General features: G+C 39.8%; 37 protein-coding genes and 8 pseudogenes. 19 read left to right on the top strand and 26 right to left on the bottom strand.

Translation table 11 applies throughout. From position 1 onward, the window contains the following. Nucleotides 1-427: 427 nt before the first annotated feature. Together FTV18_RS10415 and FTV18_RS10410 are read right to left on the bottom strand one after the other, a co-directional pair. A protein-coding gene (locus tag FTV18_RS10415) for an IS3 family transposase (protein ID WP_154320140.1) occupies nt 428-1587 on the bottom strand; the annotation gives its coding sequence in 2 pieces (ribosomal slippage) (nt 428-1353 and nt 1353-1587; 1161 coding nt in all). Between the two features lie 23 nt (nt 1588-1610). Further along, entirely contained in the window at nt 1611-2039 is a 429-nt protein-coding gene (locus FTV18_RS10410) for a hypothetical protein (protein ID WP_373682995.1), read from the bottom strand. A gap of 49 nt (nt 2040-2088) precedes the next feature. Here FTV18_RS10410 and FTV18_RS10405 point away from each other — a divergent pair. Further along, nucleotides 2089-2397: pseudogene (locus FTV18_RS10405) on the top strand (transposase); the annotation flags it as partial. Nucleotides 2398-2446: 49 nt separating this feature from the next. Here FTV18_RS10405 and FTV18_RS10400 read toward each other — a convergent pair. From FTV18_RS10400 to FTV18_RS10360, 9 genes are all read right to left on the bottom strand, one after another. Beyond that, complete coding sequence (locus FTV18_RS10400; protein WP_154320138.1) at nt 2447-2971, bottom strand: hypothetical protein; 525 nt, start codon at nt 2969-2971, stop codon at nt 2447-2449. A 494-nt stretch (nt 2972-3465) separates the two neighbouring features. Beyond that, on the bottom strand, nt 3466-6705 hold the full coding sequence (locus FTV18_RS10395) for a type I restriction endonuclease subunit R (RefSeq protein WP_218944576.1): 3240 nt from the start codon (nt 6703-6705) through the stop codon (nt 3466-3468). A gap of 84 nt (nt 6706-6789) precedes the next feature. After that, nucleotides 6790-7254, bottom strand: a complete 465-nt coding sequence (locus FTV18_RS10390; RefSeq protein WP_257218586.1) for a hypothetical protein — start codon at nt 7252-7254, stop codon at nt 6790-6792. Between the two features lie 40 nt (nt 7255-7294). Next, on the bottom strand, nt 7295-7828 hold the full coding sequence (locus tag FTV18_RS10385; protein WP_167846516.1) for a DUF2939 domain-containing protein: 534 nt from the start codon (nt 7826-7828) through the stop codon (nt 7295-7297). A 55-nt stretch (nt 7829-7883) separates the two neighbouring features. Beyond that, on the bottom strand, nt 7884-8999 hold the full coding sequence (locus FTV18_RS10380; protein ID WP_104915058.1) for a restriction endonuclease subunit S: 1116 nt from the start codon (nt 8997-8999) through the stop codon (nt 7884-7886). Further along, nucleotides 8996-10543: a class I SAM-dependent DNA methyltransferase gene (locus tag FTV18_RS10375; protein WP_154320136.1), complete on the bottom strand. Its 1548-nt coding sequence runs from the start codon at nt 10541-10543 to the stop codon at nt 8996-8998. Before FTV18_RS10375 ends, FTV18_RS10380 begins: the two co-directional genes overlap by 4 nt. A 227-nt stretch (nt 10544-10770) precedes the next feature. Beyond that, the gene (locus FTV18_RS10370) at nt 10771-11049 is read right to left on the bottom strand and encodes a hypothetical protein (RefSeq protein ID WP_070153138.1); all 279 of its coding nucleotides are present in this window, start codon (nt 11047-11049) and stop codon (nt 10771-10773) included. A 105-nt stretch (nt 11050-11154) separates the two neighbouring features. Then, complete coding sequence (locus FTV18_RS10365) at nt 11155-12066, bottom strand: ParB/RepB/Spo0J family partition protein (protein WP_070153141.1); 912 nt, start codon at nt 12064-12066, stop codon at nt 11155-11157. 13 nt (nt 12067-12079) lie between these two features. Beyond that, nucleotides 12080-12853, bottom strand: a complete 774-nt coding sequence (locus FTV18_RS10360) for a ParA family protein (RefSeq protein WP_094069344.1) — start codon at nt 12851-12853, stop codon at nt 12080-12082. Nucleotides 12854-13709: 856 nt separating this feature from the next. Here FTV18_RS10360 and FTV18_RS10355 point away from each other — a divergent pair. Then, the gene (locus FTV18_RS10355) at nt 13710-14882 is read left to right on the top strand and encodes a replication initiation protein (protein WP_094069347.1); all 1173 of its coding nucleotides are present in this window, start codon (nt 13710-13712) and stop codon (nt 14880-14882) included. A 485-nt stretch (nt 14883-15367) separates the two neighbouring features. Here the strand turns inward: FTV18_RS10355 and FTV18_RS10350 are convergent. The 5 genes and pseudogenes from FTV18_RS10350 to FTV18_RS10330 form a co-directional block, all read right to left on the bottom strand. Next, nucleotides 15368-16479: pseudogene (locus tag FTV18_RS10350) on the bottom strand (IS66 family transposase); the annotation flags it as partial. Nucleotides 16480-16540: 61 nt separating this feature from the next. Further along, nucleotides 16541-16858: an IS200/IS605 family transposase gene (gene tnpA / locus FTV18_RS10345; protein ID WP_257229519.1), complete on the bottom strand. Its 318-nt coding sequence runs from the start codon at nt 16856-16858 to the stop codon at nt 16541-16543. 329 nt (nt 16859-17187) lie between these two features. Further along, nucleotides 17188-20376, bottom strand: a complete 3189-nt coding sequence (locus FTV18_RS10340) for a tyrosine-type recombinase/integrase (protein WP_154320135.1) — start codon at nt 20374-20376, stop codon at nt 17188-17190. After that, a complete protein-coding gene (locus tag FTV18_RS10335) occupies nt 20360-22630 on the bottom strand; it encodes a hypothetical protein (protein ID WP_070153152.1) in 2271 nt (756 codons plus the stop codon). Before FTV18_RS10335 ends, FTV18_RS10340 begins: the two co-directional genes overlap by 17 nt. Beyond that, nucleotides 22617-23321: a hypothetical protein gene (locus FTV18_RS10330; protein WP_094069346.1), complete on the bottom strand. Its 705-nt coding sequence runs from the start codon at nt 23319-23321 to the stop codon at nt 22617-22619. Before FTV18_RS10330 ends, FTV18_RS10335 begins: the two co-directional genes overlap by 14 nt. A gap of 684 nt (nt 23322-24005) precedes the next feature. Here FTV18_RS10330 and FTV18_RS10325 point away from each other — a divergent pair. The 8 genes from FTV18_RS10325 to FTV18_RS10290 all read left to right on the top strand — a co-directional run bounded on the left by FTV18_RS10325 (nt 24006) and on the right by FTV18_RS10290 (nt 33292). Then, on the top strand, nt 24006-25229 hold the full coding sequence (locus FTV18_RS10325) for an efflux RND transporter periplasmic adaptor subunit (RefSeq protein ID WP_004974297.1): 1224 nt from the start codon (nt 24006-24008) through the stop codon (nt 25227-25229). Nucleotides 25230-25239: 10 nt separating this feature from the next. Continuing rightward, nucleotides 25240-28323 carry an efflux RND transporter permease subunit gene (locus FTV18_RS10320; protein WP_004974298.1) on the top strand — a complete coding sequence of 1028 codons (3084 nt, stop codon included), beginning with the start codon at nt 25240-25242 and terminating at the stop codon, nt 28321-28323. Next, entirely contained in the window at nt 28316-28639 is a 324-nt protein-coding gene (locus tag FTV18_RS10315; RefSeq protein ID WP_004974301.1) for a DUF3240 family protein, read from the top strand. The genes FTV18_RS10320 and FTV18_RS10315 overlap by 8 nt, the downstream gene beginning before the upstream one ends. Then, the gene (locus FTV18_RS10310) at nt 28639-29109 is read left to right on the top strand and encodes a hypothetical protein (RefSeq protein WP_228291711.1); all 471 of its coding nucleotides are present in this window, start codon (nt 28639-28641) and stop codon (nt 29107-29109) included. Before FTV18_RS10315 ends, FTV18_RS10310 begins: the two co-directional genes overlap by 1 nt. A 401-nt stretch (nt 29110-29510) precedes the next feature. After that, the gene (locus FTV18_RS10305) at nt 29511-29801 is read left to right on the top strand and encodes a helix-turn-helix transcriptional regulator (RefSeq protein ID WP_070153163.1); all 291 of its coding nucleotides are present in this window, start codon (nt 29511-29513) and stop codon (nt 29799-29801) included. Further along, nucleotides 29791-31140: a type II toxin-antitoxin system HipA family toxin gene (locus FTV18_RS10300; protein ID WP_154320132.1), complete on the top strand. Its 1350-nt coding sequence runs from the start codon at nt 29791-29793 to the stop codon at nt 31138-31140. Before FTV18_RS10305 ends, FTV18_RS10300 begins: the two co-directional genes overlap by 11 nt. A gap of 18 nt (nt 31141-31158) precedes the next feature. Next, nucleotides 31159-32163: a YecA family protein gene (locus tag FTV18_RS10295; RefSeq protein ID WP_070153169.1), complete on the top strand. Its 1005-nt coding sequence runs from the start codon at nt 31159-31161 to the stop codon at nt 32161-32163. A 10-nt stretch (nt 32164-32173) separates the two neighbouring features. Then, nucleotides 32174-33292 (top strand): hypothetical protein, encoded by a 1119-nt coding sequence (locus FTV18_RS10290; protein WP_179989052.1) that lies wholly within the window; start codon nt 32174-32176, stop codon nt 33290-33292. A gap of 143 nt (nt 33293-33435) precedes the next feature. Here the strand turns inward: FTV18_RS10290 and FTV18_RS10285 are convergent, their stop codons facing one another. Continuing rightward, nucleotides 33436-34749 (bottom strand): ATP-binding protein, encoded by a 1314-nt coding sequence (locus tag FTV18_RS10285; protein ID WP_070153175.1) that lies wholly within the window; start codon nt 34747-34749, stop codon nt 33436-33438. A gap of 237 nt (nt 34750-34986) precedes the next feature. On the opposite strand from FTV18_RS10285, the pseudogene FTV18_RS15810 reads away from it, so the two are divergent. Then, nucleotides 34987-35292: pseudogene (locus FTV18_RS15810) on the top strand (transcriptional regulator). Next, nucleotides 35289-36203: pseudogene (locus tag FTV18_RS10275) on the top strand (type II toxin-antitoxin system HipA family toxin); the annotation flags it as partial. The pseudogenes FTV18_RS15810 and FTV18_RS10275, both read left to right, overlap by 4 nt. A gap of 44 nt (nt 36204-36247) precedes the next feature. On the opposite strand, the gene FTV18_RS15715 reads toward FTV18_RS10275, so the two are convergent. From FTV18_RS15715 to FTV18_RS10260, 4 genes and pseudogenes are all read right to left on the bottom strand, one after another. Then, on the bottom strand, nt 36248-36871 hold the full coding sequence (locus tag FTV18_RS15715; RefSeq protein ID WP_368856243.1) for a DEAD/DEAH box helicase: 624 nt from the start codon (nt 36869-36871) through the stop codon (nt 36248-36250). A gap of 153 nt (nt 36872-37024) precedes the next feature. Next, nucleotides 37025-38655 (bottom strand): annotated as a pseudogene (locus tag FTV18_RS15710) (DEAD/DEAH box helicase family protein); the annotation flags it as partial. A 25-nt stretch (nt 38656-38680) separates the two neighbouring features. Further along, entirely contained in the window at nt 38681-39052 is a 372-nt protein-coding gene (locus FTV18_RS10265) for a type II toxin-antitoxin system HigA family antitoxin (RefSeq protein WP_000354814.1), read from the bottom strand. A 31-nt stretch (nt 39053-39083) separates the two neighbouring features. Beyond that, on the bottom strand, nt 39084-39386 hold the full coding sequence (locus tag FTV18_RS10260; protein WP_154320130.1) for a type II toxin-antitoxin system HigB family toxin: 303 nt from the start codon (nt 39384-39386) through the stop codon (nt 39084-39086). A gap of 390 nt (nt 39387-39776) precedes the next feature. Here FTV18_RS10260 and FTV18_RS10255 point away from each other — a divergent pair, with 390 nt between their 5' ends. Then, complete coding sequence (locus FTV18_RS10255) at nt 39777-39980, top strand: hypothetical protein (protein ID WP_094069354.1); 204 nt, start codon at nt 39777-39779, stop codon at nt 39978-39980. A gap of 22 nt (nt 39981-40002) precedes the next feature. Here the strand turns inward: FTV18_RS10255 and FTV18_RS10250 are convergent, their stop codons facing one another. Next, complete coding sequence (locus FTV18_RS10250; RefSeq protein ID WP_179989051.1) at nt 40003-40884, bottom strand: hypothetical protein; 882 nt, start codon at nt 40882-40884, stop codon at nt 40003-40005. Nucleotides 40885-40951: 67 nt separating this feature from the next. Next, nucleotides 40952-42505 carry an esterase-like activity of phytase family protein gene (locus tag FTV18_RS10245; protein ID WP_167846514.1) on the bottom strand — a complete coding sequence of 518 codons (1554 nt, stop codon included), beginning with the start codon at nt 42503-42505 and terminating at the stop codon, nt 40952-40954. A gap of 474 nt (nt 42506-42979) precedes the next feature. Here FTV18_RS10245 and FTV18_RS10240 point away from each other — a divergent pair. Beyond that, nucleotides 42980-43807 (top strand): annotated as a pseudogene (locus tag FTV18_RS10240) (TonB-dependent receptor domain-containing protein); the annotation flags it as partial. Between the two features lie 268 nt (nt 43808-44075). On the opposite strand, the pseudogene FTV18_RS15805 reads toward FTV18_RS10240, so the two are convergent. Together FTV18_RS15805 and FTV18_RS10235 are read right to left on the bottom strand one after the other, a co-directional pair. Further along, nucleotides 44076-44162, bottom strand: a pseudogene (locus FTV18_RS15805) (HNH endonuclease); the annotation flags it as partial. A gap of 38 nt (nt 44163-44200) precedes the next feature. Then, nucleotides 44201-45433: an ATP-binding protein gene (locus tag FTV18_RS10235; protein ID WP_094069408.1), complete on the bottom strand. Its 1233-nt coding sequence runs from the start codon at nt 45431-45433 to the stop codon at nt 44201-44203. 335 nt (nt 45434-45768) lie between these two features. Between FTV18_RS10235 and FTV18_RS10230 the strand changes: the two are divergent. Further along, nucleotides 45769-46071, top strand: a pseudogene (locus tag FTV18_RS10230) (transposase); the annotation flags it as partial. Here the strand turns inward: FTV18_RS10230 and FTV18_RS10225 are convergent. Continuing rightward, nucleotides 46056-46394 (bottom strand): transposase, encoded by a 339-nt coding sequence (locus FTV18_RS10225; RefSeq protein ID WP_154320127.1) that lies wholly within the window; start codon nt 46392-46394, stop codon nt 46056-46058. The pseudogene FTV18_RS10230 and the gene FTV18_RS10225 sit on opposite strands and share 16 nt — an antisense overlap. Before the next feature lie 305 nt (nt 46395-46699). Here FTV18_RS10225 and FTV18_RS10220 point away from each other — a divergent pair, with 305 nt between their 5' ends. The 4 genes from FTV18_RS10220 (at nt 46700) to FTV18_RS10205 (ending at nt 57538) form a co-directional block, all read left to right on the top strand. Then, entirely contained in the window at nt 46700-48457 is a 1758-nt protein-coding gene (locus FTV18_RS10220) for a ShlB/FhaC/HecB family hemolysin secretion/activation protein (protein WP_154320126.1), read from the top strand. Between the two features lie 86 nt (nt 48458-48543). Then, nucleotides 48544-55587, top strand: coding sequence for a hemagglutinin repeat-containing protein (locus tag FTV18_RS10215; protein ID WP_179989050.1), 7044 nt, complete (start codon nt 48544-48546; stop codon nt 55585-55587). A gap of 18 nt (nt 55588-55605) precedes the next feature. Then, a complete protein-coding gene (locus FTV18_RS10210) occupies nt 55606-56226 on the top strand; it encodes a hypothetical protein (protein ID WP_154320123.1) in 621 nt (206 codons plus the stop codon). Nucleotides 56227-56462: 236 nt separating this feature from the next. Next, nucleotides 56463-57538, top strand: a protein-coding gene (locus tag FTV18_RS10205; protein WP_180033305.1) for an IS3 family transposase whose coding sequence is annotated in 2 segments (ribosomal slippage) — nt 56463-56715 and nt 56715-57538 — 1077 coding nt in all. Because the reading frame shifts where the segments join, the coding sequence is not laid out codon by codon here. Nucleotides 57539-57543: the final 5 nt, after the last annotated feature.

Raw genomic sequence — 57543 nt, 5'->3', positions numbered from 1 at the left:
GCCGAGTCGTAAAGCTCAGAAAGCTAGCAATGAACAAAGAAATTTAAATCCTGTTCTTGACTCTTGCAGTTAAAAACAGGACATTTTAAATGGTTTATCGCATAGACATTTTAATTGGTGAATAACACACAAAAATCAAAAATGGGAGCCTTAAGCTCGCATTTTTATTGTATTTTTTTGAAAATTTCGTATAACGCCCATTATGTTAAATAGAATAGAATTTGAACGATAAAAAATTAACAGTCATACATTATCATTAACAAATAATAGGGGACATTTTTTATGGGTGATAAATTGAAAGAAATACCAGCACTTACTGGGTGTTTTATTGCGGGTACTCTAGTGCGTGTACAGAGGGATCTAAATTTACCACGGAGAATTTGGAAAAAAATCGAAGATATACAGGTAGGTGATCTAGTTTTTGATCCTAGACAGTATCGTGGACAACAAATCCCTCTAAATTCTTGAAATATTTCTGTTCAAAGGCTTCTGGGCTTAAACAGCCGTTTGCAGAATGTCTTCTGATTCGATTGTAATAAATCTCAATATAGTCAAACAAGACAGCATTCGCTTCTTTTCGAGTGGCAAATACACTGCCATGGACCACATGAACTTTCAATGTATGAAAGAAGCTTTCGGTCACTGCATTATCCCAGCAGTTTCCCCTGCGTGACATACTTTGAACGCAGTTATTCGTCAATAATAGCGCCCTAAAATCACGACTACAGTACTGTGAGCCTTGGTCCGAATGTACCATGACACCCATTGGATACCCCTGACGAGCCATTGCATAATGAAACGCATCACATACCAATTGACGGTCTATTCGATAGCTGGTTTGCCAACCGACAATACGACGGCTGAATAGATCCAGCATCACACATAAATACAGCCAACCTTGCTTAGTACGGATATAGGTAATATCTGTTGTCCAGATCTTATTGGGTTCATTGACCGTAAATTGACGATCTAACAAGTTAGGTGCTGTAGGCAAACGATGGTTTGAATCAGTCGTATGCTTGTATTTACGTGCAATCCTGCTACGTAAACCAAGCTTTTTAAGCATTCTTCCAACGGTTCGTTCGCTCATGCTGTAACCTAAATCATGCATGTCATGTACCAATGAAGGTGCACCCAATCGTGCATGATGCTGCCAATATACGGCTTTTAAATCATTATATTTCTGCGCTAGATTGGTCTGGCGCTTTCGCCAGGCATAATAGCCTGAAGTGCTGACACCCAGGCATTTACAGACAGAAGATACAGTGACTTCATTCACATCCAGATCTTGAATTACCGTGTACTTTTCTTGGCATGATCTGTCAGAAAGTACACATGCGCTTTTTTTAAGATGTCATTGACTTCCCTAAGCTGTTTGACTTCTTTCTCTAATTCCAATATCCGCTGTTGTTCTGGTGAAAGTTGACGTTTGCTTGAACCCACTGGATTGGCTTCACGAATCCATTTGTCTAAAGTTGAATAACCCACACCTAATTTCTGGGCGATTGCAGCTGTAGGCTCGTGTGAGTTTGAAAGTGCATAATCAATTGCTTGCTGTTTAAATTTGGGATTAAAACGTTTGGCCATTTCTTGGATCTCCAAAGTTAACGTTACGTTATCTTTAGAGGGAAGTACTGTCCATTATTTTGGCTAGGATCAACATGATGAAATAGCTCTCTTAAAATCAAAGGTTCAGCTTGATCAAATGCAATATCCCTAGTCTGAACGATCTGCTTCAAGAATTTATTCACATTGTTGTCGATATGAGTGACTGTGATCTCCTGCCAGATACTAGGCACAATCAGGGCTAAAGGACGTATTTTATAAAAATGAGAGGCAATATTAATCCCATACGGATCAAGATCACCATAAAATGCCAACAAGCAGTTATCCGATACTTGTTCTAATAATTTAACTACTGTTTTAATGTTGGCCCCATGCCCACGATAGACAAACAGGCTCGACTGCCACTCAAGAGGCAACTGCATATACCAATCAAATACCCTATTCATCATGGCACCATTTTCAATAATAATGATGCGCTGTATCGATTGTATGTCATCCCTGGATGAATTTGGTCAAAAGTGAGACGATAAATATCCTCAAATCAGTAAATCATGGCTTGCCAACTGGTCGAATCTCAACACGTTCTTTGCCTATCCAATGGACATTCGCAAGGCGATTTATACCACCAATGCAATTGAATCCTTGAACAGTGTCATTCGCCATGCCACCAAGAAAAGAAAAATCTTCCCAACCGATGAATCTGTGAAAAAAGTGGTATATTTAGCGATTATGGCAGCAAGCAAAAAATGGACGATGCCCATTCAGAATTGGAAAGCTGCCATGAATCGTTTTAGTATCATGTTTGATGAACGTGTAACCAAGTATTTTTAAAACCACATTTACACAGAATTATTTACACCCTCATTAAATAGTGTAATTATCAGTAGATACCAAATTTACAATCTTCAATGGCTTGCATTTTTTTAGTAGTTGACTCAGCCAACGTTTTACGTTGCTCTTGAATTGCAGGGTCACGAGTAAAAATAGGTAGTTCTTTAACTTTAGTCCGATATTCTGTTTCAATTTCATGACACACTTTAATATTTTCTATTGTTTTATTGACAAAATTTTCATCTACTTTTTTGTACTGATTTTTAGAAATACGTAATGTTTGACCATCATCAGATAAATGTAAGGGCATAGCAGCTAAACCATTATTAACCGCTAAAGTATCATCTTTTTTTTCCAATACGAGAGAACTTCCCTCTTTACCATTCACCACATTACTACGAGCAACCACATTTTCTTTAAGAATATAACTATCTTTACCCTCTTTAAAAATTTGCATAATGCGCTTTCCTTGCACATTTTCTAATTGCCAGTAGCCAACCATTTTGTCATGTTTATTACCACAAGCTGATAAAAAAACCGTCGACATTGATAATAAGATTACTAACTTTTTCATAAGTAAACCTCTGAAAATAATAAAGATTCTTCTAAGCACAACTTTTTATAACTATCACTAGTCGTTTTTAGGTTAAACTGAAATATATCAAAAAATAAATAAAATACATACATTTATTTTTAATTGAATTATTTCAAGTGGAAACTACACCCCAAATTTGCTAAATAGGTTTTCCAGCGTTTCAGTTATACAATGTTTTATGAGATCTGGACTAAATTCAACAGCATCATGAAAAGTTAGAACAACAAAATATCCGAAACTATTCCCAAAAGATGTCAAACAGGAAGCCCATTTGAAACTTTACTTAATGGAAAACGAATTTGGGCTGATAAGAATTTAGCCCAAATTTAACCTGACAGGCACAATAAAAAACGGGGAACTGTCAGATCAGTTTTGAGCTAGTATAAGTGAAGGGTTGTCCTTGTTAGCAGCAGTGTAAAAATGCCCCCTTGGTTATGGTTAATATAGCGGTCTTTTTGAACACTATCTGTACCCTATTCTTTTGAACTGGAAAGCTCTTCAGCCAACTGCTCAGCCTGTTCCAATACAGTTTCTGTAGCCAATAAAGCCATATCAGGTGGATAGCCATACTTCTTCAGCAATCTCTTCACGATGACTCTTAACTTTGCTCTAGCAGCTTCCTTGATCGTCCAATCCAAAGTCACATTCTTACGAATAGAATCAGTGAGTACGACTGCAAGTTCTCTCAATATGTCTTTCTGCATCAATTCTCGAGCACTGTCATTGTCTGCTACTGCTGAGTAGAACGCATATTCGTATTCAGTCAGGTTGAGTTCTTCAGCCAGTTTGTCTGACTCCTGAATTGTCTTAGCTAACTTGATCAGTTCATCAATGACTTCTGCTGCAGTAAGTACCTTGTTCTGATAACCCTTAATTGCTGAACTCAACATATCCATGAGCTTCTTACCTTGGGTGACACTGCGTTGCTCTCGTACCTTAATCTCATCACCAAGTAACTTCTTAAGTGTTTCAAGCGCAATGTTCTTATGCTTATAGTCTTTCATCTCCTGCATAAACTCATCAGAGAGAATCGAGATATCTGGTTTCTGAATCCCTGCAGCATCGAAGATATCTACCACTTGCTCTGTGACTAGAGCTTGGTCAATGGTTTGCTTTACCTTGGCTTCAAGCTCAGCATTACTTAAGCCAGAAATCTTGCCTGTACCATCACTAAACTTAGCAAGACGTGCTTTGACTGCTTGGAAGAATGCCACCACTGGTGCAGCTTCCATAGCATGTGGATGAGGTACAGCTAATGCGAATGCCTGTGACATCGCTGTGACTGCTGTCAGGAAGCGAGTCTTCCCTTCTCCTTGATCTACACCAAGGATATGCTCTTCCGCTTCTAAAATGATGTTGAGCTTACGAGAAGTATCTGCAGTGAAGTACTCTTGGTAGTTGAAGCCATGCAAAATGCCATCAAGCACTTCTAGCTTTTCTTGCAGGATCGTTGCAGCTTCATCCTGCACCAATGCAGGATCACCTTTACCACCTGCTTCTGAGTAAAACGATAAGGCTTCTTTCAAGTCAGATGCGATACCAAGATAGTCCACAACCAAGCCACCAGCCTTGTCTTTGTAGACACGGTTGACTCGTGCAATCGCTTGCATGAGGTTGTGACCTTTCATTGGTTTGTCGATGTAAAGGGTGTGCATACTTGGGGCATCGAAACCAGTCAGCCACATATCACGAACAATAACGAGTTTGAGCTTATCATCATTGTCTTTCATACGATCTGCTAAGCGTTGGCGCTGTTGCTTGGTAGTGTGATGTTTAGCAATCACCTCACCATCTGAAGCTGAGGCAGTCATCACAACTTTGATTACACCATCATTCAGATCATCACTGTGCCACTCTGGTTTGATCTTTACAATCTCGTTGTAAAGGTCTACAGCGATCCTGCGAGACATGCTGACGATCATGCCTTTGCCTTGGTTTGCATTGGCTTTAAGACGCTGCTCAAAGTGTTCTACGATGTCCTTTGCAATGGCTTTGATACGTTCTTTACTGCCGATCAAACCTTCGACTCTTGCCCACTTCGCACGTTCTTTTTGAGTTTGGTTTAAGTCATCTTCAGTAAACTGGTCATCAAAGTCTTCAATCAGCTCTTTGCCTTCCTCACTGATGGCAATCTTAGCTAGGCGGCTTTCATAGAAGATACGAACAGTTGCACCATCCTCCACTGCTTGCGAGATGTCATAGATATCTACATAGTTCCCGAAGACTGCAGGTGTGTTTACATCCGTCTTCTCAATTGGTGTTCCTGTGAAACCAAGGTAAGTAGCATTAGGAAGTGCATCACGCATGTACTTGGCAAAACCATAGACAGTACGTTTACCGACAACCTTGCCATCTTCATCTTTGACATCGACTTCCTTGGCATTAAAGCCATACTGAGAACGATGTGCTTCATCTGCAATCACGACAATGTTGGTTCGGTCTGACAGTTGCTCGTAGACGCTAGTGCCATCATCCGGTTGGAACTTTTGGATGGTGGTGAAGATCACGCCACCTGAACCCACCTTGAGTAACTCTTTGAGTTCTTCTCGGCTGTCTGCTTGTCGTGGTGTTTGTCTAAGGAGTTGGCTTGATGCAGCGAATGTACCAAAGAGCTGATCATCTAGATCATTACGATCTGTGATCACAACGACTGTTGGATTATCCAAAGCCAAGACAATCTTGCCTGTGTAGAAAACCATAGACAAAGACTTACCTGAGCCTTGGGTATGCCATACCACACCGGCTTTCTTGTCACCGACTGCTTGTTGCTGTACCAATTCGAGCTTACTTCTACCTTGATGTTGCATGGCAACTTCTGCTGATTTCGAGTCCGAGTTCACTGCAGACGCACGAATAGTCGAGAGGACTGCTGCATTCACTGCATAGTACTGATGATATGCAGCCATCTTCTTGATGGTCTTAATGGTGATTAAGCCATTGGTATCCTCGTGCTTCGTTGATTCATAGACAATGAAGTGTCGAATCATGTCGAGTAGTGTGACTGGATTCAGTAAACCATGAATCAGGACTTCTAGCTGTGCTTGTGTCTTCTTGGCTTTGGTTTGACCATTGTTTGTCTTCCACGCCATGTAGCGACTGTAGTCTGCTGAGACAGTACCTGCTTTCGCCTCTAAACCATCAGAGATGACGTTGAAAGCATTGTAGGTAAACAAGCTAGGGATTTGGCTTTGATAGGTCTGTATTTGCTTGTATGCGCCTTCTACAGTGGCATTCTCGTCTGTTGCATTCTTGAGTTCAATGACCACCAAGGGTAAGCCATTCACATACAAGATAATGTCTGGTCGTCTTGTCCAGCGATCTTCTTTGATGGTTACTTGATTGACGACAAGGAATTCGTTATTGGTTGGATTCTCAAAGTCAATCAACCAAGCATACTCACCTTGAGTGTTACCCTCTTTGCTCACCTCAATGTTAATGCCCTCAGTGAGCAGTCGGTGGAATGCTTGGTTATTACTGAGTAGATCAGGGGATTGAATATTGGTGACTTGCTTTAGTGCTTCAGTACATTTGTCTTGGCTTAAATGAGGATTTAAGCGTTGTAATGCATCAAGCACTTTGTCTTCCAAGATGACCTGCTTATAGCTTCGTAGAGGGTTAGTGCCCTTCGATTCAATCTCAGGTCCATACACATAGGTATAGCCCAATCCCTCTAGTTGCTCTATCGCCATCAGCTCAATGTCTGATTCGGTCATCTTAGTCACTTGATTATTTCCCCCTAAACTTATCCATATAACCTGGACTCATTAATTTTTTATATGATGTAAAGCTAAGAAACCTTATTCATCGTCCTGCACGTTATAGCCATACTTCTGCACAGCATTCTCAATAGCGCCCTCAAACTTATGGCAAACATATAGATAGAGTTCAGCATCTACCATCAGTACTCCAGGAACACCTAAACCATCATTGAGTGGAATCAGAGTCTTTTGTGAACCAATCTGAACTGTTGGTCGTTGGTATGAGCAATTCACAGTGACTTTATGTGGCGATCTATTCCAGTCAATTTTCTTGGCTTCCCACTCACGACTACCGCCCAGCAAGGTGACTTGAATCTTGGATTCAGTCGCTGTCTTATTCAGTTGTTTGTAAGAGACAAACTTGGCGACTGAACAAGGAGAGTGATAACAGGTTTCTATGACTTTACCTTTTTGTATGCCGCTATGATTGAATTTAGCCGGTGCTGCTTGAACGGTTGCAGCAAAGCTAACTACAGCAATCAAGCCAAATCCCATTTGAATCATGCGCTTTATCATTCTGTTTTTCCTCTTTGTTCTCTTTTACTTAATCCATCGGCACAGCGATCTTATTCACTTTCCAACTCAAACCATCACGAACCATTTTGACAGTGACGGCTTTGGAATCATTTGGATGTTGGATCACAACCTCAAAGTCACTGAATGAGGTATAGCGAGTTTTGTACTCTGCTTGATCTTCTTCTTTGGTTTCTGTTGTTGATGCTCCCTGTGATGAATGTGCTGCATCTTTAAGGTCTTTGCCTTGCATCATCATGGTCATCCCTTCAGGTGTGACAAAACCATCAATCATCTTGTCTACCATGGTAGATGCAAGCATGGCACCTAGTGCTGCGAAACCATCATCTTTATGGGTTGCCATCTCTTTCATCATCATGGCATTCATTTGATCTTTGAAGCTCTGACGCACACTTGGATAGTCGATGTACTTGGACACCTTTTCGCTATCACCTACTTGTGCAGCATTCTTGATGTTATTGATGGCAATGTATGGCGAAGCATACAAGTAGCCACAGATCACTACGACTAAGGCAATGATTGCCCCTATAATTTTTTTATTCAATTCAGCCCCCTGAATGTAAAAAAGGTGAAGCCATCAAATGACTTCACCTCAAATGTTATGCAACTTCTTCTGTTTGGTATTGGACTCTGACTTCGCCGCTCATCAGCTTAGGAAGCAAGGTATCTCGTAGTTGTTCAAGTGTTTGGATTTGCTTCTTGTTAGATGAAACCTTTTGCATCGAAGGAGTAATCAACAGCGAATACTCTTCAAGGTAGTCTAAACTTGGAGTCTTAAAAGAGATATTTAACATATCTTCTGGCTTAACCCTTTGATGACTGCCACTGGTTCCCGAAGCACTCATTGCTAATTCATCAATAACATCTCTTGAATTGAATAAGCTATACAAGAACATTAAATGAGATCCTACTTTAGGCTTCAAATTCTGAAACTCTGTTGAACATACATAATTATCTTTGACATCAGTTAATAACCATATACGAGGCACTCTTGGATTCAGCTTTGAGACTAAAATTGAGTTCTCACATACTCTGTACTTATTACTCAGAATTTCCGCACCCAATTCAATAGTAGGCTTTTCTCCTGAATCAAAAGCAGGCAAACTAAAATGATAGTATGTCTTAAGAGGATCTTTTGATGGGTTCACATTGTCTTTGATATGAGTAGCTATATCACTTACTAGTAAATCATCCCAATCCTCTTTCGCTTCCTCAATAAACCATTGACGAAACAGTGTTTCAGCCATGGCTTCCAAAGTCTTGTTCTGACAGTGCAGTAAGTCGATCTTGTCATCTAATGATGAAAGGATTGAGGCTATGGCTTTTTGTTCAGGGAGAGACGGAAAGCATATCTCTTCTTGATGAACATCATTACGGTTAACTCCAGGCACCGCACTTTTGTCACTAAATTTTTCCCAATCCAATGTTTGCAAAAAGTAGTAGATGAACTTTTTGTCATTCCCCTTAAAGTCGTTTACATAAAGAGATGTGTTTAATGGCCAAAATGGTACATCACTGAAAAAAACTGAACCAATGGTTCCATATCGGCCCGTCACAACACCTGATTCATTTACTTTGGCTTCATTATGAAAATCAGCAAAACCTGAAGAAGCAATGATGGGAACACTACCAGAAACACGAGATTGCTTTGGTAAGTCATAACCACGTTTTAGGGTAAAGAAGCTATCTAATCGCCCAACCTGCCACTCACTCATACAACCACCTTTGCTAAGTTCTCAGCAATGGCTTGGTTTAGCTTGGCTTCCTCAGCAAGCTGTGCTTCAAACTCTGCCTTTAAGCTTGTAAAGCGTACCTTGAAGTCGAACTCATCTTCATCATCAGCTAAACCAACATAACGACCTGGCGTCAGTACATAATCAAGCTCAGCGACTTTCTCAAGTGGTACAGATGCACAGAAGCCTGCAACATCCTCATACTCACCACCCTTGTTACGCCAATTGTGGTAAGTGTCTGTGATGAGCTTAATATCTTCATCAGACAAGACTTTGGTTCTGCGGTTAATCAGATGACCTAGGTTACGAGCATCAATGAACAGAATCTCATTGCTACGATCTTGGTATTGGCTTGAGTTAACACGGTCACGACGCATAAACCATAAAGCAGCAGGAATCTGTGTGTTCAGGAACAGCTTGGCAGGTAGGTTCACAATACAGTCGATGACATTGGCTTCTGAAACCAAGGCTTTACGAATCTCACCTTCACCACTGGTCTTAGAGGTTAATGCACCTTTAGCAAGCACAACGCCTGCCTGACCTTTAGGACTCATGTGATACAAGAAGTGTTGCATCCATGCGAAGTTCGCATTGCCTGCAGGTGGTGTACCTAGAGACCAACGAGCATCACCCACTAACTGCTCACCGCTCCAATCAGAGACGTTGAATGGTGGATTAGCAATGATGTAATCCGCTTTCAGGTCTTTGTGTGCATCATTCAGGAATGAACCCTCAGAGTTCCATTTCACATGCTCTGAGTTAATGCCACGAATGGCTAAGTTCATCTTGGCCAAACGCCAAGTTGTCTGGTTACTTTCTTGACCATAGATGGAGATGTCGTCCACTAAACCCTGATGCGATTCTACGAATTTCTCAGACTGTACGAACATACCACCTGAACCACAGCAAGGATCGAATACACGTCCTTTGTATGGCTCTAGCATTTCAACCAATAAGCTCACGATGGATTTAGGCGTGTAGAACTGCCCACCTTGCTTACCTTCAGCTAAAGCGAACTCACCTAGGAAGTACTCGAATACGTGTCCTAAAACGTCGGCAGAGCGATCTTTTGCATCACCTAGGGCAATGTTACCAATGAGGTCTATCAGCTCACCTAGGCTCGTAGGATCGAGATTTTGACGTGCATAGACTTTAGGTAGTACACCTTTGAGCTGAGGGTTCTCATTCTCAATGGCTTCCATTGCATCGTCTACAATCTTACCAATGGTGACTTGCTTTGCTTGGTTTAACAGGTATGACCAACGTGCGATCTCAGGAACGAAGAAGACGTTGTATGCAGTGTATTCATCACGATCTTCAGGATCAGCTCCTGCAAACTCTCCCTCACCTTCAACCAATAGGTTGTAGTGAGCTTCAAATGAGTCAGAGATGTACTTGAGGAAGATCAAACCAAGGACTACATGCTTGTACTCAGCAGCATCAATGTTCTTACGAAGTTTGTCTGCAGCTTTCCAAAGAATGACCTCAATGGGTTCTTGTTTGGTTTGCTTTGGAGTACGTGCCATGGAATTGTCCTGCAATGAATAGGTTATCTAGTTTTAGTTAAACCAATAGTACCCAATAATACGCTCGTGTGTAAGTATTGATACGTCATTTCTTGTCGTACAATTTAAGTATTAAAAAAGTGTAGCAAGTTGCTACACTTTTCAGACTAATCACAAACCCCACTTTAGCGATCGTTAAAGTGGGGGTATTTTCTAAACTTCTATCGCTTATTCATAGTGATTTATTTTTAAGCGTATTGATGGCTAAAAAATACAATAAAAATTAACTTCGATAAGTGCAAGGCGATTTTCTTCAAGTTTTGTGCTGTAACTGACAGTAAACATTGCTGCGTTACTTGCATAACAGAGACCCTGTAATTATTTTGCAACGGCAAAATTCGTTCAACAGTCTCCTTATCGGGACAATATAGATGCGCGACACGTTCATGAATGATATTGAGATCAATCGCTTTGTCTATTTTACGTATAAGATAATTTTTAGGAATAAACTCTTCTAGCGTAACCATATCAATTTCAGTTTGGGTGGTATAATTTTTCGCATGTGATAATTATAAAAAATTCTCACGTAAGTGTGAGAGTTTTATGAGCAAACTGAAAAGTGTAGCAAGTTGCTACACTTTTTCACTTTTCTGAATAAGCTGTTTTAAAAAATCTTCTAGTTGTAAAAGACTAGCTTCATCAATTTCTGAAATTTTAAGAGAGATATTGAGCTGTTTTTGATTCAGTTTGATATTTCCAGCAACCTTACCATCATATTCGATTTTTCTTACCACTGATGTCGTGGTTACTTTTTCTGGATCTTGACTCAATAGTTTTTCAGCATAAGAAGTAACTTTGCTTTGCTCCAGTTTTTTTTCTTTTAATTTCTCCCAAGCACCGAGTAAAGCTGTTTCCGCCTCCGAAAGTTGCTCTATATGATCCGATAAAAATTTCTTGAACGCTGTTGCAGCAGTACGACCGACTAGACCTGGCTCCAAATCCAGGTCATTCAACATTGCTTTAGGCAGCTTTTCATACGATAGATATTTGTACATATCTTCGCGATTTAAACCCAATGAATTAGCTAAACGTTGCTTGTTCTTCTTCAACTTTTCATCAAGTGAGTTCAAACCAATAAAAATTTCATAATCTGTCAGATCTTGACGCTTTAAATTTTCAGCTAGGGTTAACAAAGATGCTTCTTCATCATTAGCATCAATGATAATGGCTTCAATCACCGACTTGCCGAGTAATTGATGCGCCCGTAAGCGTCGCTCGCCTGCAATCAGTTCATATTTCAGATTATCAAGTTTACGCACTGTAATGGGCTGCAAAAGGCCGATTTCATTAATAGAATCCGCCAGTTCTTTTAATTGAGAATCTTCAAATACTTTACGCGGTTGGTTGGGACTGCGACTGATATCCTCAATAGGAACATTACGTCTAAATTCTTTTAGCTCTTTAATATTGTCTTTCTGTGCTTGCTGATGTTTTTCTGTATTTTGTTTCAATTTTTGAGCTAAAAGCTCTTTAGTGCTTGCCATAATACTCTCAGGTTTAAACTTTCGCTACAATTTCATAAGCAAGGCTTTCAAAAGCCTTACGTACTTTTGAATTTTTTTCTACTTTCAAAAGTGGCTGTTGCAGAATTGCTGCTTGATTAACTTTAGTACTTTGAGGAATGGTAGTTTGTAAAATTTTTCCAACCTGTTTTAAAGCTTCATCCCGAATCAATTTACAAACATTCTGACGTTCATCATGTTTAATCAGTAAAGCGCCTAAAAGCTCTAAATCTGGATTAATACGTTTTATCTTTTCAAGATGGTTTAAAAGATCTGTTACCCCATACAGTCCATATTGTGATCCAGATTCGATAGGGATAATGACATGTGTTGATGATGCTAAGGCATTACTGGTTAATAGTTTAAGACTAGGTGGGCAATCAATTAATATGAAGTCGTAAAGATCTTTTAACAGTTCTAGCTTGATGCTTAATTCTTCTGAAGGACGAGGAGCTTCTTCTTTAAGCTGGTCTTCAGTTTTTCCTAAATTTAATGAGCCATAAATTAATGATACTTTTTCAAAGTTTGTTTCTTCTTGTAATGCATCAGCTAATAATGAAATATCACCAACGAGTAATTCTGCTGAAGTAACAACAATTTCGCTTGGATGTTGGATCCCAATGTGTAAACTTGCGTTTGCTTGAGGATCTAAATCAATGACTAAAACTTTATTGCCAAGATTTGCAAGTTCAGAGGCTAGATGTACAACGGTCGTTGTTTTGCCACATCCACCTTTGTGGTTAGCAACCGTAATAATTTTTGCAGACATACGTGTCAGATGCTTCCGTATTTGAATGTTTAACAATATAAATAACTTTCACTCATCATACTATAGTTTTTAAATTTATAAATCTTATTTATTTAGGTGTAAAACAACTTAAAAAACTAATTTTTAAATAAGCTAGCTTAATTAATAATTAGTATAATTATTTATTTAGCTAATTAATAATTAAGACTGTTTTTTTGCTATATAAAACAAATGCTTATAAGTTTAAAAGTGGAGGGCTTGTCACCGTAAAGTGGAAGGTTTGTCACTCAAAGGTGGAAGGTCTGTCACTCAAAGGTGGAAGGTCTGTCACTCAAAGGTGGAAGGTCTGTCACCGTAAAGTGGAAAGTTTGTCACAAGAGTGGAAGGTTTGTCACTACTATTTTTAAAAAGGTTATATTTTTTAAAAAACTCTTGCAAAAATAAATACTTAATTTGTTGATAAAGTTGGCTAAACAATCTTTAAGGGTGGAAGGTTTGTCACTATGTGTTAGCACCCTGTGGATAAATTTTTTTTATTGGATATTTCCTGATGATTATCTATTCATTTATACCTTTCAAATCTAATGAAAGGTGGAAGCCTTGTCACATCTAGGTTTCTATCTGACATAGCATACCTAAATTTGGAAGAAATAAGTGAAAATGGGTATTTTGAACTGTTAGTTTAGAGCTAAAGGTGGAAGGTCTGTCACTATATGGTGGAAATAATATATTTCATTCCACTTTAAGGACAATAAATCGTCAAAAATGCATATTTCTGATGACAAGCCTTCCACTCTTAGATTCTTGTGGTGAAAGTCTTGAAAGTTTTTCCACTTTTGTATATAAAAATAGAATTAAATATATAAATATCACGGTTATGACAGAATCAGAATCATTGCAAGAAGAATTGAATCATATTCCTTACTGTATAGGCAATATTCGTCATAATGGCGTTGTTAGCACTAGTAACCGCTTAATTCGCCCAATTGAGTTATCAGCCAATGAATATAAGGCGCTCCTATATGCAATGGCTGTTGCAAATTATAGTGAGAAAAATAGGGTAAATGGTGAAATCACAGAACAAACCTATATTTATCTGTATAAGGATGATTTGGCAGATTTACTAGGATTGAATAAACGCAATTCGATTAATGTTGCAATAGACCGGATTTATAAAGAACTTTCATCTAGGGTGGCTCATTTTATTATTGAGGAACCTACTGATGATGGTAAGAGAAAGACTAAAAAAGTACATTCTGTCGTTCCTATTATCCGTGAGTTAAGATGGGAAGATGATTCTAAAAATGCCATTCAGATTCGTTTTACCAGTGAGGTGTTACCGTATTTCACGCAGTTGGCTGGGGGGAATTTCACCACCTATCAATTGAAACATCTGTTTGCCTTGGATTCTGTTGCTAGTATGAGTCTTTATACGTATTTCATTAAAAATGAATTCAAGTACGCAAGCCAAAAGAGTTATGAAGTCCCAATGCTTTTAGAAAACTTGAAAGCTCTGATTGATATTAATGAAACTAAATATGATCGCTGGGTAGATTTTAGACGCTATGTATTAGATAAAATAGTTGCAGAAATTAACGAAAATACAGATCTACAACTAGAGTATGAAACCATAAAAAAAGGGCGCCCAATTGTGGGGGTGAATTTTAAACTGCATCAGCGTATTACTGATAAAACACTAAATGAAACTGCTGTAATTGAAAAAATTTATCTTGATGTTCCATTTGAAGAGAATGCATTAGTAAAAGAATTGGGGGCAAAATTCGATACGAATGTACGTTCCTGGTACATTTTTAATAATGATGAAAAGTATTCGCAGTTCAAGAAGTGGTTTAAAAAAATTGGTTGTCTCACTGACTCTCAAGCAAATATTGTTATTAATGACACTTTATTCCAAATGGATTTTGCTGAAGTTGGTATGAGCTTGAATGACTTTAAACGTAATATGAAGCATAAACTAAAAAATAATCCGGAATTTGTACAAAGTATTCGTGATAGGCTGAATGATATTTTTGGTAAAGAGCTTGTCTAAGGAAAAGTGTAGCAACTTGCTACACATTTTTTAATGTATCACTGAAGAATTCAAGTACTAAGAAAATTGGATACAAAATATCTGTGTGTATAGCTGAATGAAAAATAGTTAAAAGAATAGATATTATTTTTAGATTTTACACTTTTGTTGTTCCTCATATATTTTTGCAGAAAAAAGTTTTTCAGTGCTCAAAAAATGGTGTGGTTAAGATAGGGAGATCAACCAAGTTTTAAGTATATAGAGTAATTTAGATAAAAAATTACTAAATATTTTTATAGCCTTTGTATAAAGCAGCGGATCATGAAAACTATTAAAATAGCCTAAGCTTATTAGCTTTGTTGTAAAAATTTACTCTGAGATGCTTCTTAAGCTAGATATTTGATGCTGTTGCGTCTAGCCACAAATGATAAGCTAAAGACCGTTTTAGCTAAAGATGATGACGATCAACTTGGCGATACCATTGATTTGTAAGTATCCTCTAAACTCTATGCCAATCTTTTAATTTGGATCACTTTGTATGTCGGCAACTTTTGCAGTACACCATTTAAATAGGCATACAGATCTAGACCATTCAACTTTGCTGACTGGATCAATGTCATGATGTTAGCAACTCGCTGACCACTGCGCAGTGATCCAACATACAACCAGTTCTTACGACTTAAAGCCCAAGGGTGCATTTGGTTCTCCACCAAATCATTGTAAATAGATAGATTACCATCATCTGAATAGCGGCTTAAGGCTTGCCAGCGCTTTAGAGTGTAATTGATTGCCTTAGCGGTGGTAGAACTTGATGGCACCATCAGATGATGTTGGTTGAGCAATTCATATAGTTGTTGCATCACTGGTTGACTATGCCGTTGCCGGTATTCGCAGCGTTGTTGCGCTGTACCGTCGGTCTTGTGCCTTAACTCTGCTTCTATCGCATACAATTTCTGAATCAGCACCAGTGCCTGTTCAGCAATCTGACTTTTCCCAGTGATATGCAGTTCATGGAATTTACGACATGCATGTGCCATGCAACCTACTTCAATGATCTGACCTGATTTGAAATGTGCTTTATAACCACTGTAATCATCACAGACCAGATGTCCCTGCCAGCCATTCAGGAATTCTTCTGCATGCAGACCTGAACGGTTTCTTGAAAGTCATAGATCACCCCCTTGCTGCAGCACCACCTGTTTTAAGGCATTGACCAGAGGTTCAAGTGTCTACACCACAGCGACCAATCCAATCTGACAGGGTGGATCTAGATAGATCTACACCTGCGCGCAGAAAGATCTGTCGCTGACGATACAGCGGTAAGTGATCAGCATATTTGGATACCAGCACATGGCTAAGTAACTCAAGTGTCGCAATACATTTATCGATCACATAGGCAGGCATCGTTTGCTGAGTCAGGGTGTCACATTGATCACAAACCCATTTACCACGCACATGCTGTTCTTTATAGAACTGCGCTGGTCTGAAATTCAATTTTTCACTGATATTCGCCGATACGACGCAGTGTGCACCCACAGATGTATTGCGTTGATGCAGATTCATGCTCAATACGTACGGTTGCTAAATGATCTGGGAGTAGTCGACGTTTATGTTTATTTATCCAATGAGCCGTAAAACACCCTCATTTATGGAGGTGATATAAGGCTCGATTTTTAATTCTAATGAGGTGATTGTTGTTGCTCGATGTATTGTTTAATAATTTCTAATGGCGCACCACCGCAACTTGAAGCAAAGTAACTTGGCGACCATAAAGAATCACCCCAAAGTTTGTTTTTAATTTCAGGAAAGTCTTTTCTAAGGTGGCGACTAGATAGACCTTTTAAGCTATTCACTAAATTTGAAATAGCAACTTTTGGTGGGTAATTAATTAATAAATGAACATGATCATCCTCCCCATTAAATTCAATCAATACAGCATCAAAATCCAAAGCCCGATATTGGCAATAGTCACCAACATAATATACATTAAATTGTATAAATTGCTGTGTATATAAGTACAATGAAATAAACAACTTACGTTTTCAAATATTTTTTATTGGAATTAATTTTTATTAAGATCGTTTAATTGTGGTCACATAAGTTTTTAAAAATTTACCAAATTATCACCAACATAATTTTGTGATGATTAATTAGGTAAACCGAATGGTAAAAAATCAGGTTGATGGAATTATATATGGCCAGCCTAGGCTTTTATCAGCATTAATTAACTGTATAACCCCCAAAAAAAATTAAAACAGACACTCACCATTAAAACTTAGGTGTAGCACGAGAGTTAAGCAGTATCCGTTACGATGATTTATTGAAGTCATTTTATTTCTAACTGCAATTGAGCAGGCCTACCAATGCAAGCCAGATGTAAACAAAATTTAAAAGCCGGTAGTGCTTTGCCTTGTTTTAAGGAATATAGCTGTAAGCGTGCATTATTTTCTTTTGTTGTTGGGTAACCTTCTAGTTTCTGATTTGCCTTGGCAAGTTTGAGTAGATTCGGCGTAATTTCTTTGTTTAAAAAATTAACCATATCTATTCCAAGTAAATGCCACATGTTGGCAGGAAACAGATCTTTGGCCGCATAGTAGAATTTTTCCAGATTCTGAATATTTTTCCGCGTTGAATGTAAACCTGTATGTGAAGCAGTTACGTGATTAATAAAGAATTCTAAGACATACCTAATATTTTCAGGTGACTTTTGATAGCAGGCTTGTAGATAGTTAAAAAAATGTGTGACCAATAAAAGGTCCTCATTAGTATCAATCATTGACGGTTTGATGTATTGCAGTTCGGTTATATGAAAAAGTCTTGGATTGTTTTTTCTAGATTTAAGTTGTTTGAGTTGGATTGCATTGTCATACCAATACTTGATGAGCTCATGAGATAGGCAAAGTTCTTGTGCTACGCGCTCCGTATCATATTTGTATAACTCTAATAAGCAGAGTGCCTTATAAAATAGATCAAGATCGATTTTAGATTCTGGAGTCGCGACAAAATAGTCAAAAATACAATGTTCTTGCGTTTGATTTACCTCTAATTCTGCATGTAGTGTGTGAGCATTGCTCGCTATCCATTTTTCTTGATTGTTTAGAAGGAGTTTACAGAGCGTTGTAGCATGCATTTCAAAATTGAATTCAGACTGATCATTGAGCGATTTTAGAAAATGTAACTCTTGTGTTGAATTGCTTATCCCCAGCATTTTCTTAACCAAACCATTGCTTAGTAATGGGCGATATTTGGAAAATTGATAACCTGCAATAAAGTAAGCTACATGAATATAACTTTTAAAGGTCTCGATGGGTTCGAGATGCCCCAAAAGATGTGCGATGATAATCCAATGATTTTGATCAATTGAATTACGTAATAACTCAGCCCTGAGCTGATTATATTCAACTTCCGTATAGTCTGTGAGGCTATCAGACAAAAAATGATAATCACATTTAAAAATTAATGCTAAATGATTTGCTGCAGAATGTCTAAATGAATGAAATGTATAGTGATGTTGCTTGAATAACTGATCCATAAAATTTTTAAAGGGTGCAGTCAGCATGTGCTGGCTGAGTTTCTTATTCTCATTGAACTGACTGAATAAATAATCATTCGGTTTTTTTGTTAACCGCTGTTTGACAACATATTGATGAAATTGTTGATACTCAGATGCTTTGAGTAAGCAATACACGGGCACGCTACGTTGCGCGCTGTCAGTCTTTAATCTGTGTTCATTGCCTATTTTTTCTGACCCATATGGCTTGACCAATAATGATATTCTGTTTAATCCTTCAGTATCTTTGATACGTAAACCAATCATTTCATTAATTCGCATCCCAGTTCTGTAAGCAAGCGTATAAATAAGACTAAGATTTTCATAGTCATGTTGAGAGATGATATTTTGTAGATGTGCTTGTTGAAGTTTTTTGATTAACAGTTGAAATGTGACTGGGCTGATAATACGTGTGCGTGGTCTGGTTTGTTGATCCAGCGTCTCTAAAGTGAATGCTGGGGCATCGAATAGTTGTTCTTGAAATTGATGAAAACGTTTGAGTGTTTTTACAATTTGAGCAGCCGATTTTTTAACAGTATCTTCGAGCAGACTTTCAGCAATACAGTTATTTTGATAAATCTGTGCATATATTTTTTGCAGGCGTGTTTCTTCATCGTCCTCAGAAAATTGATATTGTAAAGAATAGATTAGCCAAGGCTCACCAATTCGAGTGTAGTATGTGTAAATTGAGCTTTTGGCTAACTGGCTATTGTTGGAAATGATTTTAGCAAAAATTGTAGCGCAAAAATCAAATCTCTGAGCTAGCAGATCTATATCTTCTTGAGGTGGTTTAAAGAGACTAATTAACCACAGGGTGATTCGTTTACTGTATTCATTAAAGAGTTTTGCATTCTCCATACAATAATCGATCATGAGTTGATAGATTGGGGCATCTGTTTGGCGAAGACGAATAATTTTTAATAAGTCTTTATGAATTTTTAGTACATCTTTTAGTGCATCTTGCTCATGATGCAAATAAACAGTTTGTGGAGGTAAATTCTTAGACTGATGAATGACTTCAGTAGTGAGCTCATGCTTATATTTAAATTTTGGTTGCACAAAACGCTCAAACTCTTGTTCGGGTAAACCACAACTGAGTAAATTCCCGATGAGGCATTCAGAGAGCGCCGGATCTATATCTACGTTGGGAAGCTGTAACCAGTTGTAGCGAGCATGCTGAAGTAAATGCGATAAGCTATTTTTTTTAAACTTTTTCTTTATTTTTCGAAAGATATACTCAAGATAGCCCTCTACGGGAAGATGAACATGTCGAATATCTCTCAGATTAAAATGTATTAGCCACAGACGTGTGACGGGGTCTGGAATAAAATTTCTAGATTTTCGAACAGTATATTCATCAATAAAAATATCGCCATAATGATTAGAATGGGATTCTAAAAAAAGAATATTAAGGTCTTTATAATGGCGTACTTTTACTGGATTTCTGAGGTGTTCAAGCAAGGCATTAAGTTCAGCTTTTTCATTTAAGCCACCAAATAGAATGGCAGACAATATAATATTGCCCACGATTTCCTCATTTGAGAATGAGTCACAGCTTTCAGCCAATTCCCAATAATTATAAAGCTGTTGTACGAGGTCATTTATTTCATGACCATCGGCATTCCAGCTCATGGTCACGATAGGCTTATCTCTTTTAATATCTAAAACAGCATGAGGCAGCTCTAAATCCAAGCGATGCTGAGCATTTAACTCTTTGATGTAATCTTCAAAAAAATCATATGCAAACTTGATCCACTTTTTACTCGTAGAGTTTTTCTTGATGTGGCTATAAACCTCGCCGTAATCACCTAGCAAATGTGGATTCTGATCAAACTGCTGTTCTGAAAAATATTTGCGGAGTGAAGCATGAACTTCATTTTGAATTTTTTGTTCATTTAATTGTCGAGTAAGTTCTCGTTTCTTTTCGGCAAACAGTTGATCTGCTTTTTTAAGCGATGAGGACATTTAAATTCACTCCAATAATTTCAAAATATTCCTGCATTTCATTTAAATGTGTTGCGAGCGCGCGATATTGGTTCAGAGACAAACTAGAAAATGGATGTGCGGCTTCCTGTTGGAAGGCTTCATGTCCAAAAAGTGCAAGTATTAAAGGCTCGGGGATTTGTTTGTTGGTGAGAAAGGCACGTGTTGTATGGCGGTGCCAGTTGGGATGTGCTAACCCAACTTCAGGATGAAAGTCACGCACATTGGAAGGTGTAAGCGGAGTGAGTGTGCCATTTTGTAAAAGATTTAACAGAGGCTGTTCATTATTAAATATGGCATCAATTTGGGCTGAGATTTCGCGGTTAATCGCCATGTAATGTTGTTGGATATGTTCGAGGAAACGAAGATATTTCTTTAATTCACCGATGAGAAATGCACAAAGTGGAATCAAGCGTCCAAAGCCACGTCTACCACCGACCTCTTTGTCAGACAGCATAATTGTCTGTTGCTGAAAACTTATATTATTCAAAAAACCTGGAAAGTCCCGAACAGGTCGTGCAGCGGTAAACAAAAGTAGGATATGCCACATCCAAATGCTATAAGCATTAAAACTTTCTACCCAGTCGTTATCTGAAGTCGTATAAATTTTGGTGTAAAGATAGAAAAGGATGTCCTTTATGACATTTTTACTTGGTGCTTTTTGGCTACCAAAGCAGATGGACTGATCACTATAGACAATATCACCGTAGTCATTTTCAGCGAGCTGTGTACATAGTTCAGATAAAACTTTGACATAATTTTTTTGTAATTTATTTACATTGTAATGGCAGTAAGAGCTTGAAGAAGAGTGACTTGCATCTACACCAGTGATGATGTCAGCAAGTTGCCTATTGCCTGTTTTTTGCAAAATAACATGATGCAGTAATGAGCTAGTTTTTGATAAGTTCAGCTGAGGAATTTTGACTTCATCTTTTATTATTCTAATTTTTTTCTTTAGCTCATCTTCAGTGATGATTGGTTCTGCTTTGATACGATCAATAAAGTGATTTGGGATAGGGATATCTAAATGAACGGTGTTATTGATCAGTGACTCCGGATATTCAAACGTTGCATCTTCAAAAATGCTGAATTTGGTTGAGAGATAGTATTGGTCACTTTGCAATTTAATGACTTGGCGATGATTTAATCTTTTTACACGCCTTTTTTGAAAATTTAACCAGTCTTTAAAGCCAACGCCTGTGATTAAGCAAAGTAATACAACGAGCACGCTTTTATCATTATGTTTTTTATCATCATGATACAGGTATGTAATTAGGTCAGAAATAGTATAAACACTTGGGAGTAAACAACTTGCAGTGAGCAAATGATCTTGTCGTTGCATATGTTTTGGAATTAACGAAAGTGCCATACGTTGGGCATTTTTAGAATGTCTGGCAAGTGGTGTAATCTGATCTGCTTGAACAATAACAGAGGGGTCTTCTTGCTCGTCAAGGGCTTGCTCATTAGCTAAACCTCTATTACTTTTTTTAGTCTCAATGATTTCGTTAATAGTTCCATCGGTATCCCATGTACGATATTGCAGTTTACTATCTACACTTGATTTGGCAATTTTTGGACGGCTTTTTAGTACATAATTGAATGCAATACGTAATTCATCACAGAAATTTTTCTGAAAATCATTTAGTTCTTGATCTGCTTCAGGTTGAAGAGCAGACTCTACAAATTGCTCTAATGATAGAAATAAAGCAGGGAATTTAAGAGTTAAGAATGCTTGATAATCTAATGCGTGAGCATCTTTTTTTTTTGCAAAAAAAGACTTGTTTGCAACGCGGAAACGCTGAAATAAGCGCTTAATCGTATTGAGATGCTCTGTATGTTGTTTTTCAAATAAATCTGGTTTGATCTGCGGCAATGCTAATAAATATAGTGCTGCTTTAAGGACGAGCACATTCCAGGTGAGTAGTTCCGTGTGCGCATGATAAATGCTGGCAATACTGTTGATGTAATACGTGATTGGGGAATCACCAATTTTAGATTTTCTAGACGCTTGGAGAGTAGCGGGAATGCGAGGTGGTGAACTTGTAGAAATATCAGATTCAATCTCACTGAGAACAAGCCCCTTAAGATAATCTGAGCAGTCATGGTAAACCAATAGATCTGCGATAAAGTTAATATGTGCATGAAGACACAAATCCTCTGCATTAAAAAGCTTTTTTAATAAGTCTGATAATAAAATTTTGGGTTGAGGAAGGGGCTTAGTTTCACTTTCGTGCATATGAACAATTCCAAAAATCTGTTGGATTTGGTGAAAAATCATTTTGATTTAAATAATGATCGACGACTTTTGATTGCTTGCTGACTTCGTCAAGTAGATGCTGGCGACGTGCATGGATTTTTCTGTTTCTATTGTGGAGTTGTGTATGGCTAAAATTGAGTAACTTACCAAGCCCCTCAAGACTGAGCGTTTTATGTGCTTTGAATGAATGTAAGCGATTAAAGTCGAGTAAAACTTCAGTCGAAATATATCGGTTGATCGCTTGCTGAAGATGCTGCGGATTTAAATTGTGTATATCAAAAGTATTTGCTTGCAAAAAACTTAAGAATTCAAAGCTTGCATAGTGTTTGAGTTGTTGTTGTAAGTTGGCATCAGGTGGGAACGTATATACATGTAATTCCTGAGGTGAAGGCGGAAGCTTCATGTGATGCAGGTACAAATCAAAATTATCAGCGATCCAGAAATTGGATATTCCTGCTATAGACCAAACATTGAGTTTGTTTGATGCTAAACGAAAATGAGAAGTTAATCGTAGAGCTCGAAAGGCCATGTGATAGCAGTGATGAATGCCAGCAAAATCTGGATGAGTGTTTAATGCGAGTTTAGAAAGATCTCGCTTGAAGATAATTTTGGGGTTATCAAAATTAAATGAACATTCAGAAGTTACTTGTTTACGCGTTCCACGGCACATATTTAGATTATTAAAATATAACTATGATACATTTCTACTATTTAACTGTTTACTTTTCAAGTAATCTAACGGTATTTATTGTGTAAGTGTAGAAAAGTAGACACAATTTATAGTTTTGGTGTGCATAATTTAATTTGGTTCTATTTTTATTAGTAATATTTTTAAGCTATTACCGAGGTTGGGATTGATTGATTGTATGGCTGTGATTCCTGCTACAAAGTAGTAAAAGTTAGATCATAAAAATACCCCAACCTTGGCAAGGTCACCGAGATTTATTCCATTAAATGACCTTAATTATAAGTATATGATTTGATTACTGGTATATAGTTTTTGGTGGAGTAAAATTTTGATCAATTTAGATCATTTAATGTGGTTTTGGTCACTTCATTTTAGACATTTTAGTTTATAAAAGTCACCTATGTTTTGATGCTGATTTTCGTGAGAAATAATAACAATATATAGTTTAATATAATGATTATTAATAATTTATAAATCGACTACAACATGTAGTAGCGAAGATGCTCAAAATGCACTTACTACGTAACATCAGTTAAATAAAAGTCTCCCACAAACCCAATACGGTTCACTTGGGCCTATGCAGTCTGAAATAGGTTTATAAACTTAATCTGATCTTAAGAACTTAATCTTAGCTTTGTAGAGAAAATCTCTTGAAGGATGAAACGAGTGGATCAGCGAGTAGATGTACTAAATTTTAAAAAACTATTATATCTAATGAGCGTCTTGATCTTGATTAGCCTTGGGCTATGGTGGGGAAGTAAGCTGCTCTCGAATAAAAATATAGAGGCTAAAGTAGAGAGACAGGTTTCAGAGGCTGAGAGGAGTCCTGAAGTCTCAGAGCAACAAATCTTAATTTCTTCAAAACAAATTGAGCAAGTTGGGATCAAATTACACACATTAGGTGCTTCTTCTACTAACATACAAAAACAAATTATTTTACAAGGGCAAGTACAGTGGTCACCAGAAAGCAAAGTTGTACTGACTAGTCCTGTTTCAGGAATGGTGCAGCAAGTTTTGGTACAACCCTTGGCAGAAGTTACCCGGAATCATCATGTACTTGCTGTACATAGTCCAGATTTAATTCAGATTCAAAATGAAATATTGCAGCTTCGTGCTCAACAACAATTAGCCCAGCAAAATTTAACACGTGAACGTAGCTTATATGCTGAAGGCATTATTGCCGAGAAGCGTGTGCAAGAGGCACAGAATCAAGTACAGCGTCTTAATATTAACTTAGGTGCAAAACAGCGAATGCTGCAATTTATGGGAGGAGGGCAGGTAAATAGTCTAAATTCCATTGTCTATGTTAAAAGCCCAACAAGTGGTTATATAGAAAACTTACAGGTTTCTACAGGTCAGTATGTTGAGGCTGGTACAGTATTAGGTCAACTTGTAAACGCTGATTCACCGTTACAATTGTTATTACAAGCTAATTTAGCTGACAGTAAATATGTGCATATTGGGGATGTTGTTCAGGTTGAAGGTTGTGATATTACAGGGCATATACAAAATATCGCTCCAGCACTTGTAGGGAATACACAAACTCAAAATATCATCGTACAAATGGATACCAAACATAATTGTTTGCGGGTGCAACAATTTGTCAAAGTTCATGTTCAAAGTAAGCAGCCAACAGTAATTGCAGCATGGCCAGTACCAAGTACTGCCATAACCTCACAAGATGGTAAACACATTATTTTTGTTAAAAATCAGAAGGGGTTTGAAGCTGTAACGGTTGAAGTTCTATCAGCTGATCAGCAGCAAAGTTATATTACAGCTGAAAAATTAAAACCCAAAATGCAACTTGCTATCAGTGGTGTAGAGCGTCTCAAGGCGGTGTGGTCTGGCTTTGGTGCAGAGCAAGCACCTATTAGCACTACAGAACGTTGAGGTGAGACATATGTTAAAACGTCTTATCGCCTTTTCACTTAGTCAGCGCATTTTAATATTATTGCTCACATTGGCGATCAGTGTGGCAGGCTACATTGCTTTTACGAAACTACCAATTGATGCTTTTCCTGATGTGTCAAGTACGCAAGTACAAATTGTGATGAAATCGCCCGGCATGACGCCCGAAGAGGTGGAAAGCCGTATTGTTGTACCCATTGAACAAGAAATGTTGGGAATATCTCATCAGACAGTAATGCGTTCGCAATCTAAATACGCGATTGCGATTATCACATTAGACTTTGCTGAAGGCACTGACCCTTATTGGGCTAGACAACAGGTGAATGAACGTTTAAGTAATGTGATGTCTGCATTACCAAGTAGTACGTCAGGTGGAATTGCACCCATGACGACCCCATTAGGTGAATCTTTTATGTTTACCTTACATGGGCCACTCAGTGATATGGAAAAACGAACTCTACTTGATCGGGTGGTTCGTCCACAACTTCGTAAAATTGAAGGGGTCGCCGATGTTAACGCTTTGGGGGGACTTGTTCGTACATTTGAAGTGACCCCTAATTTAGAGGCCCTGGCGGCACGAGGCTTATCTTTAACACAGCTACAACAGGCAATCGAGCTAAATAATGCCAGTGATGGTGCTGGGCGGCTTAATGAAAATGGAGAGTCATTACTGATCCGAAGCGATAGCCGCGTCAGAAACCTTGAAGAGTTAGGCGATATTATTGTTTCTAGCCATCAAGGAACATTGGTGCGGGTTAAAGATGTTGCACAGGTACATACTGGAGCACTCACACGCTATGGTGCAGTGACTGAAAATGGCCAAGGTGAGGCTGTCCAAGGTATTGTATTAACTTTAAAAGGTGCGAATGCACGTCAAGTCGTTCAACATGTTCGTGAGCATTTGTCCGACATTGAAAAAACTCTGCCACAGGGTACAACGATTGAACCATTTTATGATCGTGGTGAGTTGGTAAACCGAGCCATTCATACCGTAAGTAAAACGTTATTAGAAGCTATTGTCTTAGTCTTGATTTTACTTTTATTGTTCTTAGGAAACCTAAGGTCTGCTTTAGTGGTTGCGGCAGTTTTACCATTATCTGCACTAAGTACTTTTTTGATGATGCACCATTTTGGTTTAAGTGCCAATTTAATGTCTTTAGGTGGTTTGACGATTGCGATTGGTTTATTAGTGGATGCTGCAGTTGTAGTGGTTGAAAATATTGAAATGCAACTTGCTGAAGCAAAAGAGTCACCGCAACGTTCTTTTTTACCGCCATTAAATATGATTTACCGCGCAGTGTCTGAGGTTGCAGTACCAGTCACAGCAGGCATGATCATTATTATGTTAGTGTTTATTCCATTGGTCACGCTTGAAGGATTGGAAGGGAAGCTCTTTTCACCTGTGGCTTTAACAATTGTATTTGCTTTATCAAGTTCACTAATTTTTTCTTTGACAGTGATTCCTGTACTGTGTTCATTCTTTCTAAAACCGAAAGCACATCACACACCCTTTTTAGTAGCTAAATTAGAAACTGGTTACCGAAAACTTTTGAATCTGAGTTTAGCCCATCCTAAACAGATTTATGTCTTAGCAGGTGGTACCTTACTTCTGGCTGCATTGATTTTCCCATTCATTGGAAAGTCATTTATGCCAACCATGGATGAGGGAGATACTATTTTACAGTTAGAAAAAATCCCTTCGATTAGCTTACAAAACTCAATTGCATTAGATCTGGATATTCAAAAACGTATTTTGGAACAAGTGCCTGAAGTTGAAAGAATTGTGGCACGTACAGGTTCTGATGAATTGGGATTAGACCCTATGGGGTTAAATGAAACAGATAGTTTCATTGTGCTAAAACCACAAACGCAATGGCAAGTCAAAAATAAAGAGCAAATTTTAGAAAAAATTCGTCTTGTACTTCAAGATGTTCCTGGCGTGAACTTAACATTTAGTCAACCCATAGAGATGCGCACTTCAGAAATGTTGTCTGGAGTACGAGGAGATTTGGCTGTCAAAATTTTTGGAAGTGATTTAGACCAGCTTAATGATTTATCAAAGCAAATTGCAATAGTTCTACAAGGCATTGAAGGCAATGAAGATGTCATGACACTCGAAAATTCGGGAGTACAGTATCAAGAGCTGCGAATCCATCGTGATATGGCTATACGAAATCAATTGGACAGTCAAAATGTTCAAGCCCAACTCAAGATGCTCGTGGAAGGCAAAGAAATAGGTTCCATTATTGAACAGGGGCGCCCTGTTCCATTAATGATGAAAGGGGATCCACGTTTGGGAGAGTCGAGTTTTGAATTTTCCAATATTGCCTTGCCAATTGAGAATGCAGCTGCAGTGCCATTGTTATCTTTAGCAGAAGTGGTTAAGACTGAGGGTGTCGTAAAAATTGATCGTGAAAATGCATCACGAATGTCAGTGGTACGTGCCAACGTACGTGATCGTGATTTAGTTAGTTTTGTAGATGAAGCAAAACAATTGGTTGCAGAGAAAGTCAAGTTACCAACCGGCTACTCACTCAAATGGGGGGGGCAATTTGAAAACCAACAACGTGCGGCTGCTCGCTTAATGCTTGTTGTACCTGCTGCATTAACAATGATCTTCTTTTTACTATTTACGACTTTGGGTTCGGTGCGTCAAGCCGTATTGGTTTTCGTCAATATTCCCTTTGCGTTAGTCGGTGGAGTATTTGCATTAGCATTAACAGGTGAGTATTTATCTGTTCCTGCATCAGTTGGTTTTATTGCCTTGATGGGGATTGCTGTACTGAATGGTTTAGTGATGATTAGTTATTTTAATCAACTGATTTCTCGTGGTGTTGCAATTGAGGAAGTTGTTCGTGAAGGTGCTATGCGCCGTTTACGTCCAGTCATGATGACCGCGAGTATTGCAGCTTTAGGTTTGATCCCATTGTTATTTACTACTGGCCCTGGTGCCGAGATTCAACGTCCATTGGCGATAGTTGTGATTGGAGGGCTTATTTCTTGTACTTTGCTGACTCTGATTTTACTTCCTAACTTGTTTAAAAAATTTGGTTTAGCGCGAGATCATCATGTCTGAAATATGCCAACTCTCTATTAACGTGTCCTCTGATATTGCTGAAGAACTTATGGAGCATTTGTGGTTAATTCCTGAGTTGATTTCAGGGTGTACTTGTGTCAACGCACAAGGGTTTGGTAATCGCCAACATTATCGTAATGTTCAGGAAAAAATTCGCGGAGCAACTGAACGGAATCTTATATTGCTGATTGTACAACACGAATCTGTATCATTGGTTTTGGCGCATATTCAGCAAAAATTTAAATCAAGTGATTGTTTTTATTGGGTCATACCTACATTAATTTCTGGTTATATGAGCCAAGGAGCACTTGACTAATGACATTAAATATCAAATTTAAATCAACACTTCTAGGCCAAATTTGGTATCTGTTTGGGTTGGGCTATTGTTTTACAGTGGCTTCGACAGCAATTGCAAAACCTCAACTTGAAGCTGCTTTGCCACCACTTGAAGCAGTACAACAGAGTCTAGTAGAACATCCGAATGTGCGTGCTGCAATATCAGAGCAAGATTATGCAGACTTTGCCCGACAAGGATTAAAAGTAGGGCAAAATCCGTGGACTGTTACAGCCGGTATGCAAGTACGTAAGACGGATACACAACTAGAGCGAAAACAAGCCAATAGTTATGAACCTAGTTTGGGGATAGAAAAACAAATACGTTTGCCTAATAAATACCGGCTAGATCAAGATCTAGCACAACGTATTTCAAGTATTGCAGAAACCCCAACCTTGGCAATAGTCACCAACATAATTTACATTAAATTGTATAAATTGCTGTGTATATAAGTACAATAACATCAATAACTTACGTTTTAAAATATTTTTATTGGAATTAATGTTTATTAAGATCGTTTAATTTTGGTCACATAAGTTTTTAAAAATTTACCAAATAATCACCAACATAATTTTGTGATGATTAATTAGGTAAACCGAATGGTAAAAAATCAGGTTGATGGAGTTATATATGGCTGAACCGTACCGGGTTTGTCGGAGACTTTTTTATTTAAGTTAGGCCACCTGACCTAACGGGTTAATCTTATGCTGCTGTTAGGGTCTAAAAATAGCAGTTTTGAAGGGCTTTATCGAGTGATTTTTTCAACACTCTACGCAATTATGGATATCATAGTATCCACTTTATGTTTTATTTCGCTATAATGGATATAACTGTATCCATTTGGTCTTTGCGGATGAATTTTACCTTACTTGATGATACCGATGTAAGCCAAGCTTATGCGGCTTATTTACGTGAGTTACGCAAGCAGGCAAAGCTGTCGCGCGCTGCATTGGCTGAGCGAAGCTGCGTACCTGCGGCCACCATTAAGAAATTTGAGCTGACCGGGCAAATTTCATTTCGTCAATTGCTGTTGCTATGGCAGACACTTGATTCGCTAGATAGGCTTTATCAGCTCACGCAACTTAGCAAAGAACGCGCTGCTATACCCATGAGTATTGATGAGGTGCTAAAAGATGAGTTTTAAACCGATTCAGAAGCTTAATGTTACTCGTACGCTAAGCTCAGGTGAGCAGATATCTGTTGGAGTCTTGGCGCAGAATCGGCAAGGCGTTTTTTTTCAGTATACTGACGACTATTTGCAGCAGTTTGGCAATTTATCACCGTTTACCTTGCAAGCGAATACGCTAGTTCAAGCCGCACCTAAAGCGCCGCACCAAGGTGTACATGGCGTATTTGGGGATTGTTTGCCCGATGGCTGGGGCATGTTGTTACAAGATCGTATTTTCCGGCAAAAGGGCATCCTACCTAATCAATTAACGGCGATGGATAGACTGGCCTTTGTCGGTGATAAAGGCATGGGAGCGCTGTCTTTTGCTCCGGTGTCTGAGTTTTCAGCCACGACATACGCGGACATTGATTTAGCAACCTTGGGCTTAGAAGCACAAACGCTGTTCGATGCTTCAATGTCAGATTATATGGATGATAATCACGATGAGTTAGATGGGCATACGCAACAGGTGTTGGCCGCATTAGTCGCCGGTGGTAGTTCGGGTGGAGCAAGGCCTAAGGCGCAGATTTATATGCCTGCAGGGGAAACTCAGCATTGTCGAACCTTTGCTCAGCCTGGAGATGAGGCTTGGCTGATTAAGTTTACCTCGAAAAATCTCGCGCTCGGGCATGAAGAAGGGTTGTGTGAAGCGGTTTATTTGCAAATGGCCGAGCTTGCCAAGTGCCAACCACCAGTCTGGCAACTCATTGAAGCACCAACTACAAGCGGTGCGTCTGCCTGGTTGGCGCTTAAGCGTTTTGATTATGTCACGGAGCAGGCCCGTTTAAGCGGTAATCGCAGTTCAGGTCGCTTGCATATGCACAGCGCTTGCGGGCTGCTGGATGCAGACTTTCGAACGCCAAGTTTAGATTATATTGACTTGATCAAAGCCAGCCGTCAGTTGTGTAAATCTCCTGCTGCTGGGCAGCTGCAATTTCGCCGTGCCGTTTTTAACCTGCTGTCGTCTAACCAAGACGACCACAGTAAAAACTGGGCGTTTTTGCAAGCGGATGACGGTCAATGGAACCCTGCACCTTTTTACGATGTTACCTACAGCCCACATCCATTCAACGAACACGCCACTGCTTTCGGCGGTTATGGCAAAGCGCCATCGCTTAAGGTGATGCAAAAACTTGCTACTAGTGCTGGCTTTGCGAATTGGAATGATGCAAAGCAAGTTATTGAAGAAGTCGCAGAAGCCATCAGCCAATTTACGTATCTTGCCAAGCAACAAGGGATCAGTAAAACAACAATGTCCGTGATTGCTAAGACATTGGAGCAGCGTAAACAAGAAAATGCAGCGCTTTTTCTATAACAATAAGAAGGGACAGTAATGAAGCTCGGCCGAAACGATCCTTGCCATTGTGGCAGTGGTAAAAAATTTAAACGTTGTTGTATGAGCAGCGTTTCCAAGCAACATGCCCAAGTCTTCGATGATGTTGAAACCATGCTGGCAATGAACCCAAATTTGAGTCTTGATGAACTCAATGCCGCTTTGCAGCACAAAGTGCAAGAACGCAATCATCAACCTCATCCCGATTTTTGTGGCGTAACGCCAACGCAAATGGCCAATTGGCTTTATGCGCCTTTTGATGAATTAAAGTGGGTGACAATTTGCACTCCCGACTCTCTTTCTGCCAGCCCAATAATGCGTTATCTAGCCCTCATTCTTGATGAGGCCATGGCGCAAGAAGGCTCCTTCAAAGCCACGAGTAAAGGCAACTTACCGGCTAAGTTGGTTAAACAGGCCAGTGAGTTATTGCCTGAGTTTGCCGTTGCTCAATTAGAACGTAGTATAAGCATCAGCGAGTTTTCGGGCAGCAATGAAGACAAATTTAATGCCTTGCACTACACCCGAGTGCTTGCCGAAATTAGCGGTATTATTTATCGGCGCAGTGGCCGCTACCATGTAAAAAAATCAGCGCAAAAGCAGTATCAAGCGCTAGGCATACAGGCCTTTTTCAAACCTATGTTAGAGGCCGCTATCAGCAAATATAACTGGGGTTATTTGGACAGTTTCGAATACGATGTCGACTTGCGCACTTTTTGGTTGTTTATGCTGTGGCGTATTCAAAGCCACAACAGTGTGGAGCAGCTTGTGAAAGAGGTGATGACAGCTTTCCCTAATCTATTGCTGGTATTCCCTACGGATGATTACTTCTCGCCAGAAAGAAACTTAAGTATGCTCATCGAATCACGATTTATTGAGCGATTTTTGCAGTTTTGGGGATTTGTAACGATTGACCCAAGACGTTATATAAACGCTGAACAAGTCGCCAGAGTGATTCAGGTACAGCCTTTGTTAAAACAAACTTTTCAATTCACAATAAATAAATAGCAAGGTCACCGTGAGCGAATTTCAATACTATAAATTTGAGCGTCTGGATGGGTATTTAGATGCTAAAGCACGTCAAGCACTCAGAGCCATTTCAAGCCGTGCCGAGATCAGCGCTACGGCCTTTCAGGTGTATTACACCTACAGTGATCTAAAGGCCGAGCCTTTTGAGCTGATGTTAAAATACTTTGATATCGGTTTTTACTATGCCGATTGGGGCTCAATCGATGTATACATCAAGCTACCAGCAGGAACGCTTCCAGATGCGTTACTTGGCTTTTCAAGTGATGGACTTCATGTTCACGAAAACGATGAGTGGCAGTTGCTGATTTTTTCCCTTGAGGAGTGTGATGAGTATTTTGACGATGAGCATGCTGACGACTTTTTCCAGCATTTAGCCGCTTTACGCGGCGGGTTAATGCAAGGGGATTGGCGCCTTGTGTACTTAATGTGGCTCAAAGCGTTTGATTTTAATGATGGCGTTGAGCGAGTGCCGTTAATTCAATTCGATTTTGAGCACCTCAGGGAAGAGGAGCAGTCGTTTGCTGCGCTGTATGATATTCCCTTAGCATTGGTTAAGGCGCTCGCCATGGTGCTGAGCGAACAACCCAGTCACCAAGCCAAACAAACTCAGCTTACGCTTGATGCGTGGATCCATAATCTCTCGCAAGCAGAGAAAGACACGCTATTACGCACGTTGTTTGAGCAAGGCCAGCTAACCCGTCACCAAGCCTTAGCGCTGACGCGAAAAGAACCTGTCAACACAGACGAGATCTATCAATACTGGTTAACTTCCGCCGTCATTTCTCCTTTCATTGAGCAAGCGCAAAGTCAATTACAGCAAGAGCAAGCCGCAGCACTCGCAAAAAAATTAGCTATCGAAAAAGCGGAAAAAGAAAAAGCGTTGACGTATATCTACAATCAACGTGAGCACTACTGGCAGCAATCACAAGAGCAAGCGGATCGAACTTGCGCCAGTGGTTACGATGCGGCATCACGCTATCTGCATCAGCTGTTTGAGGCCTATCAGTTCAAAGCTGATGAAGCGGCGTTTGAACAACGTTTTAAGCGCTTTGTTGTGGCGAATAATAGCCGTAAAGCACTGTTAAATCGCTTGAGTGATTTGCTTTAAACGATGAGGCGATAGGCTGGCCAAATGACGTTAGCAAAAAACCGATTGAGGGTTGGTTGAAAGGTTGTAAGCCCACCAAAGGTCTACAAATTGTTACCTATGAAGTCACTTTGTGTAGACCTCGGGGTCTAAGTAACGCGCTTTTACCATCTCTGTGGTAAATACTGCGTGAAATACAAAGGCATCACGATATTGGTTTGCTCTAATGCGGATGAGCCTTGTGTACCCGTTAACTTAAAGGTTTTACTTGGAGTACATTTTTCAACGTAGGATGCCAACGATTTTGCTCTTGTACGTTTACCACTTTTGACCTCCACAGGGACGATATCGCCTTCATCGGTCGCCAAAATAAATTCGATTTCGGCACGGGCGTCATTCCATGAATAGCTTGGGTCAACGCCAATGGCAGTGAGCTCTTGTTGCACAAAGTTTTCAGCCACATAACCTTTGTATTCATAGTTTTGTTGCTTAATTTCTTTATAACTGCTGCCGAGCATATGATTAAGCAGACCCACATCAAACAAAAACAGTTTCACCATATTTTCTTTTTTATAGGCCGCTAACGGAGATTTCGGCAATCCTTCAATAGGGTAGTTTGGCAAAGCTAGGCGGCAGCAGTTAAGCCAATGGATCGCGGTTTCAAAATCGCTATAACGAGATTTACGCTCATGCACATGCTTAAATTTAAAGCGTTTAACCGACTCATCGCTGACAAGTGATAGCTGGGCTGGAATGCTATTAAATACCGATTCAATCAGTGTGGTGTCGACCTTGCCCGCGTACTTACCAAAATCGCGGCGATAACCTTCCACTAAATCGGCATGAATTTTTGTGACTTTTTCAACACGCTCTAGAATGCTTGAATCCTTATACTGATACCAAGCAGAAACGGCTTCCGGCATACCACCAGTAAAAAAGTAGTCAGTGAGTTTGTCCATCAATTTGGTGTGTACTGCCGGTGTGCTTGCTTGACTATCAAACGCTTTGATCAGCGCTTGCTCGTTGGATGCGTAAATAAATTCTTGGAAGGTCAGTGGTCGTAAATTGTATTGTTCTACCTTGCCCACAGGGAAGGTGTTGAGCAAACCAATATTCGAGCCGCTGGCAGCGACAAAATAGGACGGTGCTTTTTCAGCAAAGTACTTTAGTGAGGTAACGGCACGTTCACATTCGCCAATTTCATCTAATATCAGCAGATCGGTTTCTGGGTTGAACGCTTGGTTGGTTAACAACTCAATATTCATTACTAGCTCGTCAGGTGACAGAGAGCCATCGAACGCTTCTTTGTAGGCAGGGTTTTCAAGGAAGTCGATACGAAGGATGTTGGCAAAGGTATTCCCAAATAACTCTTGTAGCAGATAGGTTTTACCTGTTTGTCTTGCACCATCGATCAATAATGGCTTGCGCACCGGTTGATTTTTCCATGTTATTAGGGCGTTTAGTAAGTTGCGCTGCATTGTCATTTCCCGCCAATTAAGACTGTTAACTGCCTGTAGTATAACTCAGCCTACACTTTTACGCGCAGAAAAGTGCGGAATTTTACATTTTTATGCGCATAAAAGTGTAATTTGATGACCTTTGGCATTCAGGGATTCACATCATCGCCTTGGCCAACGCGCAAGCTAAACCTAAAAGTAGGATATAAATCCAATTATATTGAGTAAAGTGGGAATATAGTCCCTTTGGTTGGTGATATGGCTAAGCGTGACTTACACAATATATTGTTTCCAAAGCAGCGTAAAATCCTGACGCAGTTTGGTGAAGACTTGCTGTTGGCGATGAAAAGACGTGGTTTTACCAAAAAGCTACTGTGTGAACGTACTGGTTTTGATCATAAAACCGTGAATTAAGTCTTAGCCGGTGATCCGGGCGTTGCCATAGGCACTTACTTAAAGGTGATGGCCGTTCTTGGCATGGAAAGCAACTTTGCAGAAATGGCCGCCCATGATGAAGTGGGTATCAAGCTGCAAAACATAAAATTGCTGGAAGGTTCAAGATGAGCCGTGAAATCGTTGAAGTCTATGCCGACTGGCAGCCAATTGAAGCACCTTTGCTAATAGGGCTGCTTTCTTACAGCGATTCAAGCCGAGGTGGCGTGTTTAGTTTTGCCTACGATAAAGCATTTTTAACCTCAGCCTATCGCTTGCAAATTGATCCCATCCTGACCCTCCACTCCGGTGTACTCTAAAACGATGAAGTCGATAAAAGCTTCCGCGCATTTCTTGATTCATCGCCTGATAGATGGGGGCGTATTTTAATGCAGCGGCGTGCGGCGATTGAGGCGCGCAAAGGCATTCGAGCAACAAGTCGATTAAACGAATTGGATTACCTGCTGGGCGTAAATGACTCTTACCGGATGGGTGGTATTCGATTTAAGCGAACAGGCTCGAATGCTTTTTTGGACGACAATTCTGAATTTGCTGCGCCGCCAATGGCTTCTTTGCGAGAGCTAGAGCATGCAGCAATGCAGATTGAAAAAGACGATAACATCGACAGTGACGAGTATTACCGCTGGTTGAAAATGCTGATTTCTCCAGGCTCATCATTAGGTGGTGCAAGGCCCAAAGCTTGTGTCACAGATGAACAAGACCACTTGTGGATTGCTAAGTTTCCCAATTTAAACGATACCCATGATGTGGGCGCGTGGGAGATGGTCTGTTATGAATTGGCGTTAGCGGCAGGTGTTGACATGTTTCCAAGTGAGATGAGGCAATTTTCGTCACAGCACCATACCTTCTTAACAAAACGGTTTGACCGCGACGGTGACAAGCGGCTGCATTTTTCGTCGGCCATGACACAGCTTCAATACTATGATGGTGAACAATCTCAAGGTGCCAGCTACTTAGAGATTGCTGAATTTATTTCCAATTGTGGAGCACAAACCACAGCTGATTTAGCTCAGTTTTGGCGTATGGGGGTAAAGGCATGGGGAAGTGTTTAATGAAGTGCTGCTGTTTATTTTGGCTTGGTATTTGGTGAAGGGATGTTTTCTAATTTCAATGAAGGTTGCTTGTTACTGTTGTCATCAATGTACTCAAGGGCGTACCTCATAGCCTTGTAGCTTTTCTCGCGTTTTTTAAACATGCGTTGCAGCATAGGGAGAGTGCAGTCCACATAGTCGTGAATAGTGACTTGTGTTTTGCCTTCCGATTCACGATGAATACGACCGGCATATTGAGCCAATGTTCCTTTCCATGAGATGGGCATGGCCAAAAACAACGTATCCAGTCTTGGTAGGTCAAACCCTTCGCCTACATATTTTCCTGTTGCGACGACGACTTGAGCCGATTGCAGATGATTGTCAGCGTTCTTGCGTTCCGCAGCTTTCATGGCGCCTTTAAGTACGACAGTGCTTATACCCATTTCGGTAAGTCGTGAGTGTATGGATTCTGCGTGCTCTCTACGCTCTGTAAGGACTAACGGGTGTCCGCCATTTTGAACACACTCGTAGGCGTCTGAGACGATTTTTGAAGTGCGCTGCTCATTATTGACGAGCCAGCGGTAGGCATCGCTTATTTTGGGGCGCTCATCTGTTTTTATAAGCTCTGCTGCTGGTACATCGTAGAGCTGATGAATCATCACGGTTTGAGTAAATTGCTCATCAGGGCTTTGTTTCACTTTGTAGCGAATAGGCCCTGCCGCCATAAAAATGATCTTTTGATGACCATCTTGTCGCTCTGGTGTTGCTGTAAGGCCCAATACATATTTTGCTCTTACCTCGTTGAGTACCATTTCAAACCTTGGTGCAGATAGGTGGTGGCATTCGTCAACAATAATATGGCCGTAGTCTTGAATGAGAGGAGTGATGGAATTGTCTTTTTTATTAACCAAACTTTGGTAGGTGGCTATGTCGATAATGCCACTCGGCTTTCTTTTACCTCCGCCTATACTGCCAATGGTTACTTCGGGTAGGAACGTGCGTAAGCGCTCTTGCCATTGTCGAGCAGTTGTCGGCTATGAACCAGTATGAGGGTATTTACTTTGCGTTTTACGATCATAGCAATGGCAGTAACCGTTTTTCCAAATGCAGTTGGCGCATGCAAAATACCGAAGTCATGTTTAGATATTGCGGCCACTGCGTCACGCTGGTTCTTTCGCAAAGTGAACTCAGGGGTAAGCTTTAATAATGGTTTACCAATTTCACGCTTATCGTCAAATAGTGGCGAAATGTTTTGCTCTTGTAGCAAAGCAATCGCATCATCGAGGCAGCCTCGCGGTAGTGCTAGATAACCGTTTTCAATACGAGCACAGGAAATAAACCTCGGAATGCCATGGGTTGAAAAGCGCAACGCTTGTGTTTTAAAAAACACAGGATTAGAAAAACTAGCTAATCGCTTTAGTCCGGCCAGTAATGGCCCAGGTAACTCGCTCATCAAAAAGTAGATATGGTTGGCCAAGGTAATGGTCACGTTTTTCGGCAAAGACTCTAATTTTATTGGTGCGGCTTTGGCTGTGATTTCCCAAGGAGGGCGGTTGTCTGTTAGCCCTTGCTCGGACAGTAATAGGGTGTTGGGTGAAATAGTTGTTATGAGTTGGTCAATACTCGACTGAGTGAGCGTTTTAAGCTCAGCAAGGTACCGCCATTGATCATCGATGGCATTCAGGTCACTGTCAACAAAGCAACTACGACCTGAAAGGCGAGCCTCCTTTTGAAGTGGTAACGCAATGAGATTGCCAAACCCGCCTTCAGGAAGTACATCTTGGTTAGGAAAGAGCCTGTCATAGGAGTCAAACGATAGATTTGGAAATATTTCCATGGCTTTATCAAGCAAAGCGAAACCCAGTGCCCGAGCATGGTTCGCTGGGATATTGGTTTCAAAAAATATCCATAAGTGAGCCCCGTTGCCAGAACGCGAGATTTCTATCGCGTGCGGAATATCAAACGCTTGGCACACTTTAGACATTGCTTTGACTTCTTCTTGCCAACAGCCTTTGTCAAAATCGGCTGCCAACAAATAGCACGAATTATCTTTAAGTAGTGGATACAGACCTACCACTTGATGACCGGCAAGGTGCCTGTAAATAATGTGCTCGTTTAATTCGCTAAACTTTCGGTGTGAACAGTCTTGGCATTTAATGCGGGGTTTGTTGCATAGCCCGCTTACCCACTCATTATCACAGGCTACGGAATAGCCACTGCGCCCCTGTTGATTTTGCCAACGATTGGCAAAGATATCCTCTCTTCCACGAAATCGTTGTCTGAATAAGGCGACCTTTTGTTCTGGCGTGAATGTCTGTACTGAACGCTCGATTTGAGCGCTACGCAAAGCCTCTCTTAATGCGAGAAGCTGCTGCTTTTCATTTTCAAGCTCAGCTAGCCTGTTATCAATAGCAGAAATGTTTGGGTAGCGAGCGTCATTCATAACAAACTAATTTTGATTCGCAGCACTATAAAGCGCGAACTTGCGGTGGCTTGATCAGCGACTCTGCTGGAATACCTAACCCTTCATGAAGTTTCCAAATCATTTTTAGCGTGAGTGATCGCTTATGGTTTAGGATTTCATAAACACGATTGCTTTTACCTATCATGGGTTCAAGATCTTTAACGGTTAAGCCTTTGCGCTCCATCTCAAACTTTATTGCCTCAACAGGGTCTGGCAAATCCATTGGAAAATGCTTTGCTTCGTAGGCCTCGACTAACGTAACCAAAATGTCCAGCTTTTCGCCTTCGACGGTATCAGGCTCCGCCATCATTAGGTTTTCGATGTCGTTTAATGCCGCGCGGTAGTCGGCATCTGTTTTAATAGGTCTGATGTCCATTATATTTACCTCTTGTTACTACCTTTTGGCTTCAAATCGTTTGTACATCAATTTTATCGTATTGCGCATGGCTGCCGATAAACCGTATGTAAACCACTTTGTACGCATAATTGATCCAAGCAACTAACCGGTATTTATTACCGGCAATGTTAAACACGACACGCCCATCTTTGAGGATGCTGGCATTTCTAAAGTCCTGTTTCACATCCGCCGGTGCTCCCCAATCAGCGTTTAATGCATGCCTATACCAAGCTAACGTTGGCTCTTTAGCGTCAATGTATTCTGAGCTGTCTTCCCAAAATGTTTTTAAGGTTGATAGTGCGATAATTCTCATAAATAGATATTAGTCCCAATTTGGGACTTTTGCAAGTTTGGTATTCTTGATGCGGTTAGGAGTTGTTACCGCATCCCCAATTGCCCCATTCCTTGGGGCGGTTCACATCCCTCTTATTCACCCTCTTAAGCTCGGCATATCAAGTGTTGCCCCATTGTCCCAACTGCCACGGTAAGTGATCAAATGGGGGGCTTGCTATTTTCGCCTGATGGGCCTTTTCGACATGCGGCTGCGTTTGCCATCGAAGAAGGCCAATACTCTGAACCAATAGAGTGATTCTTCATACCCCAAGCTGTGCGTTGGACGTGCAGGCGGGATGAGCCCCAGTTTGCGTCCTAAACTGACAATCACGTAGAAGCGAACGGAAAATACCTATACGAGCCTGAAACTGTGGCTGAAGTTGAGCATATTCTAGGTGCTGTTGTTGTTCTATTAAGACAGCCGATTTATTCACTCGGTTTAGGCTGTGTGATTAATGTGTTTAGAACAGCCCAAGCTTTAAATATTGGGCTTGAAATTGGGGCAGAGAAGGATAACTTGTATCTCAAACCTGATCTGACAGTTACCCATTTTTTATTGTTTCTATCAGGTTAAATTTTCTAGATGTGTATGAAGGCTAATTGCAGAAATTTGATTGATATTGGTACACAAACTGAGTCTTTGTTGCTGTCGAAGTTGGTGCATTATATTGGGTTAAACCTTTTAAAGCACTGAAGCTTAAAGCAGCACGATCAACTACTTTTCTTGTGAAATTCGCATTGGGATCTGAATATTTAAACGAAATTTCTGCTAAAACAGGTTTTAGACTACCGTAAGGCAATAGGGTATACCATAAACTTAACTCTAAATCTGCATCGAATTCACCTAAATCAATCGTTGCACCACTATATTTTCGTTCATAGATAGTTAGACCACCAACTTGATTCAGGGCTAGACTATTATTAAAATTATAGTCATTTTTGAAGCCAGTAAATAGAATATTGATATCCTCAAAATCGTTAATGGTTCGCGAGGTTGGTACGGTTGTTGACTTGCTTGCAACTACAAGGAAACTCAAGTTATCTTTACGAGTAATGTCATCTTCTAGCTTAGTTTTTGCGCCTGATACATTGCTAGTCAAATCTTTGAAGTCAGCAATATAATGGTCATATCCACGATACTTTAAAGTTACTTCTTTTGTACCATTTTCATTACGCTCTCTGAAGCTGTATCCCATATTTTTTAAAGTACAGCTTCCTTGAGTATCGTAAAAGCGGATTTCTCTTTGTGTATCAAAGATCATAGCACCAGTTACGTCACGACTGATTTTATTTTCAATCGCATTTTTCACCGCTGAAAAATAGCTATTTATGCTGCTTGCTTCATTTCCATAATTAAAATTTATGGGATCTAATAGTACTTTGTATTCGCGAGATGTGGCTTTGGGAGATGCATAGCTCAGCGATGGTAGCACTGTAATTGCCAAGAAAGTTATCAAAGCCGATTGAGTTATTCTCATTTTTCTCTCTAGACAAAAGTTGAATTTAAAAAGCCCAAAAGTTTTAGCTTTTGGGCTTCATTCATTGTTATGGGTTGAAAAGATTTAACTTATCGGCAATATATAAGGTAGGTGTATCGACACGCATGCCCACATTATCCAAATACTTTTGCTCTAAACCATTGGTTGTCCAAAGACCCATGTCATCATCATTCACAATGCCAAGAGTTTGTCGGTTAATCAACCATAGACCTTCCATTTTGTCATGCGCATAACTTACACGTTTACCCATATCCAATACCAATGTTTTACTTACTGGCTGAATATTTAGTGCTTGTAATGCTTCCCATTTTTTATCGTTATTGATGAAATATTGCTCGAGGGTTTTACCTGCAATCGTTAAACCAAGTTTAGGATCTTGCACTAGATCGCCCTGAGTTGCGATATCCTCCAAATTGGTAGCATCCTTCAGATCAATACGATAAACATGTTTCATGATATTCGGATCGTCTTTAAGGAATTTGCCATCACGTTCCAGTACTAAAAACTCATGATCATTAATCGCAATAATAGCTGAGTTTGAGTTAGCATCAATTTCTTGACGATAGAGATACTGAGCAACTTTTCCTGTTTCAAGATTGATCGTCACAATACGTGTTAAGGTTGATTTATTAACAGCTTTAGTCGGTAAGTCCATTGTCGATTGCATAATCCCAACCAATGTTTTTTGGTCAGGTGTAATAGTTAAACCTTCCATACCACGGTTGGCACGACGATAACTAAATTCTTGCGGTAAAGTGAAGGTATTGCGCACATCATTTACAAAAGGATTAATACGACCAATTTCTTTTCCATTGGCATCATAGTGCACAATGTGAGGACCATATTCATCACTCACCCAGAATGTACCATCATTCAATGCTGCCAAACCTTCAGAATCGAGACCGTAATCATCAAGTTTGATAGGGTTCGTTATTGGGTCATAAGGCTTTGATGGATCTTTAGCGATGACCTTGCCATGAATATCGTAAGGTGTTTCGCCTGTACCACCTAGTGCAGCAGTATTCGGTAATCCACTAATATTATTTCCATCACGATCTTTTAATAAAATCGTTTTGATGAGTTTGATTGAGCCATCATCTTGTACCTCAAACAACCCAATTTTAGGTATATAGTCTGGCATTGGAAAAATCTTACCAGCACCATTCACGCCATCATTATAGTCAGCATTTGGGCCACGATCTGTGATTGCGTAAAATTGTTTATTGTTCGTAGGATGGGCAGCAACATCAGAGCCAAAGCCACCCTGTCGAAGTGTAAATGCACTCGCAATAGTTGTTCCATTCGCCTTAAAGCTTGTTAAGTTTTGGTAAGGCAATGCAACCCCTTGGGCAAATAAGTTTGGACCACACTGGATGGAGCTTTGCTGGATTTCATTCGCATCCAACTCACCATTTTGATTTTTATCCAAACCACTTTCAATACGTGTTCCAGCACTCCAGCAATCATCATTTCCAAGTACTAAAGGCGTCTGTTGAATCAAACTATTCAATCCATTTTGACCATTGTCCCCATCATCAGTACATGCGGTTAATAAAATTGTCGAAGCTAATAAAGCTAAGGTTAGTGGTTTTTTTTTCATTTTTTTGAAGCATCATGTTTAAAAAGCTTCATCATAAGAAGCAAAAATGACAATTACATGAATGAAATATGATCAATGTAAAATTTTAGCAAATTAAAAATATCAGTAGTTTGTGGGGGTTATATCTAGGTTTTCTTCATTATTTATCAAATGTGGTTTGAGGTAAAATTAAAATAAAACTTTAAACTGCCACAGTATTCTAGATATAAGCAGCCTTATTATGAAGCTGTCTCATAGGGCAGGGTTATACCAATGCTAAGTTTGAAGTGATTGAATCATCCTACTTACTAACGACACAATGTGACGTGTCGAAATTTATGTTTATTGAAAATTCCCCCAAATAATTTAAATTACTGTAATATTTTCCAATAGTTAAAACATTGCTAGTAGCATCATCAACTTAAATGTACTGTGTTGCAGGTAATAGAATTAAGACATCAGAAATAGCTTCAGCACCATGACTAAACCACAGGCAATGGTGATGACAGTGGTTCAACAGATTATCAAAAGTTACTTCCAACTGTCGCTTTAGGCTGGGATATATTACCTGAGCTTTATACTTATGCTAGCTATGGCAAAGGCTTCGAAACACCAACCTTTACCGAGATGGCCTATCTTACAGTAGGGACTTCAGGCATTAACTTTAATTTAAAACCTGCGACCAGTGATACCGTAGAACTTGGCTTAAAATCGCAGAATACCTTAGGGTTATTTACTTTTGCTGTATTTCATACTGAAACTAAAAATGACATTGTGCCTGACGATGCCAATGGCGGGCGAAGCACATTTCGTAATGCAGAAAAAACCTTACGTGAAGGCTTAGAGTTATCGTGGCAAAAACAGCTCTGGCAAGCACTCAATATTCGAACCAGTTATAGTTATTTAGATGCGACTTTTGATGCTGATATTCCAGCGACCACAACCAAACCGCTGATACAAAAAGGAACATATATTCCAGGTATTGCCAAGAATCAAGCTTTTGTAGGCTTGGCATGGCAACCTGAGCAGGGATTTCAGGCAGGCTTAGAAGCACGTTATATGGACAAGATTTATGTCGATGATATCAACTCTGATACTGCACCAAGTTATACGGTCGTTGCGGCAAATGTTGGCTATTTGTGGGTCAATAAAGACTGGAAAGTAAATACTTATGCACGACTAGATAATTTATTAGATCGAAACTATGTGGGTTCCGTGATTGTCAATGATAGTAATAATCGTTTCTTTGAGCCCGCAGATAGACGAAATTTTAATGTTGGACTATCGATAAAAAAATATTCTAACATAGGCTTTGTTGCATAAATACATAACCAACTGATTTTGTTCATTAATTTTTAGGTTGAAATTCATACAAACCTATTTAAATCAGAAGCTTACAAAATCTTTATGCAACAAAGCCGTGGAACAGCCACAAATAAACTCAGTAATAAATTTTTAAACATATTAATCCCCCGTTAAGTAACGGATTATAACAGCCGTAACTATCTAATCACATGCAAAAAGTAGCCGTTTCGCCTTTTCCTGTCCTCACATGATGCAAGCGGACCATACATCTTAATCAGATAGAAATCGAGTCGAGGTAAATCAATCCATCACAAATGGAGCAGAAATTATGCTTGATCACACTCTTGGTTAATGCTGAAAAGTCTTTGAGTTTTAATTAATAAATAAGTGTATCCATGTCTACCCTCAACTTTACTTATTTTCAGATAGCAACCAATCGAGAGCACTCATTTTTACAATACCATTATAATTCGCTTCAGTCCCTATCGTGTCTAAGGTAAGCAAATACTTGGGATACGAATCAGAAATTTTCTGTAATGGACGTAACTCTCGGCTGAGTGTCTCCTCATTGAGCGTTTCTAATGCCACCTGATAATAAGTTAAATTCTGTAAAGTATCGACAGCAACAAAATCAATTTCATATTCATCAACCCGCCCTACATAGACCGTATAACCTCGTCTGACAAGCTCAAGATAAATCACATTTTCTAAGATATGACCTTGATCAGCATTAGCATCAGGCAACATAATCCGGCGCAATCCGACATCAACTAAATAGTATTTTTCAGAGGATTGTAATAACTCACGCCCGCGTACTTTAAATTGTGCGGCACTATAAAATAACAAACTGTCCTGTAAGCCCTGAATATAGCGTTTTACTGTTTCAAATGAAATTTTAACCCCACTTGAAACAAAGGTATTTTTAATTTTATTGATGGAAATAGGTGAGCCTGTCACGCTTGCCAAATATCTTGCGACACGCTCGAGAGAGTTAATATCGGCAGTATTCAAACGGGGAATAACATCTTTAAACATTACACTGGCATAGACTGCTTGCAAGTAATCATAAGTTTCCTGCTGGCTAGTCATGGCAAGCGTATAAGGGAAACTACTGCGCGTATACATGGCATACAAATCACGATTTGATAATTGTTGGATGATCGGATTATTTTCAATATGCCACTGTTTAAATTCTTGGAATGACAGAGGTAGAACATGTTGCTCGATATAGCGTCCTGTAAGTAAAGTCGCAAGTTCTCCACTTAGAAAGAATGCATTTGAGCCTGTAATATATAAATCGATATAATCCCGAACATATAAAGAGTCGACTACTTTCTCAAAATTTGTAACATGTTGTATTTCATCTAAGAAAACATAGTTTTTTTTACTTTTATCAACTTTGGACAATACATAATCATGTAGTTTACGGTAATCGGTGAGTTCTTCAAATTCCATAAATTCGAAGTTGATGGCAATGATGTTTTCGGCTTGTACACCCTGTGCTTTTAGGATTTGTTGAAACATTGCCAATAAGGTGGATTTTCCAGAGCGACGCACACCTGAAAGTACTTTAATGACATCACGGTCTTGCCATGTATTCAGAAATTTTAAGTAGCCATCACGTCGAATATTAGCGCTTCTCATTATTTACACTTGGAATCTAAAGTTTTAATAAATTATATCAAATTTTAGAACGTATATGTAAATATATTTAATTTTAAAAAAAGTTTAAGGTTAAGTGAAACATTCAAAGCTGCTGTTGAAGTATACGGATAGTAAATGTAATAAAAATCCAGATTCTATCTTTTTTGACTCTGTACACGACAAAAAACCTAAATATGCCTAATATCGTATCTGGGTCTACTCCTTAGATGAGCAATGGTGATGCCTTGTTTTCGGATTTGTTGAGACTGTAAATAAAACTATGTAAACGCTTAAACTCCCCCAACGTTGTTGGGGTCAAACAAAAGGTGTTTACCATGAAAGATGAAGCAATGTTGGCACTCGCTAAAGAGTTAGCCAAGAACCTAAAAACCGAACTCGATCTCAATAATTTTAGTCGGGCTTTAAAGAAATTGACTGTTGAAACTGCCCTTAATGCGGAACTCACCGACCATTTAGGTTACGAAAAGAATAGTCCACGAACAGGTAAAAATGCTCGCAATGGTTACACAACGAAGCGTCTACTGACTGATGATGGTGAGTTTGAACTAGATACCCCTAGAGATCGTGAGGGTAAATTTGAGCCACAGCTTATCAAGAAAAATCAGACCCGTATCACAAAGCCAATTTCTGCTTTTGAGTGAGGTAAAGCAATTTGAACCGTTAACATATTAGTAGAAATAGGATCTAATGGTGCAGAGCAGGATAAGGCAATAAATGCAGGTTTATTCGGTGGTGGTGAGCGATCATTCTTTGGTTTACCATCAAATAAGCGAATCCATTTGGATACAAGATTTGCATTCAATCCATGTTGCAAAGCGACCGAAGCAATTGAAACGTCAGGTGCTTTACAAGCCTGAACGATCTGCTGTTTAAATTCAGCACTGTATGTTCTTCGTTTTTTCGCTAGAGATGCGATGGATGTCTGATTATTTGTCGTCATAAATTTAAGTCCCCACTTGTTTTTAAGTGGGGACTAAATTAAGGCTTATAGGATGAATTCATAAGGTGTGTTCAGCGGACGCTTACGAAAAAACAGCCAAGTGCTCATATGGTACAGTTATATCAAGAACAATGGTCAGATTGGCTATCAACGACACATGTGGCAAGTGAAGGTGTCCTGCAGAATGAAAGTTAAGTGTCTATTGAGGGGTACAATCTAATGGGAGAAATTGAAAAATAAAATACCATTGAATATTTGGTCATTATTTGTTAATTTCTGCGCAAAATTTAACATGCAATAAATTTATGTTCAAAAAAAATATAGTATTAAAAAGTATTTTGCTTACTTTGGGTGGTTTTGTTGTTACTCCTTTTGCATTTGCAGAAACATTTGATCCAGCGATAGATGGTTTGATTCGAAACCAGCAGCGCCAAGCAGAACTAGAAAAAATTATACAACCAGAACGTGATGTTAATTTAGATGTCATCCAAAAAAAAGAAGCTGTACAACTTACCGACCTTGAAGATCAGAATTGTTTTGAAATCAAGACAGTTGAACTTGATGGCGAAATGAGTAAGCATTTTGATCAATATGTGCAACAAGCGTTAAAAGATTTAAGTTTTACTCCAGGTTTATGCATGGGTGAGCAGCGAATTAATCTGTTGATGACGCAAACGCAGAACATCATCATTGGCCGAGGCTTTACTACGACACGAATATTGGCTGCACCTCAAAACTTAAGTACAGGCGTATTAAAACTCACCGTCATTCCGGGATTAGTTCGAGAAATCAAACTCGATTTAAGTGATGAGGAAAATACCCGAGCAGGCCGAATTCAATATGCCAAAAATATCTTTCCAATGAAGAGTGGCGATATTCTCAATTTACGTGACTTAGAGCAAGGCTTAGAAAACTTAAAAAGACTGCCTACAGCGGAAGCTGATATTCAAATTATTCCTGCAGATGCGCCCAATCAAAGTGATGTTATCGTCAAATGGAAACAGCGAAAAATTCCAATTCGCGTGACCTTAAGTGCTGATGATGCCGGTAGTCGTCAAACCGGTAAATACCAAGGTAACATCACCGTTTCAGTCGATAACCCTTTATTTAGAAGTGACTTATTTTACGTCACCATGGGCCGTAACTTAGCAGATCAGCAAGAGATTACGGATCAAAATGGAACCACTGTGAAGAGCGGAACCCATAACTATGCCCTTCATTATTCAGTCCCTTATAAAAACTGGCTGATCAGCGCCAATGCGAGTCGATACAATTATGACCAAGCTGTTGCAGGCACCAATAATGTCTATAACTATAATGGAGAAAGTCAGACTCAAGACTTAGGCTTGACCCGATTGCTTTATCGGGATGCCAAGCGTAAAACCTCAGCGACCTTGAAAGGCTGGCATCGAGAATCTAAAAGCTATATTGATGATGCCGAACTGACCATACAGCGCAGAGATGTTGCGGGTTGGCAGTTAAACCTTGATCATCGTGAATATATTCAATTTGCAGTGCTGGATTTGAGTCTAGGGTATAAGCGAGGCACAGGTGCATTCGATTCATTACCAGCAGTTGAGGAAGCGCTGAACGAAGGTACATCACGGATGAAGATCTGGACGCTAGATGCCAATCTGAATGTTCCGTTCCAATTTGAGAACCAGCAATATAGCTACTCAAGTGCCTTTAGAGCGCAATACAATGACACCCCGCTGACCATCCAAGACCGGCTTTCCATTGGTGGAAGGTATACAGTACGCGGTTTTGATGGTGACCTAACCCTAGCAGCAGACCGTGGCTTCTACTGGCGCAATGATTTAGCCATGTCTATTTTTCCCGCACATCAATTCTATATGGCCTTGGATGCTGGGCATGTTGATGGTCAATCTGCCCAATGGCTTTTAGGTAAAACCCTTGTGGGTGGTGCGATGGGGCTACGTGGTCAATTTAAGGTGGGTGGCACTTTTTACTACGATATATTTATCGGTAAACCAATCAAGAAGCCTGAATATTTCCAAAATTATGATTTGAATTATGGTTTTAGTGCCAGTTATTCATTCTGATCTAAAGAAAAGTACAAACTAAAAAATGAGCTCGTAGTATTAAAGCGAAAAAATCTCCCAAATAAAGACACATTGGTAATTGAAAAATGAATAAGAACTGCTATAAAACGATTTTTAGTCAAACCCGTGGTGAAATGATTGCTGTTGCAGAAAATGTCGCAGCTGCAGGACAAGCCTCAACACAGAATAATAAAGCGGTTGATCTTGAAACACCAGTCGTTGCTTCTGAAAAAAGTTTAGCTTTAAAAGTTCTTTCATTTTCATTGATGCTGATTACAGGCACTGCCCTGATCAATGCATCTATTGGTGTATCGCACAGCAATGTTGTTGCAGACTCGAATGCGGCAGGCAATCAGCGTCCAACGATATTGAACAGTGCCAATGGCACAACGCAGGTGAATATTCAAACCCCAAGCAAAGCTGGGGTATCGGTGAATCACTACCAGCAATTTGATGTGAATCAGAACGGTGTCATTTTAAATAACAGCCGCCAAAATACTCAAACGCAGCTTGGGGGTTATATCCAAGCCAATCCGTGGCTTGCAGGCGGTGAAGCCAAAGTCATTGTTAATCAGGTGAACGGCAGCAATCCAAGTCACTTAAATGGCTATGTAGAGGTCGGTGGACGTAAAGCAGATGTGATCATTGCCAACCAAGCTGGGATTAATGTCGATGGTGGCGGTTTTATCAATGCAGGTGGGGTGACTTTAAGTACCGCCAATCCGAATATTCAAAATGGACAAGTGACAGGTTATCAAGTCCGTGACGGGGTGATTAACATCACAGGTCAGGGCTTGGATGCCAGTAAAGCCGACTATACCCAGTTACTCAGCCGTGCTGCACAGATCAATGCGGGGATTTGGGCTAAAGAATTGACGGTGGTTGCTGGACAAAATGATATTGAAGTTAATCCGCAGGCTGGTGCGATACAGGCGGCTTCGGGGTTGGCAGGCACTGTGCCACAGTTTGCCATTGATACCAGTCACTTAGGCGGAATGTATGCGGGCAAAATCAGTTTAATCAGTACCGAACAAGGGGTTGGGATTAACAATGCAGGGCAAGTGTTTGCTTCAGCCGGGCATATTAAAATCAGTGCCAATGGCGAGCTGCAAAATAGCGGTGCAGTAGTTGCAGAAAATAAAGTCGATAGCACCCCAGCGAGTTTAAATCTTCAAGCAAAAGATTTAAACAATAATGGCAAGATATTAAGTCTAGGCGATCAACGCATTCAGGCTGAAAACGTCAACAATACCGGCCTCATTAATAGCCAAGGTTTAACTCGTATTGATGCCAGTCAAGGCATCCAAAACGTGGGTACAGGTCAAATCTATGGTGACCATATTGCCCTGCAAGCCGCGCATCTTCTCAATGCAGAACAGCAAACCAATGGCGATGTCAAAGCAGGCACGATTGCGGCACGTCAACGCTTAGATATTGCAGGCGGAAAAATTGAAAACCGAGAACAAGCCTTAATTGCCAGCGAAGGTGCGCTGACTGTTGGTGGACAACTCAATGCAAACCATATGGCAGAAGGCTCTGCCGCATTATTAGACAATGCCAGTGCACGTATTCAATCCGTGGGTGATATGTACTTAGGCGTGGATATTTTGACCAACCGAAATTTGCATTTCAGTTCAAGTGTCAAAGAAATACCAGAAACCCGCAAAGATGTGACCGCTTATCAAGGTGCTGGAAGCGCTGAAATTCTTGATTCATCGCATATTACAGGTCGTGGCAGTTATGACAGCATTTATCTGGATGGTCAAAAATATGAAGACTATACCCGATATATCTACAACCAGTACGAAACCCAACACTATGTGGATTCCAGTGCACCAGCGGAGATTATTTCAGGTGGCACACTGACGCTAAAAGGCCAAAGCCTGACCAATGACAAGAGCCAAATTCTAGCGACGAAAGGCATTAATATTGAACAAAATGAAGTGAATAATATTGATGCTGAGGGTGAGCATCGTGTGATTAAAACGGGGACATCACAGTATCACTATGTAGGTTGGAATACATTAGGTACAAGTAAACGAAGTAAGTGGAACAGTGTTAAACCCTATAATCCAGCTGATATCGTAACGCCAATAAAACTTGATGTGGTGAAATATGATGGTGCTCACCAAGGCACATTAAATGGTGATACCTCAGAACTCAGCTTACCGCTGCAATCCTTATACAGCGTTAATAAAGAAAATAATAACCGCCCTTTGATTGAAAGCAGCGATGCCTTTACCAATTATAAAAATTGGTTAGGCAGTGATTACATGCTGCAAATGTTCGCGACCAACCCACAAAATATGCAAAAACGTTTAGGGGATGGTTATTACGAGCAAAAACTGGTCAATGACCAAATTGCACAACTGACGGGTCAAGTTTATTTAGATGGTTATACGAACTTCGAGGATCAATTCAAAGCCTTGATGGATTCTGGGGTAAGTGCTGCCAAAGATCTTAATTTAAGTGTTGGAGTGAAGCTCTCAGAAGCACAGATTGCTCGATTGACCAGTGATATGGTGTGGCTGGTGACAGAAACCATTACCGTTGATGGCGAAAAAATCCAAGTCTTGGTACCGAAAGTGTATGTTGCGGTACAGTCGGGGGACTTAAACAACAAAGGTGCCTTGATTGCAGGCGAGACGGTCAATTTAAAACTGAGTGGGGATTTAAACAACCAAGGCAGTATTGCTGGACGCCAATTGGTGAGTCTTGAAGCCAATAACATTAATAACGTGGGTGGCTTAATACAAGGTCGAGATGTCTTTGCGACAGCACACACCGATATCAATAATATTGGTGGGACAATGACCGCCAATCAAATCCTTGCCCTTGATGCGGGCCGAGACATTAACAACATCACCACGACGATTAAAACTGAAAATAAGCACGGTTTAAGTGAATTTAGCGCTGAAAACATTGGCCGTGTTGCTGGGCTGTATGTACAAGATGCGGATGGTCAGCTGGTTGCCAATGCCAAGAATAATATCAATCTGACTGCATCAGATCTACAAAGCCAAGGTAGCATTGCGATCCAAGCGGGACAAGACCTGAATCTTTCTACGGTGAATGTCAGTCGCAGTGATTTAAGCTCAGCAGGTGACAAGGATCAGATTCTGAATGCTTCGAGTCGAGATGTAGGGACGCAGATTCAGGCGAAAGGAAATATTTCCCTGCAAAGTGGTGCCAATACTCAGATTAAAGCCAGCACCTTGAACAGTACGTCGGGCAATGTAGTGATTGATGCTGGACAAAATGTCTTGATCGAAAATGGACGAGATGAACGCAGTTCTCAGCTTGCAGCCCAAGAAAAAGGTGGCTTCTCTACAACAGATAAAAAAATCCAATCTTCGACCAGTCAATCGATTGCAACCGACATCCAATCGGGTGGCAATATCCTGATCAATAGCCAAACAGGAGATATTCAAGCCACGCACCTGCAAGCTGGTGCGAAAGACAGCATTCAAATTACGGCAAACCAAGGCAATGTAAAACTTTTGTCAGATATTGATACTGATATAAAGAGCACGGAAACAGCCAAGAAAAATACAATTCAATTTAAAAACCGTCAATCAGGATATATCGACGAAGATGTTGCACAAACACAGCTCAAAGCTGGCAAAAATGTTGATATCAATGCCGGTAAAAATATCGAGCTGCAAGCCAATGATATACAAGCTCAAGACAATATTTATATTGGCAATAAACAATTCGAACGCCAAGCGGATGGCAGTTTAAAATCCAAAGATGGTAATGCCCTGCCCGAAAATGTCAGTCTGACGACATTAGAAACCAATGATCAGCAATGGGATGAAACCCAAAAAGGTTATCGTGGCATTGCCAAAGACTTAATGAAAGTGACTGCTGTTGGCTTAGCGGGTATTGAGGCTTTAGCTCCGGGATTAAAAGCACCGAAGATCACGATCGGAGAATCATCGAGCACACGGACTGAGCAAAGAACACAAACAGGGACCGATCTTGGTGCCAATAATGTCTATGTGGGTTCAGCAGGTCAAACGACACTGACCAGTAGCAACATTGATGCACAGAACACGGTCTTAGCGGGCAAAAAAGTCACGCTCGATGCAGCAGAAGAACAACACAAAACTGTTACGTCAAACAGCAAAGAAACGGTACAAGGTCTTGGGGTTAAGCTGAATAAAGACAGCATTCGAGTGGGCGGCTTTGTACTTGAAGACGCAGAGAATACCGTTAAAACTACAGCCACAACGCATAAGTCAGGCAATATCAATACTGAAAATTTAACAATTCAAGGTGCAGAAGGTGTAGATATCCTCGGCCAAAATATCACAGCGACAGGTGATACGATCATTGATCATGGTCGAGGAAATCTTAACATAGGCGGTTATGAAAATAAAACCACCACAGAAGAAAAGACTCATACTGAAACCATCAGTACAGAAGTCGGCATTCGCAATGCCTATTTAGATGCAATCTTAGCGGTAGAAGCTGTTGCAGATGCAACTAAAGCCTTATCTAAAGCTAAAGATGATTATAGCCAAGCACAACGTGACTATGCAGCGGGTCGAATTACCAAAGGAGCCTTAGATGACAGCAAAGCCAATGTCGCAATGGCAACGGCCAATGTGGCAAGTGCACAGATTGCTGTAGGGGCAGCAGCCGCATCTGCGGCTGCAAGCAGTGCAACCTATGGCTTTACTATTGGTGCCAATGGTGAAAGGATTGAAACTACGACGACCACGAATACAGAACAAAGCCAATGGCAAGGTAGCAACTTAGATTTAAATAACCTTCAGCTTAAATCAGAAGGCCAAGACATCAATATCCAAGGCAGCCGAGTGAATGCAACAGGCACCACGACCTTTGATGGCAGCAAAGACCTCAATGTGACTGCAGGCGTCGAGCATAGTAAACAGGACAGCAATAGTAAAACCAATAGCCAAAGTGTGAGCTATACCTATGGCGGTGGCGGCAGTGCTTCAATAGGCAAGCAAACCAGCCAATCACAAAACGAAAGCCTCACCCACGTAAATAGTGAAGTTGTGCTGAATCGTACTGAAGGTGCAATAGACAAACTGAATATTCAGGGCGGTGAGGTTTCTATCGCTGACCGAGGTAATCTACAAGTAAATCAGATCCATGTAGAAAGCTTGCAGGATACAGAGACTAGCAGTAATAGCAGCAAAGGCGGAAATATTGGCTTAGGTTTTGGTTCTAACGGTAAAGCCAGCAATATCAGCGCTGGCTATAACCAAAGTAAGGGCAGCATTGACAGTGCATGGGTAAATGACACTAGTAAGCTGCTGATTGGCAATGCGCAGAACGATGCTGATCTAGATGCGATGGGTGTTAAAAATATTACCAGTATTGGTGGTGTGATTGCCAATGCGACGAAGAATGAAGACGGCACATTAACGGATCACGGTAAGCTGAACTATTCAGGCGAACTTGCGCTGAAAGACATAGAAGATCATAACTACAACAGTAGCAGTGGTTTTAATGTATCAACGACGATAGGCAAAACCACGAACAACAAAGATGGAGAAAAATCCAAATATCCAAACGGTTCAACCACCATTGGCCTTAACAGCAGTGGACAAGAAACAGAACAATTGACTAAGGCAACGATGGGTCAAGGGACTGTTGCAAATGCCTCAGACAGCACCAATCGGGACATTAATAATACGCAAGAAATTACTCGTGACCAAGTGACGGGCATGCTGGATGGTTCTGTGACGGTTGATCAGCGTTTACTGAGTAAGAGTGGACGGGCGGAGATTATTCAAGAGCAGAAGGAATTACCTGAAAATTTCCGTCAAAGTGCTGAAAATATTGTGAAGCAAATGCCTGAGGGAGAATATAAAGAGAAGGCTTTACAAAGTTTAAATAATATACAAGCAAAACTTTATAGTTTACCAGCAGATTTTGAGGGTTTAGAGGAATATGGGCAGCAAGTTGCAGGGGAGCTATTGAAAAATGGTCTTGAAATTAAAGAGGTCGAAAAGATTATAGATACAGATAATTATTGGTATGCAATTCAAAAATTATCTGCTGTCCAAGAACAATTAGATATTTTGAGTCAGAATGGTAGTGGCATTGAACAGATTCTTAATTCTGAGCTCTCTAAAGAGCAACCAATAGTCAACTCAAACTCCTTAATTAGTATATTAGCTGAAAATACAGATAGTTCTCTTGCTGTAAAAGAAACGGATTTACTAGGTTTTAAATTTTTACATGCGGCAGCAGAAATTAGTAAAAATATAGAAAAAATTTCTGTAGATAGTGGTGTTGACATTGAAAAAATACAACTTGCTGCTAGCGTGTTGTTAGGAGGGCCTGTAAAAGCAACAGCAGGATATATAGTTAATCAATTTAGTGGAGAATATATTGATTATGCTACAAATGCGGTATCAGATCATTTAGTAAAATCACTCTACGGACTTTCAGATGGTCTATATGATGATTGGAGTCGGTCTGAAAAAATTAGTGAGTTGAAACAGCTTGGACTAAGCGATGATGATTTTCAACGAAGTCTTAATTATGCGGAATCACTGCAAAATGCAAAGCTAGGTGCTACTTTTATTGTTGGTATAGCTGCTGAGACACTAATTTCAGGGAAAGGAAAAGCTAAAAATAGTGATGAAATATCAGTAAAACCTACTGTTCCTGATTATGTTACTCGTAATGATCATGATTTTTCTGCTACAGAAAATTATAAAGGTAAACCAAAAGCTTACATAAATGACAAAGGTGATTTGGTTGCTGCAAACCCTGAAGGAACAGGATCTGTTCAATCTCATATTAGAGGTGGTAATTCTGAGAATACACCATACATTTCAACAAGTGATCCAGCAATAGCTATTGATTCTAAAAATTATGGTGGTGAGCAAATTAAGATTGATACGAAGCGATTGCAGGAAGATATTGATGCAGGTAAGATTTCTGGTAGTCAGATTGTGACACATACCGAAGTTAGAAAGGAATTACAATCTAAAGTCGATGCAGCTCAGGCGAAATATGATCGTAATCCTAGTAAAAAAAATCGAGATAAATTAAGAGATGCAAATAAAGATTTGAATCATGCTATTAGAGATGGGGAATGCTTAATCAAAGGTTGTGTTCCATCAGAATACATAAAGAAATAGTTTGTAAGGAGTATAGAGTTGGAACAGAAGATTATAGACTTATTAAATGAGATTCCTGATAGTGTCAATTATACAGATATAGCAGAGGACTTAGATGCTGAAGATATTTCAGTTAGCCGTATAGAACAGTTAAGAGAATTATTAACAAATTCGGATGACTATATTGTATTCCAAGCTGCTAAATTGTTGACATTTTGGGGAGATGATTATGGTTTTAATGCTTTAACTGCATTATTTGAAAACAATAAATTAAATGGTTTTATTGATCATAGGCTAAATGGTTATGATGATACATTGCAACATGTTCTTAGAGCATTTATTCGTTATTGGGCTGATAAATCTGACCATGGTCTAGGTACCTTAACAAGAAAAAAATTGTTTCCATATATTGTCAAAATAATAGAGCTTGCTAATACTCAACCTTTTGGAATAGATTCTTTATTTGGTTTAATAATCGATGAGGACTTCAAAGAATATATTCCATTTTTAAAAGAACATTTAATTTCAATCATTGATCATCCAGAAATACATGGTTGGAAAATTCATGATGTTATTGAGTTATTTTTAAAAATTGAACCTGATTTTGTATATAAATTATTGGATGAAAAAGGAAAGACGTTAAAGGATTTTAATTTTTGAAATTAATGTATCGACCAGTATTGGTATTCCACAAAAGGGAACTAAAGAAGCTTCTACAGCTCCAAAAGGTTCAACGACCATTGGTATCAATAGCAGCGGGCAAGAAACAGAACAACTGACCAAGGCAACCTTAGGTCAAGGTACTGTGACGAATGTGAAAGATACGGTAATCCCCCCTAAAAATAATAGGATCTAAAAGTAGAATTTTCTCTTAAGATACGAGCAGGAGATTCTGCATGAAAACATCTAAATTTACTGATAGTCAGATCATGTCCATCTTGAAACAGGCAGAATCTGGCACACCTGTAGCGACCCTTTGCCGTGTACACGGCATGAGTAATGCTACCTTTTATAAATGGCGTGCCAAATATGGTGGTATGGATACATCATTAATGGCTCGACTGAAAGAGCTAGAAGCCGAAAATACCAGACTTAAAAAGATGTATGCGGAAGAGCGATTAAAGGCCGAAATCATCCAGGAAGCGATGGCAAAAAAGTGGTAAAGCCATCTTGCCAGCGTAAGATGGCACAACAGGCAGTTGCCCAGCATGCCATTAGTATTCGTTTGGCTTGTAAAGCATTTGGCATTAGTGAAACCTGCTACCGCTATCAAGCCAAACTCAGCGATGACAATGCACTCATTGCTGAACAGCTCATTGAACTCACTGAGGAAAATTCCGATTGGGGCTTTGGTTTGTGCTTCTCGTATTTACGGCATGTTGAGAGTTGCTGCTGGAATCACAAGCGGGTTTACCGCATTTACTGTGAGTTGGCACTGAATCTGCGTATTAAACCGAGAAGAAGACTAAAACGGCATGCGCCTGAACCATTGAAAGAACCAATCCGAGAAAATCAGGTTTGGTCATTAGATTTTATGCATGATCAGCTTTCCGATGGTCGCAAGTTTCGATTATTGAATGTGATTGATGATTACCGCCGCGAAGGCCTAGCCATTGAAGCAGGGTTCTCATTGCCCACAATCAGGGTTATTCGTACGTTGAATCAATTGCTGGAGTGGAGAGAAAAACCGTTAGTGATCCGATGCGATAATGGTCCCGAATTTATCAGTCACGAATTTGTGCGCTGGGCTACTGAGCACGGTATTCGTATTGAATATATTCAACCGGGTAAGCCACAGCAGAATGCGTATATTGAACACTATAATCGGACCATACGTTATAGTTGGCTGAGCAAGCATTTATTTGATACTTTGGATGAAGTACAAGATTATGCAACAAACTGGTTGTGGCATTACAACCATGAAAGACCACATCAAGCTAACAAAGGAAAGCCACCTCTAATGGCTGCTTAACCTCT

This window comes from Acinetobacter sp. YH12241 (assembly GCF_013417535.1).
Classification (GTDB): Bacteria; Pseudomonadota; Gammaproteobacteria; order Pseudomonadales; family Moraxellaceae; genus Acinetobacter.
Note: the sequence above shows the minus strand (reverse complement) of the source record. Positions and strands in the feature narration are given on the sequence as shown.

Bases quoted from the DNA above. Each gene is read 5' to 3' on its own strand.
- FTV18_RS10300 (WP_154320132.1), top strand. From the start codon at position 29,791: ATGAGTTTTAAACCGATTCAGAAGCTTAATGTTACTCGTACGCTAAGC.
- FTV18_RS10220 (WP_154320126.1), top strand. From the start codon at position 46,700: ATGTTCAAAAAAAATATAGTATTAAAAAGTATTTTGCTTACTTTGGGT.
- FTV18_RS10265 (WP_000354814.1), bottom strand. From the start codon at position 39,052: ATGGACATCAGACCTATTAAAACAGATGCCGACTACCGCGCGGCATTA.
- FTV18_RS10395 (WP_218944576.1), bottom strand. From the start codon at position 6,705: ATGACCGAATCAGACATTGAGCTGATGGCGATAGAGCAACTAGAGGGA.
- FTV18_RS10330 (WP_094069346.1), bottom strand. From the start codon at position 23,321: ATGTGCCGTGGAACGCGTAAACAAGTAACTTCTGAATGTTCATTTAAT.
- FTV18_RS10260 (WP_154320130.1), bottom strand. From the start codon at position 39,386: ATGAGAATTATCGCACTATCAACCTTAAAAACATTTTGGGAAGACAGC.
- FTV18_RS10305 (WP_070153163.1), top strand. From the start codon at position 29,511: ATGAATTTTACCTTACTTGATGATACCGATGTAAGCCAAGCTTATGCG.
- FTV18_RS10215 (WP_179989050.1), top strand. From the start codon at position 48,544: ATGAATAAGAACTGCTATAAAACGATTTTTAGTCAAACCCGTGGTGAA.
- FTV18_RS10340 (WP_154320135.1), bottom strand. From the start codon at position 20,376: ATGTCCTCATCGCTTAAAAAAGCAGATCAACTGTTTGCCGAAAAGAAA.
- FTV18_RS10335 (WP_070153152.1), bottom strand. From the start codon at position 22,630: ATGCACGAAAGTGAAACTAAGCCCCTTCCTCAACCCAAAATTTTATTA.
- FTV18_RS10370 (WP_070153138.1), bottom strand. From the start codon at position 11,049: ATGGTTACGCTAGAAGAGTTTATTCCTAAAAATTATCTTATACGTAAA.
- FTV18_RS10235 (WP_094069408.1), bottom strand. From the start codon at position 45,433: ATGAGAAGCGCTAATATTCGACGTGATGGCTACTTAAAATTTCTGAAT.
- FTV18_RS10285 (WP_070153175.1), bottom strand. From the start codon at position 34,749: ATGCAGCGCAACTTACTAAACGCCCTAATAACATGGAAAAATCAACCG.
- FTV18_RS10310 (WP_228291711.1), top strand. From the start codon at position 28,639: ATGACATTAAATATCAAATTTAAATCAACACTTCTAGGCCAAATTTGG.
- FTV18_RS10365 (WP_070153141.1), bottom strand. From the start codon at position 12,066: ATGGCAAGCACTAAAGAGCTTTTAGCTCAAAAATTGAAACAAAATACA.
- FTV18_RS10295 (WP_070153169.1), top strand. From the start codon at position 31,159: ATGAAGCTCGGCCGAAACGATCCTTGCCATTGTGGCAGTGGTAAAAAA.
- FTV18_RS10375 (WP_154320136.1), bottom strand. From the start codon at position 10,543: ATGGCACGTACTCCAAAGCAAACCAAACAAGAACCCATTGAGGTCATT.
- FTV18_RS10315 (WP_004974301.1), top strand. From the start codon at position 28,316: ATGTCTGAAATATGCCAACTCTCTATTAACGTGTCCTCTGATATTGCT.
- FTV18_RS10360 (WP_094069344.1), bottom strand. From the start codon at position 12,853: ATGTCTGCAAAAATTATTACGGTTGCTAACCACAAAGGTGGATGTGGC.
- FTV18_RS10400 (WP_154320138.1), bottom strand. From the start codon at position 2,971: ATGAAAAAGTTAGTAATCTTATTATCAATGTCGACGGTTTTTTTATCA.
- FTV18_RS10250 (WP_179989051.1), bottom strand. From the start codon at position 40,884: ATGAGAATAACTCAATCGGCTTTGATAACTTTCTTGGCAATTACAGTG.
- FTV18_RS10225 (WP_154320127.1), bottom strand. From the start codon at position 46,394: ATGACGACAAATAATCAGACATCCATCGCATCTCTAGCGAAAAAACGA.
- FTV18_RS10390 (WP_257218586.1), bottom strand. From the start codon at position 7,254: ATGATTCAAATGGGATTTGGCTTGATTGCTGTAGTTAGCTTTGCTGCA.
- FTV18_RS10245 (WP_167846514.1), bottom strand. From the start codon at position 42,505: ATGAAAAAAAAACCACTAACCTTAGCTTTATTAGCTTCGACAATTTTA.
- FTV18_RS15715 (WP_368856243.1), bottom strand. From the start codon at position 36,871: ATGATTCATCAGCTCTACGATGTACCAGCAGCAGAGCTTATAAAAACA.
- FTV18_RS10355 (WP_094069347.1), top strand. From the start codon at position 13,710: ATGACAGAATCAGAATCATTGCAAGAAGAATTGAATCATATTCCTTAC.
- FTV18_RS10320 (WP_004974298.1), top strand. From the start codon at position 25,240: ATGTTAAAACGTCTTATCGCCTTTTCACTTAGTCAGCGCATTTTAATA.
- FTV18_RS10380 (WP_104915058.1), bottom strand. From the start codon at position 8,999: ATGAGTGAGTGGCAGGTTGGGCGATTAGATAGCTTCTTTACCCTAAAA.